A 54,502-nucleotide genomic window follows, 5' to 3' on the forward strand; every position below is an offset into this window, starting at 1 on the left:
CATCAGGACCCGGGCGCATTGCAGATAGTGCGCGCTATGGCGGCCCGAGGAGAGCTTGAAATGCCCCTCCAGCAAAGCGCCAGAACCACGAAACTCGGCGAGAACTTCTTCTTCAGTCATGCGTAAAAACACTACCTTTTTTGCAAACTTGCGCCCCAAACATGGTGGCTTGCATAATTTTCTCCCTAGAAGCGCTTGAGGCAGTGAGCAAGCGCAGCTAAGAGGCACCCAACGTTGGCAGGAGTGTCAGCGCAAAAGCTGTCGGCGGTGTCTGGTCAAAGGGCGCTTCTTGTTAGGGCAGCATGGGATAAGTAGCGGATAGATTAGACACATGAAACTGGGTCATATTTTCGACCGTGCGTCGCTTGCGATGGTTGCTTTGTTTGCAGCCCTTTCGATTGCACTGATGCCTCAAATGGCGGTTGCGCAAGAAGCCGATGCTGGCGAAGTTGCTGAGGCAGAAGCCCCGGCGGTTGATGCCAATGCGGCTTACACGCCGATGGCGCCAACCGAAGGTAAGGGCATGCCGACGTCGTATGAAGACGACGCGTGGAAGAGCCTGACCTTCCAGGATCAGTATTCCGCCGACGGTAAGTACGCACTGTGGATGCATGATGTGATCTTGATGCCGGTCATCACGATTATCAGCCTGTTCGTGCTTGCGCTGCTGCTTTGGGTGGTGGTCCGCTATCGCAAGGCGGCCAACCCTGTCCCATCAAAAACGACTCACAACACCGCCATCGAAGTGATCTGGACGATTGTTCCGGTGATCATTCTGGTGGTGATCGCAGTTCCTTCAATCTCGCTGCTGGCGCGGCAATATGAAACGCCGCCGGAAAATGCCGTGACGATCAAGGCGACCGGATACCAGTGGTATTGGGGGTATAACTATCCAGACTACGGCGAGTTTGAGGTCATCTCAAACATGCTGACAGAAGAGCAAGCCGAAGAAAGTGGTGAGCCGTTTCAGCTGGCCGTTGATAACCGTATGGTTGTGCCCGCCGGCGTTCCGCTGCGCGTGCAAACAACCGCTGCTGACGTGATCCACGCTTTTGCCGTGCCGTCGCTGTGGTTTAAAATGGATGCGGTCCCTGGTCGCCTCAACGAAAAACTGCTCACAATTGAAGAGCCTGGCGTGTATTATGGTCAGTGTTCAGAGCTGTGCGGTGCGCGTCACGCTTATATGCCAATCACGGTAGAGGCGCTGCCGATGGAGCAGTTTGAGGCGTGGATCCGCAGCAAGGGCGGCGAAGTGCCTGGTGATGTTGTGGCAGAGGCTCCGGCCGAAGCTGCTGCTGAAGACACCGCGTCGTAAGACGTAAGAATTTAACGAATTAAACAGTCCGAGAGAATTTGAACCATGGCAACCACCGCTGAAGGTTTCGACATTCACACCGATGATCACGCACATGATGCAGATCACAAGCCAAGCTTTTTCAAGCGTTGGTTTATGTCGACCAACCACAAGGATATCGGCACGCTCTATCTGATCTTTGCGATTATCGCAGGGATCGTGGGCGGCGCCATTTCTGGCGTCATGCGGATGGAGCTGGCAGCGCCAGGCATCCAGTATCTTGGCGATGCGGTGGCATTCATGGGCGGCGAGCCGTCTGAGAATGCGAACCTGCATATGTGGAACGTGTTTATTACCGCTCATGGTCTGATCATGGTCTTCTTCATGGTCATGCCAGCGATGATCGGCGGTTTTGGTAACTGGTTTGTGCCGCTGATGATTGGTGCGCCGGATATGGCGTTCCCGCGGATGAACAATATCTCGTTCTGGCTTACGGTTGCTGGCTTCCTCAGCCTCGTCTTCTCGCTGTTTGTGCCGGGCGGAACCGGGCAGGGCGCAGGCGTTGGCTGGACGGTCTATGCGCCGCTCTCGACCACGGGCTCTCCGGGGCCAGCGGTCGACTTTGCGATCTTCTCGTTGCACTTAGCGGGCGCAGGCTCGATCCTTGGTGCGACAAACTTCATCACCACCATCTTCAACATGCGTGCGCCGGGTATGACCCTGCACAAAATGCCGCTGTTCGTATGGTCGGTTCTGGTCACGGCGTTCCTTCTACTGCTCGCGCTTCCAGTGCTGGCTGCAGCGATCACCATGCTGCTGACCGACCGTAACTTTGGCACAACCTTCTTTGATCCAGCGGGCGGCGGGGACCCTGTTCTCTATCAGCACCTGTTCTGGTTCTTCGGCCACCCAGAGGTTTATATCATGATCCTGCCGGGCTTCGGCATGATCTCTCAGATTGTTGCCACCTTCAGCCGCAAGCCTGTGTTTGGTTATCTCGGCATGGCCTACGCCATGGTTGCAATCGGCGTCGTCGGCTTCATCGTGTGGGCGCACCACATGTATACGGTCGGCCTCGACGTAAACACGAAGATGTACTTCACCGCGGCCACGATGGTGATCGCAGTGCCGACCGGCGTGAAGATCTTCAGCTGGATTGCCACTATGTGGGGCGGCAGCTTGGAGTTCAAATCACCAATGGTTTGGGCGATGGGCTTCATCTTCCTGTTCACCGTTGGCGGTGTGACCGGCGTCGTGCTCGCCAATGGCGGTATTGATGATAACCTGCACGACACTTATTACGTGGTTGCTCACTTCCACTACGTGCTGTCGATGGGTGCGGTGTTCTCGCTCTTCGCGGGCTTCTACTACTGGTTCCCGAAGATGAGCGGCCGGATGCATTCCGAACTGCTTTCGCACCTGCACTTCTGGGGCTTCTTCATCGGTGTGAACGTGATCTTTTTCCCGCAGCACTTCCTGGGGATGCAGGGCATGCCGCGCCGCTATCCTGACTATGTGGAAGCGTTCACCTATTGGAACCAAGTTTCCACCGTGGGCTACATGATTATGGCGGCGTCCATGCTGCTGTTCTTCATCAACCTTGCCTATGCCTTCACGGCAGGTCGCAAGGTTGGCAACAACCCATGGGGTGAAGGCGCAACAACGCTCGAATGGACGCTGTCTAGCCCGCCACCATTCCACCAGTTTGAAACGCTGCCAGTGATTGAGGATCATCACGATTATCACGATCACATGCCGCGCGAAGACAAGCCGGCAACTGCCTAAAGGCTGGCCATTTGGCGGCGCGCTGATTTTCTGAGCGCGCTGCTGAAACAACAAGGAAATGGAAAGAGGCGCGCCGTGAGGGTGCGCTTCTTTCAAAATTAAGAGAGCCGTGAACAGCGATCTGGTTTTGATATGAGTGCAAGCGCAAACAGCTCTGTGGGTACAGGTGTCGACGAGGCTGAGGCCATGTCTGCTGCCGCGCGTCCCATGCCGACTGATTGGCGTGATTTCTTCGCGCTGACCAAACCGCGCGTGCTCACTTTGGTTATCTTCACCGGCATCTGCGGCCTTCTCGCTGCGCCTGGCACGATCCACCCTGTATTGGGCTTCACCGCCATCCTCGCGATTGCGATGGGGGCGGGCGGGTCCGCTGCGATCAACCATTGGTGGGAAGCAGATATTGATGCTGGGATGAAGCGCACAGCCAATCGTCCTTTGCCAAGCGGCCGGATGCGGCGCGATGATGCGCGCGACTTCGGGATTTTCTTGTCGCTCGTTGCAATCGGCCTGATGGGCGTTGCGATTGGCTGGCTGGCGGCGGCAATCCTTGCCGTGGCGGTCGTCTATTACGCCGTGATCTACACCATGTGGCTAAAGCCGCGCACGCCGCAAAACATCGTTATTGGCGGCGGCGCTGGCGCGTTTCCGCCGATGATTGGTTGGGTCGCGGTGACCGGTGAGATCACCATGATGCCGGTGCTGCTATTCGCGATCATCTTCTTCTGGACGCCGCCGCACTTCTGGGCGCTCGCGCTGTTTATGAAGTCTGACTACGCTAAGGTGGGCATTCCAATGCTGCCGGTGGTGGCTGGCGAGCAGGCGACCCGCCGTCAAATCCTTATCTACACCATCGTGCTGACCCCAATCGTGATTGCGCCATGGCTTATCGGCGGGACCGATGCGATTTACGGCGTCACCTCGGTTGTGCTTTCTGCGATATTTTTTGCCTATGCTTGGAAAGTCGGCACGCGCACCAAGAGCGAGAATGATGACATGGTGCCGGAAAAGCGCCTGTTTAAATTCAGCATCCTCTATCTCTTCGTGCTGTTCGGCGCTCTGGTGGTAGACCGGGTCGCGGCCTATCAAGGCTTCACTGGTTTGGGGTGGTTCGTATGACCCCCGACGAAGAAGCCGAAACCAAGCGCCGCCAGAAGGCCCGCAATTGGGTCGTCGGCGGCACTCTGCTGTTTTTTGTCGTTCTGTTTTACGCGATTACGATCGCCCGTATTGGAGGACAGGCTGGATGAGCACAGCCGCAAACCCATCGGTAGAACGCGAGAACGTTCGCGTTGGGATCTTCGCCTTCGCGGGCGCGCTGGCCATGCTCGGCCTTGGCTATGCGGCGGTTCCACTGTATGATCTGTTTTGCCGGGTGACTGGCTTTGGCGGCACGACGCAAGTCGCGACCTTTGCGGAGGCTGACAAAGCGGCAGCGCTCGCCAGCACGCGGACTATGTCGATCCGTTTCGATGGCTCAACCGCGCGCGATGTTCCTTGGGAATTCCGCCCATCGCAGGCGACCGACGAGGTTCAGATCGGCGTGCGCGACATGGCGACCTATGTCGCGAAGAACAACAGCCGCGTGCCGATCACCGGCACTGCGACGTTCAACGTAGAGCCCTCGCAGGCGGGCAAATACTTCCACAAAATTCAGTGCTTCTGCTTCACTCAGCAAACTCTGCAGCCGGGTGAAGAGGTCCACATGCCTGTGCTCTATTATGTCGATCCAGCTATGCTCGAAGATGAGTTTATGGCTGATGTTGAGCAGATCACCTTGAGCTACACTTTCCACCGCGCGAGCGACCCTATAAAAACGGCGGCGAGCGGTTCACTAGACCAAGCGAGCGAAGACTCGTAAACGTACAAATCTAGCATTTTAAGACGGGATTTTTTCCATGGCTGGCAACGTCAACCACGATTATCACATTCTGGAACCGGATATTTGGCCATTCATCGGCTCGATGTCTGCGCTCATGTTCACGTCAGGCATGATCCTGTGGCTCAACCCTGATGTGTTTGGGGAATCAGGCTGGGTCGTAATGGGCCTTGGTCTTGCGGGTCTGCTCGCGACGTTCTTCATGTGGTTCAAGAATGTCGTTGTTGAGGCGGAGCGCGGCGATCACACGCCTGTGGTTCAGTTGCACATGCGCTACGGAATGATCTTGTTCATCGCCTCTGAGGTGATGTTCTTTGTCGGTTGGTTCTGGAGCTTCTTTGACTTCGCACTCTTCCCAGAGCCGCTCGTCGTCACCGCGGCAGGCACTGCGGAGCAGATGACCGAGAACCTCTTCCTCACTGACACTTCAGCTTCTGGCGCATCGCTCGTGCCAGCGGGCATGGAAGTGCTCGATGCCTTTTCGCTCCCGCTGCTGAACACGCTGATCCTGCTGTGCTCCGGCACCACGGTGACCTGGGCGCACCACTCGCTGATCCACGGCGACCGTGAAGGGCTGAAGCAAGGCCTGTGGGCTACCATCGCGCTCGGCGTGCTGTTCAGCGCGATCCAAGCCTATGAGTACTCAATCGCGCCGTTCAACTTTGGCCAGAACACCTACAGCTCCGCCTTCTACATGGCGACCGGCTTCCACGGGTTCCACGTTCTGATCGGTACGATCTTCCTCGGCGTGTGTCTCTACCGGACATACATCGGCCACTTCACCTCACGCCAGCACTTCGGTTTTGAAGCAGCGGCTTGGTACTGGCACTTTGTCGACGTCGTGTGGCTGTTCCTGTTCATCGCCATCTACATCTGGGGCGGTTGGGGCGCACCGGTCCACTGATGCAATCAGGCAAAAATCTGCCGAAAGAAAAGGGGCAGCGCGGCACGCCAGTTACCTGGCGCCGCGCTGCCCTTTTCGGTTTGTGCCCAAGGTGCAGCGAGAAGACTTTGTTTGAAACACCGGCACAATTCGCCATGCGGTGCACATCATGCGATTTGCACTTTGCGGAGCTGGAGCGCGGCGGGCGTATAGCCGGGTTCATCACTATGGTGATCGCGGTGGTCTTGATCATGATTGCGGTTGGGATCGAAAGCGCCTTTCGGCCGCCATTGCTGCTTCAGTTTGCTGTGTGGGCGCCGCTGACCGTAATTGTTGTGATCGGCACATTGCGGGTGTTGAAGGTGCTGCCTGCGCTGGAAGTTTATGAAGAGCGCTATGACGCAGATGGTACGCGAAAGGATGCGGAAACATGAAACTTCGTGATCTTCCCATCATTCCGACCGTTCTCGTGATCGCTGCCGCTGCGACCATGGTTGCGCTGGGTTTCTGGCAATTAGGCCGGATGGACGAGAAAGCTGACCTGATCGCGCGCTATGAAGCCGCACTCGCGACGAGCGATCCGATTGCCTTTCCCGCGAACCCCGATGGCGCCGAAGATGGCGCTTATGATCCAGACACTTTGTTCCGGGTCGCGGCGTTCGATTGCCCAGAGGTGACCGAGGCGACCTCTATTTCGGGGAAGAGCGAGCGCGGGCAAAGCGGATATGCCCATATCGCGACCTGCAGCACGGAATTCGGCCCGACTGAGGTGAAGCTCGGATATTCGCGCAATCCCAACACTCCGGAATGGGGCGGCGGCGCTGTCACTGGGCGGATCGCACCCGGCGGCCGGTTTGGTGCGAGGCTTCAATTGGATGAGCCGGTCGCTGGGCTAGAGCCGCTTGCAAAGCCTGATCCCAAGGACTTGCCCAACAATCATCTCGCCTATGCTGGCCAGTGGTTCTTCTTCGCGCTCACCGCGTTGGTGATCTATTGGTTCGCCGTCAAAGGCCGGATCGCGGGGCGGGGCAGAAAACAAAGCTAGGCCCGCGCACAGATCGGCTTTCTTGCCACTGCTCGCTGACGCCGCTAACCGCGTGAACACCATGCAATATGTATCGACCAGAGGCAGCGCACCCGCGCTCGATTTCGAAGGCGTCACTTTGGCGGGGCTCGCCAAGGATGGCGGGCTGTACCTGCCCACCGAATGGCCACGTTTTAGCGAAGCAGAGATCGCCGCAATGGCCGGTCTGTCTTATCCAGAACTCGCCACGCGCGTGATGATGCCGTTCGTCGGTGATAGCCTTACCGAGGACGAGCTGCGCGGTTTGTGCGAGCAGGCCTATGGCCGCTTTGCCCATGACGCGGTGACGCCGCTGGTCCAGCTCGACCAGCAGCAATGGCTGCTCGAACTATTCCATGGTCCAACGCTGGCGTTCAAAGATGTCGCGCTGCAATTGCTCGGCCTGTTGTTTGAAACCTTCCTTGGCCGCTCTGGCAAGCGGCTGACCATTGTTGGCGCGACCAGCGGTGATACCGGATCGGCCGCGATTGATGCGGTTGCCGGGCGCGAGGGCGTTGAAATTTTTATGCTCCATCCAAAAGGCCGGGTCAGCGAAGTGCAGCGCCGCCAGATGACGACGGTGCGCGCGCCGAACGTCCACAACATCGCGATTGAGGGCAGCTTTGACGACGCTCAGGCGATGGTGAAGCGCATGTTCGTGGACGAGGCGCTAACCAGCCGGATGCAGATTGGTGCGGTCAACTCGATCAACTGGGCGCGGCTGATGGCTCAGGTCGTGTATTATTTCGCCGCCGGGCTTCAGCTGGGCGCGCCGCAAAGGGCCGCCGCCTACAGCGTGCCGACCGGTAATTTTGGCGATGTGTTTGCGGGCTATGTCGCGCACAAGATGGGGCTGCCGATCACGCAGCTGATCGTTGCCACCAATGTGAACGATATTCTTCACCGCGCCCTGACCAGCGGCGATTATTCAGCCGGTACAGTCACGCCAACAGCCACCCCGTCGATGGACATTCAGGTCAGCTCCAACTTTGAGCGCTTGCTGTTTGATTGCGGCGGGCGCGATGGTGCGGCCTTGGCCGAGCAAATGCGCGGGTTTGAAAACGCGCGCGCGATGCAACTGACCAATGCTCAGCAAGAGGGTGCAAGCGGCCTGTTCGTGAGCGCGCGGACCGATGGCGACGAAATGGCGCAGGCGCTGCGCTGGGCACATGAGCATGCCGGGCAAGTGCTGGACCCGCACACCGCGATTGGCCTGCATGCCGCGCGGATAAGCGATCTTGATCCGTCGGTGCCGATTGTCACCCTGGCGACAGCCCATCCGGCGAAATTCAGCGATGCGGTCGAGCGCGCCACGGGTATGCGGCCCTCGCTGCCCGCGCGCGTCGGCGACCTATTTGCGCGCGAGGAACATTACACTGAGCTTCCCGGCGATTATGAGGCGGTGCGCGATTTCGTTTCAGAGACTGCTGCGACCGACTGATGGCGCAGCTGGCCCGTGATCCGCTGGTAATGGAATGTGCCGGGTGGGACGCTTACCGCCTGCTCGACAGCGGGGATGGGCGCAAATTTGAGGCGTTCGGCCCGCATTCCTTCATTCGTCCAGAACCGCAGGCCATGTGGCGCCCGCGGATGGATGAATGGGATGCCGACGGCGAATTTGTGCCCGGATCGGACGAGGATGGCGGTGGCCGCTGGAGTTTCGCCCGCGAAGTGCCAGAGGATGGCTGGGAGCTTGGTTGGAATGAAGCGCGCTTTACCGCCCGCCCGACCCCGTTTCGCCATCTGCAGTTCTTCCCTGACATGGCCCCTGTATGGGATTGGATGCGCAGCATGCTAGGCGAGCAGACAGAGGCGGAGACGCTCAATCTGTTTGGCTACACCGGGGTTGGAAGTCTCGCTCTCAGCCAGCATGGCCGGGTGACGCATGTCGATGCCTCGAAGAAATCGGTTGCTCAGGCGCGCGAGAACTCTGCACTATCCGGAATGGAAGAGCGGCCAATCCGGTGGCTTGTCGATGATGCGGCGAAATTTGCCGCGCGCGAGGTTCGCCGCGAGAAGCGCTATGACGGGATCATCCTAGACCCGCCTAAATTTGGACGCGGCCCCAAAAGCGAGACCTGGCGCTTGGAAGAGGACCTTCCCGGCCTGATCACTGACTGTGCCAAACTGCTCGATGACAAAAGCCGCTTCCTGTTCCTAACGGTCTATGCTGTTCGGATGAGCAGCCTCGCGATTGCAGGCCTGCTCGAAGAGGCGATGCGCGATCTGCCCGGAACTATTGAATTCGGCGATTTGGCCGTGCGGGAAGAGGGCGACAATCCGCGCCTGCTGCCGACGGCTATCTTTGCACGCTGGAGCAATCCATGATCCTGCCTCTTGTAGCGTTTCTCTTGCTCGATGAGCCGGATATGTCGGTGACCGATTCTGCGCCGCTCATATTCAGCATAGCTGATCCCGAAACGGGCAAGTCGCTGGCCGAGATCGAGTTTTGCACCGATAGTGTGGAGCGTGTTGCGATCGATTTTCCCGATCAAGCGTGGCAGCCTGCCGTTAACTTCACTCTGGCTGATGCGGCGGCGCAAAAATTCGGCGAGATGACTGCGCGCTATGTTGGATTTGAAGCCTTATTGGTTATTGATGGCCGGGTCATTTCCAATCCAAGGATTAACGAGCCAATCACCGGTGGTATGATGCAGGTCACCGGCGGCGATACAATTGCCGACGCCGAACAAATTGTGCAGGCCGCCCGCGGACGTTGCACTCTCCCGAAAGCCAAAGACAAATGAACGATTCGCTGATCCTGGAAGTCGCCGATCTGGAGACGGATGTCCTCACCGGCATCTACTCCGAAGAGACAGGCAAGCCGCAGCCGCTGCGCATCACCATCCATGCCCGCTATGATGTCGCTGATCATTACGATGCCGATACGCCGCTAGAGGCGAGCAAGAACTATATGGATTTGAAACATGCGGCGGGTGAAGGCCTGCCCGCAGGCGTGCATTTTAAACTGATCGAGGCGGTTGCTGATCATATCTGCGAGGCCCTGTTTGTTCAGGACATGCGCGTTCAGGCCGTCACGGTCAAAATCGTGAAGCTCGCCATTGCAGAAGCGAACGAGAAGATTGGCATCACCTTGCACCGCGAACGCGACGCTTGGGAAAGCCGCAAGGCATGAGCTATCCGGGCATTCAGGCGGTTCAGCATATCGCAGAGCTGCCTGACAGCGCCTTAGATGCGAGCGCTTATGTCCTGAATGACCAATTGGGCGCGGTTCGCGCGGTCCTGAGCGAAGAGGGCGTGAGCGCATTGGCGATTGTTTTGCCGGCCGCCAGTCCAGACCATTCCGATTGGCGATTGACATTGGCGCGGGATTTGGCCCGCGAATTCGCGCCTCAGAGGGTGAATGTGGTTGCGCGCGGCGGCGAAGCGGCCACGCAGGCGTTGCTCACCTATTTAGAGGGTGCGCCCGGCGTCACAGGGCACTACCTTGAGGCGCATGACTGAGATTTCCGCTTCGAACCGCGCGCGGGCACGCGATATTTTGACGCTCGGTTCGCCTGCGCCTCTGGTCGACGCATTTCAACGACGGATCACCTACCTGCGCCTGTCTGTGACGGATCGCTGCGATCTGCGCTGTTCCTATTGCATGCCGGAGCAGATGAAATTCCTGCCGCGCCGCGAAGTACTGACGCTGGAAGAGCTGTATCAGCTGAGCATCGGTTTTATCGAGCGTGGCGTGACGAAGCTCAGGATTACGGGCGGCGAGCCATTGGTGCGGCGCGATATCATTGACTTGTTTAGCGCACTGGGACAGCGGATTGGCAGCGGACTGGAAGAGCTGACCCTGACGACCAATGCGACGCAGCTGGCGCGTCATGCAGAGGGGCTGGCGAAGGCCGGGGTCAAAAGGGTCAATATCTCGCTCGACACTTTGGACCGTGCTCGCTTTGCTGAGCTGACACGGCGCGATGCCTTGCCTCAGGTGCTGGAGGGGATTGCCGCAGCAAAAGACGCCGGTCTGAAGGTCAAGCTGAATGCGGTTGCGCTGAAGGGCGTGAATGAGGGCGAGTTGCCTGATCTTATCGCGTGGGCGCACGGCGAGGGCCATGACGTGACGCTGATCGAGGTGATGCCGCTAGGCGATGTCGAGGAAGATCGGATCGATCATTATCTGCCGCTGACGGATGTTCGTGCAGAATTGGAGCGGCGCTGGACGCTGACCGACAACAGCCAATCCACCGGCGGGCCTGCGCGTTACGTCGATATCGCGGAAACGGGCGGCAGGCTCGGCCTGATCACCCCGCTTACCAACAATTTTTGCGCTGGGTGCAATCGCCTACGCGTGACCGCCACTGGCCAGCTTTATCCCTGCCTTGGCGGCGGTGAACGGGTCGACCTGCGCGCCGCTCTGCGGTCGGATGATCCGGAATCAAACCTCGAACTTGCGCTGAGCGAGGCGATGGCGATCAAGCCGGAAAAACATGACTTCCGGATTGATACGCGCGGGGCAGAACCGCATCTGGCCCGCCATATGTCGATGACCGGAGGCTGAGCATGACTGTGCGAATTGTATTCCTAGGGCCCTTGCGTGATCTGGCCGGCGAAGACAGCCGCGAAGTGCGTGCACCGCTCGATTGGACGGGTTTGCTGAGCGCAGTCGGGCCGCAAGTTGCCGAGCAATTGAACGAGCAGCGAGTCAATGTCGCCTGCGCGGGAAAAGTGCTGAGCGACAAAACCACGCTGAATGCGCATGACGGTGATGAAGTTGCGCTGCTGCCGCCTGTTTCAGGCGGGTAGGGCGCGGTGAAAGACGTCCGTCTCCTTACATCACCATTCATTCCCGGTACGCTGATTGGGCCATTCACCAATGCACACCCTGGCCTCGGCGGTGTCTGCACCTTCGTTGGCGAAGTGCGGGGCGAGGCGGATGTAGAGCTGCTGGAACTGTCGCATTACGAACCGCTCACATTGCCGAGCATGGAAGAGCTGGCTGAGCAGGCCATAGAGCGATTCGATCTGATGGGCATTCTGATGGTGCACCGTGTCGGCGCGATGCATCCCGGCGAACCAATCGTTTGCGTATCGGCAGCGGCAAAGCACCGGCGCGGGGCGATCGATGCGGTCGATTTTGCGATGGACCATTTGAAAAGCGCCGCCTGGTTTTGGAAACGCGAGAAGCGAAACGGCGAATGGCATTGGATTGAGCCGCGCGCGGATGATTACGCTGATCTCGCGCGCTGGGCTGACTAAGTTTCGCTGAAAAAAGTTTCGCAGTTTGATCTGGATCAAAGTCGCGTGCGGGCCGCTGGGCTAATCCCCTTCTCAAGGAAGGAGAATACCCATGAGCAAACATATTCAAGAACAACTCGAGGCTGGCAAAGCGGCCATTGTTGAGGGACCTAAGCAAGAGCGGTCAGCGGTCCGCCACCAAGTTGAGGTTGATCGCAGCTTTGAGCTGCCCGTCAGCCTGCATATTGCGACTGTGGCCTGTTATCTGGCCTTCATCGCAATCACTTTTGCTGCGTTCAGCACACCGGGACTGGTCATCCCGATGGCCATCTTCACTGTCTTTATCTTTGGCATGTTTGGCGTGCCCGCGATTTGGACCCGGCTCTCGCCGGACAATCCTTCAAAACCAATGGATATGGGCAAATTTGCCCGCGAAGGGATTATGACCAACACAGGCCGTCTCGCCCCGCGCGACGCCGCCATTCAAGTTCTAATTCTGCCGGTTCTCATCGTGCTTTGGGGCCTCGCGGCGGTGACCATAGCTGCGCTGGTTTAACCCACCTTCCTTGCGGAGAAGGCCTGCAGGTGCGCGGGGTCGACGAGTTCGATCCCGCGTTTGCCTGTGCGGCGGATGGCTCCGCCCTTTTCAAGCTCGCTGAGTTTGCGGCTGACGGTTTCGATCGTCAGTCCCAGCATATTGGCGATTTCTCCGCGGGTCAGCGGCAGTTCGAACTGGTCTGCCGAATGGCAAGGCGATTGGCTGGCGGCCTGCGCAAAGTCATGCAGCAGACACGCAAGCCGGGCCTCCGCGCTGGCATGAGCGGTCAACTCCAGCAAACTGCGGGTGGAGTGCAGATCTTCCTGTGACCGGCGCAGCAGCGCCTTTGCGAGAGCGGGATACTCATCAATCGCGCGGTTGATATCGACCTTGGCAAAAGTGCACAGCTTGCTCTCGGTCAGTGCGATCACATCGTGATGGGCAAAGGGAGAGAATAGCTCTCCAATAAAGCCTGATGGATGGACCAGCGCGAGGATCTGCTCATTGCCGTCCCTATCAACGGCGGACACTTTGAGCGCGCCCGAAATTAGCGTCGCGCAGGCCACATCTTCATCACCAGCAGCGAACAGCATTTCCCCGCGTTTGAGCACCCGCGTGCGTCCTGCAGCGGCTAGGGCATCGCGTTCTTCTTCGCTCAAGACAGAGCAGGCTGCGCTATCCCTGACCGGGCAGGACGCGCAGGCGAGGTTCATTGCGAGGCAAGCCTGCTGAGTTCGTCAAGAATTCTGTCCTGAGCATCCACTTGCGCCGCTACACGCCCGCGCAGCTCAGCGATTTCCTGGTTCACGGTAAATTCGCTGGAGGTCTGGGCATAGATCAGATCAATGTCCGCTAGCACAATGGCCGAGGTGCTGCGTTTGGCCGTGAGGTCTGCCAGAGCAACTTGAGCCGCTGACCATTGGTTGCTTGATTGCGAGGTGCCTCTTGCAGCCCTCACAGAGCTTTCAGCGGAAGGCAAAGCGGATTGAAACGCTGCGTATGCCGCATCGGCCCGCGCTTCGATCGCGGGCAGACCTGCCATGATGGCAGGGGCCGCCACTGGTGCAGGCTCTACGCTGGGCGCTGGCTCAAAGCTGCCAGCGAATTGCTCTGCATCGCGCACCGCGAGCGAGGGATATTTGTCCCCGCTGCCCGCGCAAGCGGACAAAGTCGCAGCAAACACTGCGGCGATCCCAAATAGTTGAGCGCGTTCTTTCACCTTGGCAACTCTCGTCATTTTCGCGTCATATCCCAGCATTGCGCGGGTTTTACCACGCATTTGGGTTTGTGCCAGCGCCAGTCTGGCAAAAAACAAGTCTGTCATTACCGGTTCTTGCGTTGACTTGGCGGCATCGATCCCTTAACGGCGTGCCTCTTTCCAGCGCTGCAAAATTGCGGCGCGGTATTTTGCGTCTTGTCTGTGTGTGTATTCGCATGGGTTAAGACACAGCTTTAGATCGAGAGTAACAAGCCATGTTCGCAGTAGTGCGCACGGGCGGCAAGCAATATCGGGTTGCCGCCGGAGACAAGATTGCCGTTGAGAAGCTCGCTGGTGAAGCCGGCGACACCGTTACGCTGGGCGATGTCCTGCTAGCGGGTGAAGGCGAGACAATCGCTGACGCGTCGAAGGTCACCGTTTCAGCGGAGATCATCGCACAAGCCAAGAGTGAGAAGGTCGTCGTTTTCAAAAAGCGTCGCCGTCACAACTATCGCCGCAAGGCGGGCCATCGTCAGCAAATGACGTTGCTGCGCATCACGGACGTGGGCGCGGGCGCTGCGAAGAAGGCACCGGCTAAGAAGGCTGCTGCTCCAAAGGCAGATGCTAAGCCAGCGGCTGAAAAGAAAGCGGCTCCTGCGAAGAAGCCAGCAGCTGAGAAGAAGGCTCCGGTCAAGAAAGCAGCCGCGCCAAAGAAGGCCGCAGCTGACAAGAAGCCAGCCGCGAAAAAAGCTCCTGCGAAAAAGGCACCGGCTAAGAAAGCCGCGCCTAAAGCTGACAAGAAGTAAGGAACACACACCATGGCACATAAAAAAGCAGGTGGTTCATCCCGTAACGGTCGCGACTCAGCGGGTCGCCGCCTTGGCGTGAAAAAGTACGGCGGCCAGGACGTGGTTGGCGGCAACATTATCGTGCGTCAGCGCGGTACGAAGTTCTATCCGGGCACCAATGTCGGCATGGGCAAGGATCACACCCTGTTCGCGACCGAAAATGGCGTTGTGCGATTCCACAAGGGTAAACTTGGCCGCAAATACGTGTCTGTCGACATGCTAGCGGAAGCAGCTGAATAACCGGACGGTTCAAAAACAGGATCGTCCCACGGGGCGGTCCCAGCCGATGACACAATCGGCGATGTAGAGGGAGAAGGGCCACCCCAGTTTGGGGGAGCCATCTCCCTCTTCTCGTTTCTCCCTCACAAACACGCAGGATACGAATTCTGCGGCCACGAAACTGTCATGTGCGGCCCATAATGGAGCGGCGCAGGGCAGGACGGATTGAGAGGAGAATCTCATGTTCCATCGCAGCCAAAGATTGCTGCTGAGACCGATCTGGCCAGAGGATTGGCAAGGTGTCTTTGCCGGCATCGCCGATGAGGGCGTCGTGCGCAATTTGGCGCGCGCTCCCTGGCCCTATCAGGAAAAGGACGCGCGTGAATTTGCGCAGCTTCCGATCAATCCGCTCTATCCGCGTTTCCTGATTACTCGCGCCCGCGACGCGGTGGTGGTTGGTTGCATTGGGATTGACGCGATGGATGCCGATACGCCGGAGCAAGCCGTTGAGCTTGGCTATTGGATCGCGCGGCCGTTCTGGGGGCAAGGTATCGCCACCGAAGCGGGTTGCTCCATGCTCGAAGTCGCGTCCTCTTTGGGCCATAAGTCGTTGGTGGCCTCACACTTTCTCGACAATCCAGCCTCGGGTGCGGTTTTGCGCAAGATCGGCTTTCAGCCCACCGGCCAAGTGTCGACGCGGCATTCGTGCGGACGCGGCGAAGCGGCAAAAGTGGCGGAATATGCACTGGAGCTGGAGGAAGAGCCGTCGGTGATTAGCGAGGCGGCTTAAACGCTAAGCGACGCAATCGAACAAACAAAACCCCGGCGCCCATTACAGGTGCCGGGGTTTTTGTATTCGGAAGGCGCGCGGCTGTAGGCCTTAGCCGGTTTACTCCGCGGGCATTACCGCGTCAGAATAGGGGCTTTCCCATTTCTGGATCAGCTCGCGGTCATCGTGATCCCACGGGTGGAAACTGGGCTTCAGGATAGCCGCCCATTCGATGAACATGCGCCGCATCATGCCGGGCTTCCACCACAGGAACGCATAGAGCTTCCATTTGGCTTGCCGCTTTGTGTAGCCGTCTTGTTCAAGCAGGCCGATCGCATCACGGATGCGGTTGCCGAAATATTTCTTGGTGATGAGAGCAGCGATCAGTGCACGGGTCTTATACCGCTTCCAAGCGCTCCAATCCTTCGTCACATGCTCCCAAACATCGTAGACGAGGCCCTTGTGCTCAATCTCTTCGGTCGCATGCCAGCGCCAAACCTCTGCCGCCACCGGATCGGCGCCTTCCAGGTACTCTGGATATTGCAGCAGGTGCCGGCTGATGATCGCGGCGAAATGCTCCAGCGCGATTGTGATCGCTAGGTTGAATTCTTTCGGACGGCCCGCGGTCAGCTCAAGCATGGCCTGAATGCCCTGATCGATGCTTTCCACGTTATAACCGTGATCGGAAACCAGCCGGTTGAATGCGACATGTTCGCGCGTGTGATTGATTTCCTGCGTGGAAAACGCCTTCACCTCGCGCGCCAGTTTCTCCGGAATCTCGTCACGGAACAGGCGCAGGGTGTCGATAAAGAAAGCCTCGCCGCGCGGCAGGCTGGCCGAAACCGAATTGTACCAAGCGGTCGCAACCGGATCGCCGGAATGCCAATGGCGCGGAACCATCGCCTTGCGATCGAACCGCTCATTGCGGATAATCAGCTCATGCTCTGCTGGTGTGGCGCTGGCGCGGGCAATGCCGACGTCTTCAGCAGGCTTGTCGAGCGGCTCAGCGCGCTCTAGGTCAATTTTTGAATGTTCGGTCATAATTTAAGAAACTATTAGGGCTTTCCCTTAATGACAAGTCGCAAGCGCTTAACGCCTGAAGAGTCGCGTAGTTCCGCATTAGAAGCGGCGCGCGGCTTACTTATTGAAACAGGGCCACAATCCGTCACTTTAAAGGCGGTTGCCGCACGTATTGGTCGCACGCACGCAAATCTACTGCACCATTTTGGGTCAGCGTCTGGCCTGCAAAAAGCGCTGGCGGAGCATCTGGCGCGCACCGTTTGTGAGACAATTATTGAGGCAGTGCGCGCGAGTCGGGCGGGGCTGGGGTCTGCGCGTGAGGTTGTAGATCTGGCCTTTGACGCGTTTGATCGCGAAGGTGCAGGCGCGCTCACCAGCTGGATGCTACTAACGGGCAACGAAGACGCGTTGCATCCGATTATTGAGACAATTCATGAGCTTGTCGATGAAATCGCGCCTGAGGAGGCCGACCATCAGTGCAATGACATGCGGGTGCACCGCGATACGCTCAGCTTGGTATTGCTGGCGCTTGGCGATGCGCTGATCGGCGGGGCCTTAGCGAAATCGCTCGGACTGCCGCGTGATGCCGCGCGCGTACGGGCGCAAGACATGCTTGAGGCCTCGCTCGCCGAATATCAGTAGGTTATTCGCTGAGCGCGCCGCGCTGCCAATCGGGTAGCGCGGCCGCATTCAAATCCGCGACCCGCAGGTGATCGATGGCGAAACCAAGCTCAGCATGGGCCGCCTTGCGGCGCTTTTCTTGAGACTGATCAAGCGGCACCACGACCAGCCGCCTGTTAACCTTTTGCCGCCAATTCATCCGGGCGGTGTTTTCCTGCCCGATGTAGCACCCCTTCTCAAAACTCACTCCGTTCAGCTCGACGGCGTTCGTTTCTAGCCACAGAATATCGGCCATTTCTTCGCGGCCTTCGGGCACACCACAGGACAGACGATGGACGAGATAGGCGGTGTCTGTAGGCTCGTCGTTGCCACCCGCGGGGGCCAGCCAGCGCTGACCAAGGTCGGGAAGGCGCGGATCGGGCACGCCTTCATCACCCGTGGCGCTCCAATGCACGGCTAGGCTTTCGTCGCGGGCAATGTCGATCTTGCGGCGCAGGCGGTAGAGGCTGAGGCGTTTGCCGAGTTCAGCGGCAGCCTCCGCCTCGCAATCGAGCAGCAGCGCGCCGTTTTCACCGGGCCAGACAAAAAAGTCGAACATGGTTTTGCCCTGCGCCGACAGCAAAGCGGCATAGACCGGCAGATCGCCGCTCACATCATTTGTCACCAAGCCTTGCAGAAACTCGGCAATGTCCTCTCCCGCCTCGGTTGGGACGAGGCGAACAATCGCGCGGTCGTTAAGGCGGGTTGCGGTCATGATTTAGGGACTTTCTCAGCGAGCCGATTGGCGATGGCAGAAGCAATGCGCGGGCCCAGTTCGGGCCCTTGCACCGGGTAGAGATAGGGTTCGATCATCTCCGCTTCCATAAGCAAGAGCTGCCCGTTCTCGCCGCGAACCATATCGATGCGGGCATAAAGTGGGATGTCAAAGGGCAGGGCGGCGATGATTCTCTGCGCCTGAACCGCTTCTTCATCGCTCGGGATGTGGTCGCTTTCCGTCCCGCCATAGAGCGACTGGATCCGGTATTCACCCTCAGCCGCATTCTTGCGCAGAGCGTGGCTCAACGCGCCCTGGATGAAGATGAAGGAGAACTCGCCCTCGCTCTGAATGGCGGGCAGGAATGGCTGAAGCATAGCCTTATGGCCGAAACGCCAATTCTCATCGGGCATGTGATCGCGGGCGAACATCATCTGGCCTTCTGCGCCCGCGCCGATCTGCCGCTTTACGACGAGCTTCTCACATTCGAAGCTGTCCATTGCCGCCATGACGTCATCCGCGCTCACGTCGTCCAGCCAGATGGTGGGGATGGTCGCCGCGCCTTTGTCTGCGAGCTCTCGCAGATAGGTTTTGCGCGCATTCCAGCGCACGATCTCTGCTGAATTGCACAGCTGGATGCCGCGCGCCTCAAGGGCATCGAGTTTCGCGATGAACTCCTGCGGCTTGTCCTGATAATTCCAGCTGGAGCCGAGCAGAGCGAGCGATATTCCGTCGAATTCGGCAAGGTCCGCTTCCCAATCCACTATGCGCAATGCCAGCCCATGATCGGCGAGTGCCTTGGAAAACGCATCGGTCATCAGATCGGATTCGTAGGCATCGCCCCGGCGCTCTCCGCTGCCTGGTATAGTAGTCTCGCACGCCAGGAATGCGATTGTGGGTGTGGAAGGTGTCATGCCGCGGCCCTAGTTGAGCGAAAGCGGGGTGGAAAGAGGCTGAATGCGGCGCTAGGTCACAAAGCCAATATGACCGATCAAACAATCACAATTCGCCGCCCGGATGACTGGCATCTGCATTTTCGCGATGGCGAGATTATGGAGCAGGTCGTGCCCTACACCGCGCGCCAATTTGGCCGTGCGATTGTGATGCCAAACCTTTCGCCGCCGGTAACAGATACGGCGAGCGGCGCGGCCTATCGGGACCGGATCTTGGCTGCGGTGCCGGAGGGCGTAGACTTCACGCCGCTGATGACCTGCTATCTCACCAATGGCACCGATCCAGCGGACCTCGCGCGCGGCGCGGCAGAGGGCGTATTCACCGCCGCAAAGCTGTATCCCGCCAATGCCACGACCAATTCCGCCCACGGGGTTAGCGATGTGGCGAAAATCTATCCTGTGTTGGAGGCGATGGAGGCATCGGACATCGTCCTATGTGTCCACGGCGAGGTAACCGAAAGTCATATCGACGTGTTCGACCGCGAGGCGGAATTCATCGAGCGTCACATGCGCAGCATCGTGCGCGACTTTCCAAACTTGCGGGTTGTGTTTGAGCATATCACCACCTCTGATGCAGTGGATTTTGTGCTGGGCGAGGGCGATCAGGTCGCCGCAACGATTACGCCGCAGCACCTTCATATCAATCGCAATGCGATGCTGGTCGGCGGTATGCAGCCGCACAATTACTGCCTGCCGGTGGCAAAGCGCGAGGCGCATCGGCTGGCTCTGCGCAAGGCTGCAACCTCAGGCTCGCCTAAGTTTTTCCTAGGCACCGACAGCGCGCCGCATTTGCGCAGCGCAAAGGAAAGCTCCTGCGGATGCGCAGGCATTTTCAACGCGCCATTCGCGCTGGAGAGCTATCTTGCCGTGTTTGAGGAAGAGGGCGCGCTGGAGCACTTCGAAGCCTTCGCCTCACTCAATGGTCCGCGCTTTTACAAGCTGCCTGTTAGTGATGCGACCATGACATTGCGGCGCGCGCCTGTGATCGTTCCAGACTCAATCGAAATGGCAGGCGAGGAAATCGTGCCCTTCCATGCGGGCGAGACGCTGAACTGGCGGATTGCCGATTAGAACTGGCTAGACGGCCTGCGGCGCAGCGGCGCGGCGGGTGCGGGCGATCAGATCACCAACAAAGATCGCAATCGCAATCCAGATCAGAATGAAACTGCCCAATTGAACCGGTTGCAGCTCCTGCTCGAACACGGTCAGCCCAAGGATAAAGACAATCGTCGGCGCGAGATATTGGATAAATCCAAGCGTTGAATAGGGCATCCGCCGCGCGGCAATCGCGAACAACAACAGCGGAACGGCGGTAACCACCCCTCCGCCCATAATCGCGAGGCTGAGATAAAAGTCTTGCCCAAAGGCGGAGCCGGCTGGGCTCGCGGCGTACCAGATGACGATGGCGAAGGCTGGTACAAACAGGATCGCCGATTCGATGGTGAGGCCGGGCAGGGCGGTGACCGCCACCTGCTTGCGAACCATGCCGTAAAAGGCAAAACTCATCGCTAGGCTCAGGCTGATCCACAAGGTTGTGATGGCCCCGGCCAGCAACAATGCGACCGCGCTTCCCGCTATCGCCACAGCGAGCCATTGCCACCGGGTCAGGCGCTCCCCCAAAAACAGAGTGCCTAGCAGCACATTAAGCAGTGGATTGAGGTAATAGCCAAGACTGGCGGCGTAGACGTGCTCTTCCTGGATGGCCCAAATGTAAACCAGCCAGTTGATCGCAATCAGAGCCGCGCTCAAGAACAGCAAGCCCACCGCCTTTGCGCTGCTGAGAGCGGCTTTGATGGCGGGAAACTGGCCGCGCATGCCGACAATGATCAGGCATAGCGGCACCGTCCAGATGATCCGCCAGCCGACAAATTCAAATGCCGGAACGCTGGCGACCAGCAATAGGTATAACGGCAGAAAACCCCACATTAGATAGGCGCCAAGTGCAGCGGGCAGGCCGGATGGCGCCGGTTTTGGATCGGGAGCGTTCATAGCTGGCTCGCCCCTAGGCCGCGCACTGGAGCCGTGCAAGCAATGCAAGCCGGATAAGTGTTTGCATCATTTTACAACGCGCCGCGCAAAAACATGCGAGAGTGCTTTTGTTGTTGCAGCTGATCCAGGTTTCATACCCCTTGGAAGAGCAAGCAAAACACGGGGGCATGTGAGGCGCAGCGCGGTATCGCGCGGGGCGCTTCACATCCCGAAATGAAATAGACTTGAGTCATTCCCACCAATGACTCCAGCGTGGCCGCTTGCGGCCGCGGAAAGCGCTCTCTTGCTACGCGGCTTGAGGGCGTTTTCATTTGGGGCGACTGAAACGCGCAATTGGGCGCGGCAATGCTCGGTGGAAGGTGAAAATTAACCAAGATCAGCCATGAGATGAGGATGCGCGTATTCCGCCTCTCATCTGTGAACAGACGCCTGGCTAGCAAACTGATGCTGGTGCCTGGCGTGTTGGTGCTGTCGGCGTGCACGGGAGAGGCCGAGCGCACTGAAAGCCCAGTGATGCCAGACCCGGTGATCGCCCGCGCATTGAATGATCCGTTGATGGTCGATCCAGACCTTGCCTATCGCAATCAAGCTGCCGCTGCGCTTTCCACTGGCGTGGACCATGCACTGCCAGTGCTGTCAGGCAACGCGGTGATGGCGCGGCGCGCCCGCGATGAAATGCGGCTGGCGCTGCTAGACGATGGGGCGATTCTTGATTTGCCCGATATGGCTGAGGGCGAGGAAGGCGTTTCGCTGGCTGGTATTCACAATGCTGAGCAAATGGCCATCACTCACGGCGCGCCCGAAGACTGTGCGAAGCAATTGCACGCAGGTTTTATTTGGGCGGCGCGATTGGACGGTGCGGCCAGCCTGATGCCGTTTGGCCATGTCCGTGCGGCGGCGGGAGCCGAAAGTGGACAGTGCTCTATCCGCGCGGTTTCTTATCTGACCGCAGCCGAAGGCGAAGACGCGCTTCAATATCACTACAATCTGGCGCAGCGCGCGGAGCTGAACACCGATGTGTTTGCAACGCCTGAACTCGCGCTCACGGGCATGTCAGAAGACGCGCACCTTGCGGTGAATATTCGCGAGGGCGATTACGCCATACGCATTGTCGATTTGATCTATTGGAAAACGCCGCAATAGTCGCGCAGACCGCAGGCGCTTTGCGCTAATCCTTCAGGCCAATCGCGACATTGGCGCGCGGCTGCTCCATTTCCGTGCTCGCCACGGGATAGGCGCAGTAATCCGCTGCGTAAAAGGCCGCTGGACGGTGGTTGCCCGACAGGCCAATCCCGCCAAACGGCTGAGACGATGATGCGCCATTGGTCGGGCGGTTCCAATTGATAATCCCTGCCCGGACGTTGGCCCAAAATCGGCCAAAATCATCGGGATCGCCGCCAATGAGCGACGCCGACAAACCAAAGCGGGTGTTGTTGGCCTCTGCAATGGCGAGATCGAGGTCAGGCACTTTGATCACTTGCAGGATCGGGCCAAACATCTCGATATCCGGGCGATCTTCGACCTCGGTCGTGTCGATAATGCCGGGGGTTAGGAACGGTTTCTTCGCATCTGGACGCTTCAGATGCGCCAGAGGTTTGCCGCCTTGCGAGACCAAAGCCAAAAAGCCCTGTGCCAGCTTATCTGCGATATCATTGTCGATCACGCAGCCCATGAACGGTTGGGGATCAGCAAAGGGCTCATCAACGATCAGCTTGCCGGTGAGCTTCAGCAGCTCCTCCATCAACGGATCGTACATGCTTTCAGTGATGATCAGCCGCCGCGCCGCTGTGCATCTTTGCCCGGCGGTGGTGAAGGCGCTTTGCACGATCAGCGAAGCTGCGTCTGAGAGCAGCGGCGTATCTGTGACGACCAGCGGATTGTTGCCGCCCATTTCCAGCGCGACAATCTTGCCTGGGTTGGAGGCGAGGCGGCGATTGATCGCAATGCCAACCTGCGCAGAGCCAGTGAACAGCACGCCGTCCACGCCGCCGTGTCCAACCAGCGCTTTGCCTTCGTCAGGTCCGCCGACAACCATTTGCAGAACGTCCTTTGGAACGCCCACCGCATGGAAGCAATCGACCAAGGCCTGGCCGACAGCAGGCGTTTTTTCCGAGGGCTTAAAGACAATCACATTGCCCGCGATCAGGGCCGGCACAATGTGGCCATTAGGGAGATGCGCCGGGAAATTGTAAGGCCCCAGAACGGTCATAACCCCGTGGGGCTTGTGCCGAACGGCGGAGGTGCCTTGCAGCGCGCTGTCCAAGCGTTTGCGCCCGGTGCGCTCGCTATAGGCATTGGCCGAAATTTCGACCTTGTTCATCACCGCATCGACTTCGGTGCGCGCTTCCCAAAGGGGTTTGCCAGTTTCTTTGGCGATCAGAGCCGCCATGTCCTCTGAGCGAGTGCGCATTTCATTGACGAAACGGCGCATGGTCTCAATTCGCACGGCCAGCGGTGTCGCGGCCCATCCCGGCCAAGCTCGCCGAGCGCGGCTGACCGCCTCATCAACGTCACTCGCTGCGCCGCTCCAGATTTCTTCGCCCGTGGCTGGCGCATATGATGTGTAGGTTTTGTCAGTCACTGTGCAGACTTTTACTCACGTCCAGATTTTACATTACCGCGCCGCGTCAGGCTTTTTCACATGCCCGTTCACACCGCGATACCCTGGCTTCCCCCAAGCTCGTGACTTCCGTTAATTGCAATATTCGCGAAAAGATAGGGGGCAGGCACATTTCGAGCACAACCCTTTTATCAGCATTTGAATGAAAATTGCCAAAGCACCGCCCTGCGCAGTGCCACCTATCGGGAAATCAAGAGTTTATAGGGGTTTGGTTAGCGCATTCGAAACCAGTGTAAACTGTTAGGAGCCGGCTGGTCTTGGCGCTTCGCCATGCGCGCTGCCCATCTCGCGCAGCGCGGCAATTTTTACGTGGAACGGCCCCCAATCGTCACCCTCATCGATCGCCGCCCAGATCGCTTCAACATCTTCGACCAGCATGGTTTGCGCGGCGTCACCCTGCCAATAGGAATGCTCGCTGCTAACGGGCTCATAACCGGCAAAGGCGTCGGCCAGTTCACCGTCTGCTCCGCGTCCGCCGCGATGCGCAAAGAAGAACACATCAGGCTGAGCGTTCTGCTCGCGCATGGACTTCTCGCAGGCTGCAACAAGCTGAGTGTCCGCCTCCGTCCCGCGCGGCTCCAAGCCCAATCGCCAGCACCAACGGCGCGCGACCGCCTGCATATAAAGCTCGCCATAGCGATTGAGCGCCGCGATCAGTGGCTCGCTATCCGCCACCAACCGCAGGGCAACCGCCAATTGCCCGCAATTCCAATGCAGGGCCTCTGGTTGTCGGCCAAAGGCATAGAGACCCCCATGATCGAAATAGGCTGCGGTAAAGCTCGGATCCCACGTCGGCAGCCAGCGCCATGGGCCATAGTCAAAGCTCTCGCCCGTCACATTCATGTTGTCGGTGTTGAGCACGCCGTGGACGAAGCCCGCGACCATATAGCTGGCGGCCAGGTCAGCCATTCGCTCGACCACCTGATGCATCAGGATAATCGCTGGCTCATCGCGACCGGGCGCATCATCGGGCGGCATTGGACCGGGGAAATGATCCAAGCAATAGCTGATAAGCGCCTGCATTTGCTCAGGCTCTTCATGGGCGAGTAGTCGCTGGAACGTGCCGATGCGGACGTGTGAATGCGACAGCCGCACCATCATGGCTGATCGGGTGGGAGAGGGTTCGTCATCACGCCACAGCTGTTCGCCTGTCTCAATCACCGAGAAGGTCTTGGATGTGTTGACGCCCAGAGCCTCCAGCATTTCGGTCGCCAGTACTTCGCGCACCGCGCCTTTCAGCGTCAGCCGACCATCGCCATTGCGGCTGTAGGGGGTGGGGCCTGTGCCCTTGGTCCCCAGATCGAGCAAACGGCCATCGCTGCTGCGCAGCTGAGCCGCCAGAAAGCCGCGTCCATCGCCAATGTCAGGATTGTAATTGCGAAACTGGTGGCCGTGATATTTCAGCGCGAGCGGCTGCTTAAGGTTGCCCTCGAGCGGTTCAAACCGGGCGAAATGCGCGGTCCATTGATCATCGCTTAGGTCCGACAATCCGACCGCCGCCGCCCAGCGATCATTGCGAAAGCGTATCTCAGTCTTGGGAAAGTCAGCAGGGCGCACCGGAGAGCCCAGCCAATCGGCCAGCGCATCAATTGCAGTGTCGGGCCGATAATCGGCGGCTTGCGGTTCGGCTCGCATGCCGCGATAAGTGGGCGCAAGCAGCCAGCGGCGCAAGCGTCACCTGGCAATAAAGACTGCATTTGAAGGATTAATGCCCGCTCATGGAGAGCCTTTACCAGGACCGCTACTGGACCAGCAGCGACGGCCTCACCCTGCATTACCGCGATTACGCTGGCCCCGATGCGGGGGATGGCGACGGCGCTCGCCCGCCGATTCTGTGCATGCATGGCCTGACCCGTAATGCGCGTGATTTTGAAGGCTTGGCTGAGCATTTGGCGGCCACACACCGTGTGATTGTGCCGGAGATGCGCGGGCGTGGAATGAGCGATCATGCGTCCAATTCCGCCAGCTATTCGCCCGTCACCTACGTCGCCGACGTGGAAAAACTGCTGAGCGAGGAGGGGATTGAGCGCTTCATCGCCATCGGCACCTCAATGGGCGGGCTGATGACGATGATGATGGCCAGCAAAGATGCGGGCCGGATCGCAGCCGCATTGCTGAATGATATCGGGCCGGAGATTGATCCGGCAGGTCTGGAGCGGATTGGCGGCTATGTCGGTCAGCAGCGCAGCTATCCCACATGGATGCATGCCGCGCGCTCGATGCAGAGTGTGCACAGCGTCGCCTTTCCCGACTATGATCTCGATCAGTGGTTGGCGATGGCGAAGCGCACAATGGTGGTGAGCCAGAATGGCCGAATCAGCTATGATTACGACATGGCGATCGCGGATCCGTTCAGCGAGCCGGGCAATGCCGCCCCGCCTGATCTGTGGCCGGCCTTTGAGGCGCTAAGCAGTGTGCCAATGGTATTGGTGCGCGGCGAATTGTCCGACCTCCTGTCGGTGGAGACAGTTTCCAAAATGGCGGCAAAGCATTCTGCAATGACGAGTGTGACTGTGCCGCGCGTCGGCCACGCGCCGACGCTCGATGAGCCGGAAGCGCGCGCTGCGATTGATGCTCTGCTGGGACAAACCGCATGAGCAAGAAAGCGAGCAAAAGCAGCACTGTGCTGCGCGTTTTGCATTGCCATTCAACATTTGCGCCGGGCGGCAAAGAGCTGCGCGCGACGGGCCTGATGAACGCCTTTGGCGGCAAGCTCAGGCATTCGATTGTCTCTGGCGTGCCGGATCGACTCGGCGCGAAAGATAGCATCGCAAAGGGCGTGGCGGTTGATTTTCCCAAAGACTTCCCATCGCTCACCGGCTGGCCATCGCCGTCGCGCTTGCAAAAGATCGCGCGCGCGATGCTGCCCTATGATCTCGTGCTGACCTATAATTGGGGGGCGATGGATGTGGTGATGGCGCGCACCGCGTTCAGCAATGCCTTCGATCTGCCGCCGTTGATCCACCATGAGGATGGCTTCAACGAGGACGAGGCGAAAGAGCTGAAAAGGCGGCGCAATTGGTATCGCCGGATCGCTTTGGGCAAAGCGGCAGGTCTCGTCGTGCCTTCGCGCACGCTGGAGAAAATTGCAGCCGAGGTGTGGGATCAGCCGGCCTCTCGCATTGTGCGGATTCCTAACGGGGTGGACACCTTGTCCTTTGCCAACACGCCACGTGCCGATGCGCTGCGGGTGGTGAAACACAAGGGCGAGCAATGGGTCGGCACGCTCGCTGGACTGCGCCCGGTAAAACAGCTGACCATGCTGGTTGAGGCGTTTTCTGGTCTGCCTGAAAACTGGCAGCTGGTCATCCTAGGCGAGGGGCCAGACAAAGACGCAATTCGCGCCGCCGCAGATAAGTTAGAGATCAGCCACCGTGTGCACCTGCCCGGCAAAGTCGCCGATCCGGCAAGCGCCGTGGGCCTATTCGATATTTTCGCATTGTCCTCCAAGAGCGAGCAATTCCCGCTCTCCGTAGTCGAGGCAATGGCGGCGGGTGTGCCCGTTGCCGCGCCCAATGTTGGCGACATCCGCAGCATTGTGAGCGAGGCCAATCATCCTTTCATCTGTGTGCCGGGTGACGCGGCTGCGCTCGGCCATATGCTCAAGGAACTGGCCGAAAAGCTGGAATTGCGCAGCGAAATTGGCGAGGCCAATCGCAAGAAAGCGCTGGCTCAGTTTGACCGTGCGCGCATGATTGAAAGCTACCGCGCGCTCTATTCCAGCGCGATGGGGCGCGAGATTTAACCGCCCAGGCCGCGCGCTTGCTTAACCTGCGGTTCAACTCCAATCCGCTCAACTATGGGGACAGGCTGCAACGGCCATTGCGGTTGCTGCAATGCGCCCCTAAAAGCGCGGTCAGCTAAAGAACCAACGCATTTTGGAAAGGGCCCCCGTGGCGCTGAACCCTACTGACGGAAAATCTCCTAAAGACGATAAGGCAGCAAAGAAAGCGGCAGAAGACGAAGTCATTCTGCGCGAGATCGATGAGGCCGTTCGCAAGGATGATTTGGAGCAATTCGGCAAGAAATACGGCACCGTTCTAATCGGCGGTGTGACGGCGATTCTGCTCGCTTTTGGCGGCTATCTGTTTTGGGATAGCCAGCAGGAAAAGGCGCTTGAGGAGCAATCAGAATTGCTGACCCGGGCGCTGGATCAGGCCGAGGCTGGCGAATTCGCCGCAGCCAGCGAAGTGGCATCAGAGCTGCCCGCTGATAGCGGCCCTGGCGCTCAGGCAAGCGCGCTGATGCTGCAAGCCAGCGCGGCTCTGGAGCAAGGTGACACGGCGAAAGCGGTTGAATTGTTCGGTCAATTGGCCGCTGATGCAGACGCGCCGCCCGCCTTGCGCAGCCTCGCCACTATTCGCGAAGTTGCCAGCAATTTTGATGAGCGCGAGCCGGCCGATGTGATCGCCAAGCTCAGCGATTTGGCTGTCCCCGGCAATGCCTTTTTTGGCAGCGCGGGCGAGCTGACCGCGATGGCGCATATGAAGGCCGGCGATGATGCGGCAGCCGGCGCGATGTTCGCGGCGATTGCGAAGCAAGACGGCGTGCCAGAAACACTGCAAGCCCGCGCCCGGCAAATGGCCGGTCTGCTGGGTGTGGACGCAATCGAAGATCCAGAAGAACTGCTCGTTGAAGAAGGCGTTCTGGATCCTGACGGTGGAGCTCCTGTGGGCGCGCCTGCTGGCGCACCAACGGGGCCGTAAAGCGAATTGCAATAGGGATAGGGTGCGCGGATTTTCGCGGCACAAATGGTCTGATTGGACGGATGATGACGACGGTTAAACACACAACACGCATGGCTCTTCTCGGCGGCGCAATAGCTGCTGTCTTGAGCGGTTGCAGCGGCGGCCTGTTCGGCGGCGGCGATAAAAAGGCGACCCCAACCATTGGCGAGCGCACTCCGATCCTTTCGCGGATTGAGAGCGGGGCAAGCGTTGATCCGACCTTGGCTCAAGTGACCGTGGTGCTGCCTCCGGCGCAGACCAACACCGAATGGGCGCAGGTTGGCGGCTCCGCAGCGAAATCATACGGCCACCTCACATTGTCTGAAACACCGACAAAGGCGTGGACCGCCAGTATCGCTGGCGCAACCGACCGCGTGCGGCTCGCCGCAGCCCCGGTTGTTGGCGGCGGCTCGCTGTTTGCGGTTGGCTCTGACGGGGCGATCCACAGTTTCGATGCGAAGACTGGCGCTCAGCGCTGGGAAGTCGCGCCATCGATGGAAGACAATTTGCGCTCCGCGGCCTTTGGCGGCGGGGTCAGCTATGCTGGCGGCCGGGTCTATGCGACCAATGGCACGGGCGATGTAAAGGCGCTGAACGCAGACACTGGCGAAGTGATCTGGAGCGTTAAACCTTCAGGCCCGCTGCGCGGTTCGCCAACGATTGCGTTCGGCCAAGTTTATGTGATGACGCAGGACAACCAAGTGATCGCGCTTGATGCGAACTCTGGCGAACTGCTGTGGAACGATTCGGGTTCAGCAACGCAGGCGGGCGTATTCGGCGTGGCGGCCCCGGCGGCTGGCCAGGGCACAGTGATCGCTGGCTATTCCAGCGGCGAATTGTCGGCCTATCGCTATGAGAATGGCCGCACCTTGTGGTCTGATGCGCTGTCGCGCACGAATATCTCGACCCAGGTTGGCTCGCTGACCGATATTGACGCCGATCCGATCATCGATTCTGGCCGCGTTTATGCACTTGGCCAAGGCGGGCGGATGGCCGCTTATGAGCTGGTCACTGGACAGCGCATTTGGGAACTGAACCTAGCGGGTATCTCCACCCCGTCGATTGCGGGGGAGTGGATTTTCACCCTTACCGATGATGCGCGCCTGCTGGCGATTGCGCGTTCAACTGGGCGCGTGCGTTGGATCACTCAGCTGCCAAGCTTCCGCGACGAAGAAAAGAAGAAGGATGCGATCTTCTGGACCGGCCCGGTTTTGGCTGGCGGTCAATTGTGGGTCGCAAGCTCGCGCGGTGCGCTTTACCGGGTTAGCACGGGCGAGGGTTCAGCCCAGGCGTTTGCAGAACTCAAAGATCCGGTCAGCCTGCCGCCCATCGTGGCAGATAACATGCTGTATTTGCTCGACGATAGCGGCACAATTCACGCTTGGAGGTAAGCCAACAGGCCGCGAACCTGCGGCAGGCACGTTAACCATTTGAGGCGCGCTGTTCCTAAGCGGGACGGCGCGCTCAATCTATCAAAGCTGTTAACTCATTCGCGCTAGGGGCGAAGCTCCATGAGTGCGACCGCGAACGATATCGGCGATAATGCCCTGACGCAGGCCAAGGTTTTGCCTGCCAGTGACGTGTCTGCTGGCGTTGGTCTGGCCGGTCTGCTGGGCCTGTTCGTATGGCTGCTGTTCTGCCGCACTTACCCGATCACCGCTGATTTTCTGAACCTGCCTGGCCAGCGCGGCGTATTGTCTGGTCCCTATGCGGCGCTGACTGCGATGCTGTTCACCGCTGGACCAATGGCGATTTGGTCTGTCTTGGTTGACCGAGTGCATTTGCGCCCCTCAACCGGGCTTGATTGGTCGAACAAGCGCGCGGTGTCCGACATTCTCGATGTGTCGATTGTGAAGATCGCCGGGCTATGGGCGACCTGGGCCATTATCGGCGGGCTGTATTGCCTCGCGCGGTGGTATTGGAGCGGGCAGTATCTGTTCGCTATGGAAGTGCTGGCATTTGCGGCTATTCCGCTGGTGGTGCTGTCCGTGCCTTATGTGATCTGGCTCGATAGCTACATGGTCAATCCGCGCGATGGCGCATGGCATTTTGGGGCCATGCTGATCGGGCGTGAGGCGTCCGACCTAGAGCAGGTCAAAAAGCACTGGCGCGCGTGGATTATCAAGGGCTTCTTCGGCGCTTTTATGATCTCCATTTTGCCCGGCGGCTGGGCGCAGATTGTCGAGGCGGATATCGCCGCGATTGTCAGCAATCCGGTTGAGCTGGGCTTGATCCTGATCGCCCTGCTGTTTGTGATCGACGTGCAGATCGGCACGGTTGGCTATCTCTTCACCATGCGGCCGCTCGATGCGCACATCCGCTCTGGCAATCCGTTTCTCGCTGGCTGGCTGGCGGCGCTGATCTGCTATCCGCCGTTTGTGTGGGGCATTATCGGCAATGGTCAGGTGCTTAGCTACGAACACAATGTCGCAGGCTGGGGGCACTGGTTTGATGGCAATTCGGCGATGCTGTGGGCTTGGGCCGTGTGGCTCGTCTTCCTCACCGGGGTTTATGCCTGGGCGACGGTCGCGTTTGGCATTCGCTTCTCCAATCTCACCTATCGCGGCGTGCTGACCAATGGGCCGTATCGCTTTACCCGGCACCCGGCGTATCTCAGCAAGAACCTGTTCTGGTGGTGCTCGGTCATGCCGTTTCTCGTCACCAATGGATCGATGACGGATGCGATCCGCAACACGTTCTTCCTGCTGGCAGTGAATGCAATCTACTATTGGCGCGCGCGCACGGAAGAGGCGCATCTGCTGGCCGAGGATCCGAAGTACCGCGAGTATTACGACTGGATGGAAGTGCACGGGGTCATCACCTCGCGCCTTGCACGGCTCAAGCGCTTTGCACTTCGCCGCGGACGGCGCAGTGCCGAAGGCGCGGCCGCGGAACCCGCCGAATAGGATCCAACTAGAAGCTGTGTTCGTAGACGCGGGTGATGTCGCCGTTCCACTCGCCATGATAGAGATCGAGCAGGCGCTGGGCTGGCACTTTGCCGCTGGCGACGATTTCATCGAGCGTTTCGAGGAAGCCGGTTTCATTGTCGCCGCTGGAATTGAGCGCAGCGCGCGATTTGAGGCCTTGCCGCGCAATTGCCAGAACGTCGCGGCCCAAATCCTGCATCGTGCCTTTTCCGCCGGGCAGCGGGGTGTCGAGCGCCAGTTTCGGTGCGCCATCGCGCAGCGCCGCGCGCTCTTCCATTGACCAGTCTTTGACCAGATCCCATGCGGCATCGAGGGCCCCCTGGTCATACAGCAGGCCGACCCAGAACGCGGGCAGGGCGCAAATTCGGCTCCACGGGCCGCCATCGGCGCCGCGCATTTCTAGGAAGCTCTTGAGGCGCACTTCTGGGAAGGCGGTCGAGAGATGGTCCCACCAATCGCTTTGCGTCGGGCGTTCGCCGGGTAGAGCGGGGAGTTTGCCGTCCAGAAAATCGCGGAAGGATTGGCCCGCCGCATCGATATATTTCCCGTCGCGAAACACGAAATACATCGGCACATCGAGCATATATTCCGCCCAGCGCTCATAGCCAAAGCCATCCTCAAACACGAACGGCAGCATGCCAGTGCGATGCGGATCGGTGTCGGACCAGATATGGCTGCGAAAAGACAGATATCCGTTGGGCTTGCCCTCCGTGAATGGCGAGTTCGCAAACAGCGCCGTCGCCAGCGGTTGCAGCGCCAGACCGGTGCGGAATTTCTGCGCCATATCGGCCTCTGACGAATAGTCGAGATTGACCTGAATGGTGCAGGTTCTCAGCATCATATCGAGGCCGAGATTGCCGACTTTCGGCATGTGCCGCATCATGATGCCATAGCGGCCTTTAGGCATCACGGGCAGTTCTTCGCGGGTCTTGTCCGCCCACATGCCAAGGCCGAGGAACCCAACGCCGCAGCGCTCGCCCACTTGCTTGACTTGCTCAAGATGGCGACCGGTTTCTGCGCAGGTTTGGTGCAGATTGGTGAGCGGCGCGCCCGATAATTCCAGCTGACCCGCAGGCTCCAGGCTAACCGCGCCATCCGCGCCCTTCAGCGCAATGACATTGCCGTTTTCCTCAACCGGCTCCCAGCCGAACTCACGCATATTCATCAGCATGTCGCGGATGCCGCAGGGCTCATCATAGGACGGTGCGCGCAAATCATCGCGCTTATAGACGAGCTTTTCATGCTCGGTGCCGATCCGCCAGTCGCCTTTGGGCTTCTCGCCGCCAATCATTGGGGCAACCAATTGGTCGATGGATTCGATGATGGGGTCTTGATCCCCACTGGCCTCGCGCGTGCTCATGCGAGTTGCCTTAGAAAACCCAATTGCTGCTGGGAAGATAAAATTGAGTTTTGTGCAAGCAAGTCATTCTACCCCGTCCCAGTCACCGGCCTCTGCCATCCACACCGATAGAGCGGCGATTGCGGCGGTTTCTCCGCGTAAAATGCGTGGGCCCAGGCTGATGGCTGTTGCCTGCGGGTGGGCGCGAATGGCCTCACGCTCTGCATTGTCAAACCCGCCTTCTGGACCGATTAGAATGGCCGCTGCGCCGTCGTGATAGACGAAGGCATCAGCCGCGAGTTCACCGCCTGTCTCATCCGCGAAGAACAGCGCGCGGTCCGTGGGCCAATCGCGCAGCATCGCCTCTAGTTTCAGCGGGGCCTCCAATTCGGGCAGGGCAGTGCGAGCGCATTGCTCCGCAGCCTCGATGGTGAGCGCCCGGGCGCGGTCCAGATTGAGCTTATCTGCGACGCAGCGACGCGTTATGACCGGCTGGATCCGCGCCGCGCCCAGCTCTGTTGCTTTCTCCAGCACCATGTCGAAGCGGTCTTTCTTTAGGAGGGCCGGACACAGCCACAGATTGGGCACGTCTTCACGCGCCCTCAGCTGCTCTGCGACCTCCAGCGTCACATCCCGCTTGCCAGCATCCACCACCCGGGCGGCCCATTCTCCGGTCACATTGTCGCACAGGATCACAGCATCGTCTGCGCCAACGCGCATGACCCGGGCGAGGTAATGCCCCTGATTGCCGTCCAGCCTCAGCACCGCCCCGATAGAAAGCGCGTCCTCGACAAACAGGCGCGGGGCGCTGCGCGGGGGCCAGGCGGGGGTTTTTGGATCATGTGTTGCTGTCATGGCTTTGCACTAGTCGCGCCCGCCGCTAGTGAGCAAGTGTGAGTGAGAACATCGTCCCTGATAGCGAGCATCGCGGCCTTATAGCCCGCCTGCCGCAAGTGCCGCGTGATCTGGCGCAACTGGCGCGTTTTGACAGACCGATCGGCTGGTGGCTGCTGTTTTGGCCCTGCGTGTTTGGCGTTTGGCTGGCTGGGGCGGGGGCGCAATTTGCGCTGCTCGGCTGGATGTTGCTGGGCTCGATTGCAATGCGCGGCGCGGGCTGTGTCTACAATGATATCGTCGATGCTGATCTCGATAAGCAGGTTGAGCGTACGGCTCTACGCCCGGTGGCGAGCGGGCGCATTTCGAAAAAGTCGGCGTGGGCCTGGCTGATCGCGCTGTGTCTGGTCGGTCTTGTGGTGCTCCTGCAACTCAGGCTTGAGGCGCAATTGGTCGCCTTGGCCAGCCTTGCCTTGGTCGCAGCCTATCCGTTTATGAAGCGCATCACCTGGTGGCCGCAGGCGTGGCTGGGCATGGTGTTCACTTGGGGGCTTCTGGTCGGCTGGGTGAACCTGCGCTTCGACAATTGGGACATGCTCGCCGCCGTCTATGCGGGCTGTATCGCCTGGGTGATTGGGTTCGACACGATCTATGCCTTGCAGGACCGCGAAGACGATGCGCTGGTTGGCATCCGCTCATCCGCTTTGCGCATGGGCGCCAAAGTGAAGGGCGGGGTCGCGGGATTTTACGCCGCGACCATCGCGCTGTGGGCGCTTGGGTTCTGGCTGTACCGGCCAGACTGGATTGCCTTGCTCGCGCTGGTGCCGGTCGCTTTGCATCTGCTGTGGCAGGTTTCCACCCTCGATCCCGAAGACCCTGAGAACCCGCTCGCCCGGTTTCGCTCCAATCGCTTGGCAGGCGCGCTGATGGCGGCGGCGTGCTTTGTGGTCGGCAATGCGTAAGGCGCGCAGGTAATGTGCAACCTCTACCGCATGACCAAGGGCAACGTCGAGGTGGCCAATTGGTTTGCGGCGATCGAAGCATTGGGCGGCGCGAATTTCGGCAGCGAGGTCTATCCCGGATATCCCGGCGCAGTAGTGGCCGAGGGGAAGCTCACCCAGATGAGCTGGGGCTTTCCATTGGTGATGAAGGGCAAGAGCGGCAAGCCGCTCAAGCCCAAGCCGGTGAACAACGCCCGCCAAGACAAGCTCAAAAGCTATTTCTGGCGGGCGTCATTTGAAGAGCGCCGCTGCTTGATCCCGGTCACCGCATGGGCGGAGGCGCAAGGGGCCAAAGGGGCGATGACGCGGACATGGATGTCGCTGCCCGATAGCGAATTGTTCGCCTGTGCGGGCGTGTGGCGGCAAAGCGACGAGTGGGGCAATTGCTACTCCATGGTGATGACCGACAGCGCTGGGCCAGCCGCAGAGGTGCACAGCCGGATGCCCGTGGTACTGCGGCGCGAAGATTACAGCGTCTGGCTGTCCGGCTCTCCGTCGGAGGCTTTTGGCCTTTGCCGAGCCTGGAACGGGGCCATTACGATTGACCACACGGATGAGAGCTGGACCCGCAAGGTGAGCGGCGCGGGCGAAGTCTCCAAGCCAGTGCAATCGAGCTTGTTCTGACGGTCAGGCGGCGGGCCGAACATGGGTTCACGCAGCATTGGCTCGTTCATGACGCGGCCTCCGCTGCATAGCTGACCACTTCAAATTCGATCCCGTCCCAGTCGAAGAAATAGAAGCGTTTGCCCGGCTCATAATCGTCATGGCCAAAGGGTTTGAGGCCTACGCCCGCGACCACTTTTTCCGCCGCCGCCAGATCATCCACGAGCAGGCCGATATGGTTGAGCGGCTCCCCCTTGGAGTAATCGCCGGTCACATGATCACCGGTGTAAAGCGCGAGATAGGTCTGACCATTTTCTGGGTCGCCAACATGGATTGAGCGGCCATATTTTTGGCTGGGGCCGCGCCAGCGCTCTCGCCAGCCGAGCAATTGCTTGAACAGATCGGCGCTGCGTTCAGGATCCGTCACCGAGATATTGGCGTGTTCAATTTGTCCTTTTGGCATACCTGCCTCCTGTTTGATTTGGGTCGATTTGCCCGTTTCTTTCGCGGGTGATGGGAGGGCCGGCTGCGCCTTGGCGACGAGGCCCGAATTACCGAACTTCACAATTCTGCAACCTCAAGCTAAGTTGAGGTCAAGCTATTTTGAGAAAGGTTGAATATGACCGATCAAACACGCGCCAAGACGCTGCGCAAAAGTGATCTGATCCCGATTGGCGAGATGGCGCGCCGCACGGGGCTGTCGGTGTCTGCGATCCGGTTTTATGAAGAGCGCGGGCTGGTGGAGCCGATCCGGACCAGCGGCAATCAGCGCCGCTTCCTGCGCTCTGACATTCGCCGCTTGAGCTTCATTCTGATCGCTCAGCAATTGGGTCTGGCGCTGGGTGAGATTGAGCATCAGCTCGCAAAATTGCCGCTGGGACGCACACCGAACGCGCGCGATTGGAACGCGATCAGCAAGTCTATTCGCGCAGAGCTGGACGCCAAGATCGCTCAGCTAGAGCGTACGCGCGACACGCTGGATGGTTGCATTGGCTGCGGCTGCTTGAGCCTGAAGAAATGCGAGCTCTACAATCGCGGGGATCACTTGGCCGCGAAGGGCGCGGGGCCGCGCAAGGTGCTGGGCTAGATGCGGTCCTCCATTAAGAGCGCTCCTGCCTTGTGTGAGCTGCCCGCTGACGGGATAGGCACTGTTTCAGCGCTGTTAATGGATGCGGTGGCTTAGCTTCTCAATTCAGGACCTGATACAGAGCTCTACAGGCGGTCGGCGGACTGCGGGACTCCGGATCAAGTCACAAGCGTCGGTTGACCCAGCACTCGTCGTTGTCACTGGGAACACCGGAATTTGGGCTTACTCGTGAAGAACACCGCTTTTGCGTAGGGGAACAAGATGTTCAAAAAATTCAATTTAGTGGTTTTCCCGCTTCTCGCCTGTCTGGCGGCACTAAGCTCGGTATTCTTGGTCGCCCCAGAGGCAGCAAACGCGACAGAACGGGAAAGAGAAATAACCTCATGGAGCATCGCCTATAGTGGTGGGTGGGCTATTGGCGGGGGAGCTGGGTTTGCGCCTCGCGATGTGGTCAATTCCGTTTCGATGAGGCGCAACGATGGAAGCTATGACGTGTTCGTTCACTACACACTCTGCTCCATCTGCGTCAGAACATTTCCCAAAACGTCCTACTTCTCCGTGGACGAAGATAAAGCGCAGCAGATCGCCGCGCTTGTAGACGAGGCTCAAATCAAGGCAGCTTTGGAACAGCCTTGCACATTACCCTCGGCAAATGCCCGATTGAGCAAAGTAACTGTAAAGCTGGATCCTCCACCAGCGGGATCTGCTCCCTTCGCGTATGACATATTGCTTGGCTGCCAATCGCCTGAACTGGATGAAGTCAGGGGCAATCTGGATGCTGCGATGAAGCTTTTTTCGCTATGGATGGAAGAACATGAGAGCCAACCCAAGCCTTAGCTCTCAGATATCAAGCCTGATAAACGCAAAGCTCGCCCTAGAATTCTGGCCCGAGGTCCGGGTCCAGATCGCGCGGGCGAGCGAAATGGATCAGCGTCGCGCAGTGCTTTTTCAGGTCTGACCAATCGTCAATCTCGCATTCGAGGACGGCATAGGTCGCGGTCGGAAACTTCACCGAGGCTTCTTTGAACAGATCGTTTTCGCGGGCTGGCGAGACGAGGTCGAACAGCACTTCCTGCAGGCCGGGATTGTGACCTGAGATCAGCACTTTGTCATGCGCGCCGCCATGTTCCTCCACCACTTCAAGAATGGTTTCAGAGCTGGCGAGATAGAGCCGGTCGTCAAACACTGGCTCTAGCTTGGGGAGTGAGACTTCAATCGTGCGTTTTACCCGCTCCGCAGGGCTGGCGATCAGGGTGTCCCACGCGATCCCGTGATCCTTGATATGCGCGCCGATCACGCCTGCGCCTTTGCGCCCGCGATCATTGAGCGTGCGGTCAAAATCACGCTTGGCCATGTCGTCCCAATCGGACTTTGCATGGCGGAGGAGCCCGAGCAGTTTCATCGGCTCCTCTCAACACGGCAATTATGCCTGTGTAAAGCAATTGCGCATCGCAAGCGGCCTGCGTCTCAGGAATTTTGTGCCCGCATTCGTATGCGAAGCTTTAGGGTCAGGGCCTAGCCGAATGGGATGTAGTCGTCGCCAATATCATCAGGCGCGGGGGAGGGTGCCGCTTCGGTCGCGGGGGCGCCGCTGGGCGCACCCGCTTTGATCCGCTCCAATGCCTCGTCCAGGGTCAGGCGCGTGACCGGTGTGCCTTCGGGAAAGGCACTGAGCAGGCGGCTGGGGAAGGCGGCGGAGAGCACCACAAAGTGGCCCGCATCGTCCTTGCCTCGGATCAACCGGCCAAATGCCTGAGCCAGGCGCGCACGGATGATCCGGTCGTCATATTTGCTCCCCTGTCCGGCGGCGCGGCGGGCCTTGTGCAAGATGTCGGGCCGCGGCCATGGCACTTGCTCCATCACCACGCATCGGAGCGAGCGCCCCGGCACGTCCACGCCGTCGCGCAGGGCATCTGTGCCGAGCAGGCTGGCGCGCGGATCATCGCGAAAGATATCGACCAAAGTGCCGGTGTCGATCGGGTCAACATGCTGAGCATAAATCGGCAAGCCTGCCCGGGCGAGTCGGTCTGCAATCCGGCCATGCACCGCGCGCATACGGCGGATCGCGGTGAACAGGCCGAGCACGCCGCCATCCGATGCCTCGATCAGTTTTGAGTAGGCTCCCGCAAGGCCGGGTAAATCGCCTTTCTTGATATCGGTGACGATCAAAACCTCGGCGCGGTTCGCGTAATCAAACGGGCTGGTCGCCGCCGACATCAGCGGCTCGCTCTCTATGTATTCCGCGCCAGAGCGGGCGATGGCGGGTGCCCATGCCTCGGTCTCGCTCGCTTCTTCGCTGACCCGGTCGGTCAGCGTGGCGCTGGTCAGCATGACGCCGTGGGCAGGCTCCAGCACGGTTTTTGCAAAGGGCTTCATAGGGTCGAGCCAGCGGCGGTGAATGCCAATGTCAAACTCGCGCGCATCGCTACGCTCGACCGACAGCCAATCGACGAATTCCGGGTCCGCCGGTCCGCCCAGCCGCTCCAACAAAGCGGCCCATGCGCCGAGCAGATCTATTCGCCAGCTTAAGGAGAACCGCGCGCCTTCGATCCGCTGGCGTCCCTGACCATCGAGCCAATCCGGCGGGTCCGCCATGATCGCCTCCAGCCGGGTGCCGAGCTTAATGAGCGGGGTGCGAATGTTCGCCAACGCTTCGCCCGCGACCCCGGCGGCCTCTATCAATTCACCCGGCAGGCCCGATGCCTCGGTCTCAATTCCATAGCCCGCATCAACCCCGCCGCTTTCATCGCGGGCATAGGTTGCCGCGCGCACCTGAGCGAGCAGCGCCTCCAGCGGACCAGCGGGTTCGCCCTCATTAAGGCGTTGGAGCCAGCCATCAGCGGGCAGTAAAGTCGCCGCTTCCACCGCGTCTTCAATCGCAATGCCGCCCTCGTCATCATAGCTGGCGATATCGGCGAGGCGCGCAGACAGCCCGCGTCTGCGCCCGCGATTTTTGCGTTCCGGGCCCAGTATCCAGCGGCGCAGCTCAATCGCTTCCTGGCCGGACAAGACGGCGGCGAAGGTCGAATCAGCCGCTTCGAACACATGGTGCCCCTCGTCAAAGACGATGCGGGTGGGGCGCATGGCGTGATCGCGGCCGCGCGCGGCATTGACCATGACGAGCGCATGGTTGGCGATGACGAGGTCGGCCTGCGCGCTGTTGCGGCTGGCGCGTTCAATGAAGCATTTGCGGTAATGCGGGCACCCGGCATAGACACACTCGCCGCGCTGATCGGTCAGGGCTGCGATCCCGCGTTTGCGGAACAATGTGCCGAGCCAGCCGGGCAAATCGCCGCCGATCATATCGCCGTCTTGGCTAAACGCCGCCCAGCGCCCGACCAATTGCGCCAGGATCGCGGGGCGCCCGGAAAAGCCGCCTTGCAGCGCGTCCTCCAGATTGAGCAAGCAGAGGTAATTCTCGCGGCCCTTGCGCACCACAACGGGCGGCGTTCCATCCGGGCGTTTCGCGGGCCATGCGCGCCGGCTTTCGCTGCGCAATTGCCGCTGCAGGTTCTTGGTAAAGGTAGAGACCCAAACGGTCCCGCCTGCCGCGCCCGCCCATAAGGATGCAGGCGCGAGATAGCCCAATGTCTTGCCGATACCGGTGCCCGCCTGCGCCAGCGCCAGATGCGGCACCTCGCGCTTGTCACGCGGGGAGAAAATGCGCGCGGCGTCCTTTGCATAGGCCTGCTGACCCTCGCGCTTTTCGGAGCCTTCGCCGGTCAGCTGATCGAGCTGCTGCAGCACCGCCTCTGGGGGCAGATCAACCTGGCGCGGCGGCGCGCGTTCGGCTGCTTCCTCCCATTCGGGCAGCTTTGCGAACAGCCATTTTTCCGCCTTTTGCGGGCGCGCAATATGCGGCTTGATCACGCCCGCCCATTGCCAGCGCAGCCGCTCCAGTGATTGTAGTACGCTCCACGCGCCTTCGCGCTCAAACCACTCGGGATCCTCACAAGCGGCGATCAAAGCGGCCCCGGCGGTCTGCAAGAATGCGGGCACATCCTCGTCCGCCGCCGGTTCGTCGATCTCCAAGGCCTGCGCGAGGCCGCGCGGGGTCGGCACGCAAAACCGCGCTGGATGGACGAAGGCGAACAATTCAAGCAGGTCGAGCCCGGACAGATCGGGATAGCCCAGCCGGTTGGCGACCAGCGGTGCGTTGAGGATTAGCACCGGCGTGTCTGCCGCCGCCATGATCGCATCGCCTTTTGACACGGCCCCTGTCTCACCGCCGGGCGAGCGCAGCCAATTGCCAGAATGGCTGGCGTGCAAGGCCGGTAGGCTAAGCGGGGTGGGGGCGTCGGTGGTCACGGATCAGAGAAATGTCGGAGCGAGAACGAAAAGTAAACGATTGCGCGCCAAGCTCGCACAGTTTCGACTATTCTGGAGGGAATTATGCGCAAATTTCTGGGATTGGCCGCTGCGGGCCTGTTGTTCGCGGGGCCAGCCGCATGGGCGCAGTCAGAGCAGGCTGGCGGTAACGCGGCGGCTTCTGATGGCGCGGATGCGCAGCCGGGCGACGCAGAAAGCACTGCGAGCACGGATGCAGCCAGCGAAGCGGCCGTGGCTGCGGATGCGCGCGCCATTCAGGCGCATGTGAACGCGTACCGCACCGGCAATATCGACAAATTCCTGGCGACGTTTACGCCTGACGCGATTGTGACGGTCAACGGCGTCAGCACGCAGGGCCGCGCCGAGCTGCGCAAGCTCTATGCGCTCAATTTCCGGCCCGGTGCGCCTAAGATGGAAATCATTGATAGCGGGATGAGCGGCCCGAATGTGTATCTTAACACGCGTTACCGCCTCGCGAATGGCGGTGAACTGTGCTGCGGCTATTCAGAATACACGGTGCGTGACGGCAAGATTGCCCAGATCGCTGGCTCAATGTAATTTTCACAACTTCATCAGCGTAGGACGGCGCAGCACCGAAATGCCGCGCCGCCCACCACGCGCCTTCGTTCGCCCCCACCGGCGGAACGATGTGCGACCCGCGCGCGGTTATGCGTTAAAAGCTCTTTTGCACTCCAAGGGTGAGCGTGAAGTCTGTGGGCATTTGCGGCCCATTGAGATCTTGGATGAGCGGAATTCCGCCTTCCAAGCCCATACGCCATCCCCTCAGCGCTCCGCCGGTTGCGGCAAAATTCACGCCCGCCAGGGCAGTGATCCTCTCGCCGCCTGAAAAATCCGGATTGGCGGTTTGTACCGGGCCGGCGATGTTCGGATCGATGCCATCAATCCGGCCAAGCGTTTCTGCTACTAACCGGCCAGACAATGCGACACCGGGCGTCAGCGATTTCGCTACCCATGCGGTTGCTTTGATGCTGTCACCATGGGAATAGCCCTCGTCATTGGTGCCAAGCCGCACTGTTCCGCGTAGCTGCGCACCCCAGCCGAAGGCGTCATTCTGATCCCGGTAGGTAATGCCCGGTTCCAGATCCCAAGTGCCGCTGCCCAATTGCATGGGGTAGGGCAGGCGAACAGTTGGTGTAGCGCCCGTGGGGGCAAGGATATCATCGGTTTGCGTGATCGACCCGGTCGGGATCGAGAGCCCTGCATTGATATGCACTTTGTCGGTGAGTCCAATCAGCGCCGCCAGCTTCGTGTCACCAAAGCCTGCTGGGTTGGTGCGGAAATTGCCGAGCTGGGTCGTTCCCATTTCGCCCTGATAGGTAATGTGATCCATCTCTTTGGTCACATAATTGGCCATCGCCATCAAAGTGATGCTGTCTGACAAGCCGTACATGACGCCTGCCATGTGCATATCCATGCGCATGCTGGTCGGGACGATCCGCAGCGTTGGTGGCTGGCCAGGCGCCCCGAAAAAGCGGTTGGGAACGGTGGTTGCGATGGTGTCTGGTGCGACATCGTCCGTACCAATCTGCGCGCCCTGCATGTCCATATGCATAAGGCGGTAGCTGATCATCCACTCCCCCTTGTTATGGCGGTGGTCGCCCATCACCCCAATCGGGGCATGATCGAGGGCGTTGATGCCGCCACCAGTTTCGGAATGGCCTTCATCGGCAAGAATAGGGGTGCTGACGCTGGCGAGCACGCCAGCAGATGCGGCCAAGAATAGGCCGCGAGAAACGGTAATCATTGGAAAGCTCCTAAATCTGAAAATGTTGGATTTCAGATCCGGAGCGGTGGTCCCGTCGCGTCGTAGGCTGGGAAGGGCGGCCGTGTTGCAAGCGCACGGATAGGTTCCGGCTGAGGCAAGGAATTGGCGCCGGACATGAGGGCGATCGTTATCGCGTCCGTTGGCAAGGTGGGACCACACGCAGAGCAACACGGTTTCGCCGAAGGATCATCACCGTGATCGCCGTGGCCCCCGAGGGCAACGTCGTCATCATGCGCAGGCAGATCATGGGAGGCGGCGTGACCGGTGTGACCCGAATGCTGCTGATCAGCCATGGCGACCGTGTGATGCGGCGCGGTTTCTTCAAACGGCGTATCGCCAGTGAAACAGCAGGGCGCACCGAAGGCCGTGCGCAGGCCGATTGAAACCAGCAGCGCGATTGTGAGCAATTGGCGGGCCAATGGTCGGTGCATCGCGTTGCTTTAGCGTGCACGAGAACTGGGACAAGTGCATCTGGTGCACCGTTCGTCGCAAATCACAAACAGGAAATGCGCCTATGCCTGCCGCGCGTCTTTACGCCACCGCTTTCATAATTTGCAGGCCGCGTTCGTAGACAGCGCCAACCACCCGGTCGCGCCCGTCATTCTTCGCGCAATAAAGCGCCTGGTCCGCGCATTGCATTGCGTCCTGCACGCCGTCTTTGCCAACGCGCACGTGGAAACCGACGCTGGCGGTTACCTTTGCGCGGGAGAGGTAACCTTCAAATTTCAGCTCTGATATCGCTTTGCGAGCGGACAGAGCCAGCGATGAAACGCCGCGCGCGTGCTGTTCATCGATCAGTACGACAAACTCCTCGCCGCCCACCCGAAAGACATAGCCAAATCCGTCGAACAGGCTGCGGAGCCGTTTGCCAACCGCACGCAGCACATCATCGCCGCCATCATGACCGTAGCGATCATTGATCCGTTTGAAGTGATCAAGGTCGATCACCATCACCGCGCCGAACGACCGGCGACCGGCCTTATCAAGCGCGATCTTGCGATCAAGCTTGCGGCGATTGCCGAGCATGGTCAGCGGGTCGATCTCGCCCTCTTCCATGCGCCCGCGAACCATGTCGTATCCGATCGTCATGACCAGCACGATGCCCAGCGACATGCCCATCAGCGCGCTGGCCGATTGGAAGATCAAATGGAGCCCCTCGTAAAAGGCGATCATTTCATCCGGCGTTTCGCCAATCGGGTTGAGACCAACAGCGATTGTCCGCCCTAAGTAGGATAGCGCGGCGGCGAGAATCGTGAAAAATGCGATGACATCGACCAGAGATTTTTTGCGGTACTGCCACAATTGCGGCAGGGCGGCGGCGATGATTGTCGCGCAGGCACCCTGCACAAACACCCCGCGCAGCCAATTTGGCGGCGTCCAGACCATCCCAGGCATCACGTAAATCGCGGCGAAGATCGTCAGCGCAATCGCAAAATTCGTCGTGTTGCGCCCATGGCGCGAAAGGAACGCCTGCGTCATAATCAGCAGCGGCAGATAATGGGTCGCAACCGCATACCAGCCGAACCATTCGCTGCCCGTGGGATCGCGGTAACCATCGACCAGAATCGAGGTAAAGGCGACGAAAAAGCCTAGGGTCGCCCAGCGCGCAGAGACAAGCCGGCGCTCGGCAAAGCCGATCACCGCCAGAGCCAGCGTGAACAACAAATACATCGCTGGGATTAGAATGAAGAATGCACTCGTGCCCGACATAGGCAAACGCATAGGCTGGTTTGGTTGCGAAGATGCCTAGTTATCGTGGTAAATCAGAGGTTACTGGGGCGAAAAATGGGCCTGAGCGGCAGCCTGCATTGGCGGCCTGTCCTACATGCGAAGATCGCTGTAATTCTGGGGGCTAAGACCAGCAATCGCCTTTGCCAGAGCGGGGCGCAGAATCATTGGAACAGCACGGAACATGCAAAAGTCACACATTTTGAAGATACGAGGCCTGAAAATGGCTTATTTTCATGCGCTTGTGCCAAAATTCACACTTTTGGAATGTGCAAATGCGTTCCAAGCCGCGCGCGCCAAACTGCACAATCGCTTGCGTTGTCTGGCACCATCCTCATATGCGGGCGTGCTATGACAAACACTGCACTTCAAGACGCCGCTCGTTCCTCCAAGGCTTGGCCCTTTCAAGAGGCTCAGCGCCTCGCCAAACGGCTGAGGAATGGTAAACCGAATGGCGAGCCTGTGCTGTTTGAAACGGGCTATGGTCCATCGGGTCTGCCGCATATCGGTACGTTCCAAGAGGTGCTGCGCACTACCTTCGTGCGGCGCGCATATGAAGCGCTGACCGGGCAGGCAACGCGGTTGGTCGCGTTCTCGGACGATATGGACGGCCTGCGCAAAGTGCCGGACAACCTGCCCAATCAGGCGATGTTGACCGAGAATCTAGGAAAGCCGCTGTCGCGCATTCCCGATCCGTTTGAGAAGTATGAGAGCTTCGCCCATCACAACAATGCGATGCTGCGCGCGTTTCTGGACCGGTTCGGGTTTGAGTACGAGTTTGTGGCTGCATCCGATCGCTACAACAGCGGCGCGTTTGACGATGCGCTGAAGAACGTGCTCGCGCACAATCAGGACATTCTCGACATCATGCTGCCGACCTTGCGGGCAGAGCGGGCGGCGACCTATTCGCCGATCATGCCGATCAGCCCGACAACGGGCGCCGTGCTGCAAGTGCCGGTCGAAGTCGTCGATGCGGAGGCAGGGCTGATCCGCTTCACCGACGAAGACGGCAGCGTGATCGAACAAAGCGCACTGTGCGGCAAAGCCAAGCTGCAATGGAAGGTCGACTTTGCAATGCGCTGGGTCGCGCAGGGCGTCGACTATGAGATGTACGGCAAGGATTTGACGGATACTGGCGTGCAATCGGGCAAGATTGCGCGCGTTCTCGGCGGTAACAAGCCGGAAGGGCTGATCTATGAGCTGTTCCTCGATGAGAATGGCGAGAAGATCTCCAAGTCTAAGGGCAATGGTCTGACGATTGAGCAATGGCTGGAATATGGGACGGAGGAGAGCCTCGGATTCTACATCTTCCCCAATCCGAAGAGCGCGAAGCAGCTGCACGTTGGAGTGATCCCGCGCGCGGTCGATGACTATTGGCAGTTCCGCGAGCGTCTGGCCGAACAGCCGCTGGACAAGCAGCTGGGCAATCCGGTGTGGCACTTGCTGCGCGCGAACGAGAGCCTTGCAATGCCAGAGGCTCCGGGTGCAGGCGATACCGTGCCGGTCACGTTCGGATTGCTGCTGAACCTTGCCAGCGTGCTGGGCGCAGAGGCGAGCGCGCAGAACGTCTCGGAATATCTCGAAAGCTATCTGGGTGAGCCTGTCGCGAACCCGGCGATTGATGCGATGATTGATGCGGCGGTTGCTTATACGCGCGACTTCATCGTGCCGACGCTGAACAAGCGCGCGCCCAGCGCTAATGAGGCGGAGGCCTTGCGGGCGCTGGACGAGGCTTTGGCCGCAGCGGCTCGGGGCACCAGCGCAGAAGACCTCCAGACCAGCGTCTATGAGATCGGCAAACGCGAAGAGTTCGGATTTGAGAACCTGCGCGATTGGTTCCGCGCTCTGTATGAGACGCTGCTAGGCAGTGAGCAGGGGCCGCGCATGGGCAGCTTCATCGCATTGTATGGAATTGAGAACAGCCGCAAGCTGATCGCAGAGGCTTTGGCGCGTAGTTGAAACGGCCATTGCCACCCAGTGGGTGGCTAGGCGCTCCACCAAAACGCCTTTCCTACTTCCACGTGCGCGTGCGATACCATTTGGTGATGATGTACTTGGAGCCTTTGGTCACAGGGGTTCCCGCGTGCATTGTCCCTTCGTTGGGGCTGCCATCGGGCAGAGCGTTGTTCCACAGCAGCAGCACGCCGGGTTTCGGCTCAATCTTGAGGCCAGCCTCTGTGAAGTGAGTCTCTCCGCCTTCTTCGACTGTGTTGAGGAACACCATCGAAGTCCAGCTGCGCTGGCCGCCGCGTTTGCGTTCGTTCTGCCAGTACTTCTCTGAGGTATAGAACCAGTCGTTATGCGGCTTGAACTGCTGGCCTTCGAGATAGCGTTGGCCCTGGATTGCTTCGCCAATTTCCGGCTTCAAGCCCATGAGATCGTCGATCCTGCGGCCGATGCTTTTGACGAAGCTGTCATGGGGATCAAGATCGCCGGAATAGGAGGTGCGAAACCCGCTGGCATAGTCCTGTTCATGCAGGGCAGATGGCCGGGCAATCATGTCGATCATCATGCAAAGACGGTCACATTCCGCCTTTGTCAGGAAATCACCGACAGCAAACAGTTCGAGTTTGTCGGTCTCGATTGGATAAACGCCGGGATCAGCGGACAAGCGCTGGCGAACGCTTTCGCCCACTCGTTTCAGGGCGTCTTGATCGGGAATGGTACTGGCTAAGGTCATCGCTTTACTCGTTCGTGAAACGGCTATTTGCCAGCCAATGCCGCACAAGAAAACCCCCGCTGGCATTGCTGCGAGCGGGGGCTTTGAAATCGGCAGAAAGTCTGCTGTGTCAGGCGATCACCAGAAGATGTCGTAGATCACATCGACCACTTCACCGGTGTAGGTGTCGACCAGAACCGCATCGTCATAATAGCGGACCCAGCGATACGGGCCGTAGACCTCTGGCAGGCGATAGCGCCATGGATCGTTGATGTAGTACCGCGACGAGAAGAACAGGCTGTCGAGATAAAAACCAATGCTCAAGCGGCTATAGCGATAGCTGCGATAGGGCGAGTAATATCGGCCGAGGCGAAAGATGCTGTTGTTGGCGCGCCTGTAGTTGTACCAATTGTAGCGAGTGTTCTGTCGCCACTGGCGGTTCCATCGCCGCTGATTGCGAACTCCCGCGCGGTAGCCATTGCTGTAGCTGCGGCGCTCGTTGCGGTATGCACGCCGGCTGTCACGGTAACTATTGCGGCGTCCGTCACGATATGCGTCGCGGCGATCAACTCGACGATTAGCCCGGCGGTCGGAACGCTGATCGGCTCTACGCTCCGTGCGTTGGTTAGATCTACGCTCAGTCCGGCGTTCACTCCGAGCCCTTGCAGGCGCCTCGCGAGCTTGGCGTTGAGTTTGGCGAAACTCGCGGTTGTCGGTGCGAACTTCGCGCCGTTCACTTCTGGCTTCCTGGCGGTTGCCTCGGCGTTCACTGCGCGCTTCTTGGCGGTTGCCGCGACGCTCGCTGCGAGCCTCTTGTCGATTGTTGCGTCGTTCCCCGCGCGCTTGGCCGCGGTTTGCGCGGCGCTCACTGCGCTGGTTTTGGCGAGCTTGCAACTGCTCCCCGCGATTTTCAAATCCGCGGCTTTGCGCTTCTGCTTGAGCAGGGAAAGCGGCAACAGCCATTGCGGCGGCTATGGCGGAAAGTGCGCTGCCTTTGAGCAATTTTGCTAAGTACATAAATGCCTCCTTGGTCGCCGTTCCACCACTAACGGCTGCGTTGATATGCCCTTGTATACGGACGAGTCGCTGTATCGTAACTTAACCACTTGTTTAGGGCTACGTTCAGGTTCGGTCCTGAAATCATGAACGCACTGAGGGATTGACCTCGCGCGCATATTCTCCAAATGCAACGCATGTTTGAAACGCTCGACGATGTCCGCAATGACCTAAAACGCCAATTGGTGAGAGCGGCCAAGGATCGCAGGCACGCGATGCACACACCTTGTGTTGTGACCAGCGATGTCGACGCGCGCACGATGGTGCTGCGCGAATTTGACGGCGATGCTTGGACGCTCAGGTTCCACACTGACAATCGCGCTCCAAAGGTGGCCGCGATCGAAGCGGACCCGCGCATGGCTGTTTTGCTCTATGACAAAGGCGCCAAGATACAGGTTCGGTTGCGCGGCACAGGGCGCGTCGTTCGCGAAGGTGAAGTGGTCGACCGTGCGTGGGCGAGCAGCATCAACTTTGCCAAGCGGTGTTACCTCGGTGAGGGGCCGGGCGCTGCCTCAGAGGAATCAACCAGCGGCCTGCCGCCTGAATTTGAAGGCGTGGAGCCCACCGACGAGCAAGTGATCCCTGCGCGGCCCAATTTCGCGGTGCTGTTGTTCGACATTGCCGAGGCCGATTGGCTGTACCTCGCGCACACCGGACATCAGCGCGCGCAGTTCGTCCGGTCTGGCGATCAGTGGGAAAGCGGCTGGATCTCGCCTTAGGTCTTACGCCTCTGGCGCTGACCATTCGACGAGTTTCAGCTTGCCCAGTTTGGCGCGCGCCAGACCAGCATCGCGCTGTTCCTCGAACTCGACCGAACCTTGCAATGCGCCCATGGCGATCTTGGCGTCCAGCAAGACGCATTCGCCCGCCGCGACACTTAAGGTGTAGGTCTTTGCCGTGCTCTTAGTCTGGCTCGCCATTTGCGCGAGGACGCTGTGTTCGCCCGGCTCAACATCCGCCTTTACAAAACGGCCCGTGCGAAATTGTGCCGTCATGACGTCATCAATGGTGATGTTCATGCCTTGCTGTCCGGCGATGAACGCATCGCGCATGACATAAATCGCCCCCTTGCCTTCCACCGCAGTGAATTGCTTGGCCGCCGATGTGGCCGCCTCGTCCGCTTCCGCGCCGCCTTTGTTTTTGAGCAGGATAAAAACGACATAGCCAATTACAGGAATCAGCATCAGCGCGCCGAAGGTCGGATACATAAACCCGATAACAAGGCCGATCACGACCGCGCCAGCGATCAAAGCGATATTGCGAGTGGATAAATCCATGGTTGAGCGACCCTTCTGTAGACTACGGGATGTCCCTTAGCGTTTGAGCGGGATGGAAGCTAGGGGACGTGCTGCTGGCTATTCTGGACTTGATCCGGGATCCCGCTCAATTTCTACCTCGTGCAAGGACCGCAAAGGGCTGGACCCCGGATCAAGTCCGGGGTGACGGAGCGCGTCGCTAGCTTATGTCCGAATACAGCCTACCTAGTCAGCTTCTTATAAGCCAAGCGTGTTGGACGGTCCGCTGCGTCGCCGAGGCGGCGGCGTTTGTCTTCTTCATATGATTCAAAGTTGCCTTCGAACCATTCGACGTGCGAATTGCCTTCGAACGCCAGAATGTGCGTCGCGAGGCGATCCAGGAAGAAGCGGTCGTGCGAGATCACCACGGCGCAGCCAGCGAAGTTTTCGATGGCTTCCTCAAGCGCGCCCAAGGTTTCGACGTCGAGATCGTTGGTCGGCTCATCCAGCAGCAGCACGTTGCCGCCTTGCTTCAGCATTTTCGCCATGTGCACGCGGTTGCGTTCGCCGCCAGACAGCTTGCCGACGTTCTTCTGCTGGTCGCTGCCCTTGAAGTTGAACGCGCCGACATAGGCGCGGGTTGAGGTATCGTGACCGTTGACCTGCATGTAATCGAGCCCGTCTGAGATTTCCTCCCAGACATTGTTGGTCGGGGTCAGATCATCGCGCGACTGGTCAACATAGCCGAGGTGCACTGTGTCGCCGATTTCGATTGATCCAGTGTCCGGTGTTTCCTGACCAGTGATCATTCTGAACAGCGTGGATTTACCCGCGCCGTTCGGGCCGATTACGCCGACAATGCCGCCTGGTGGCAGCATGAATGACAGGTTTTCGAACAGCAGCTTATCGCCGTAAGCCTTCGAGATATTCTTCGCCTCGATCACCTTGCCGCCGAGCCGCTCTGGCACCTGAATAACGATCTGCGCCTTGCCCGGTTTGCGGTCGCCCTGGGCATCCTGCAATTGCTCAAACTTGCGCACGCGGGCCTTGGATTTGGTCTGACGCGCGGCCGGGGTTTGCTTGATCCATTCGAGCTCGCGGCTGAGCGCTTTCTGACGGCCCGATTCCTCGCGGCTTTCCTGCTCCAGACGCTTCGCCTTCTTCTCAAGATAGGTCGAATAATTGCCTTCGTATGGGTAGTAGGATGCGCGGTCGAGCTCGAGGATCCACTCAACGACATTGTCTAGGAAGTAGCGATCGTGCGTGATCATTAGCACGGCGCCGGCGTATTCCTTGAGGTGGTTTTCCAGCCATTCGACCGATTCCGCGTCGAGGTGGTTGGTCGGCTCGTCGAGCAGCAAAATACCAGGCTTCTGGATCAGCAGCCGGGTGAGGGCGACGCGGCGTTTCTCGCCACCGGACAGATTGGTAACCGGGCTGTCTGATGGCGGGCAGCGCAGAGCCTCCATCGCGATTTCCAGCTGGTTGTCGAGAGTCCAGCCGTCGACGGCATCGATCTTCTCCTGTAGCTCGGACATTTGCTCACCCAGAGCTTCAAAATCGGCGTCTGGCTCAGCCATTTCGGCAGAGATTGCGTTGAAGCGCTCGACCATGGCGGCGGTTTCGCCAGCGCCTTCGCGAACGTTTTCGAGCACCGTCTTGCTCTCATCAAGCTGCGGTTCCTGCGGCAGATAGCCGACGGTGATGTTTTCACCTGCCCAGGCCTCGCCAGTGATGTCGGCATCGATGCCTGCCATGATCTTCATCAGGGTCGATTTGCCTGCGCCATTTGGACCAACAATGCCGATCTTCGCGCCTTGATAGAACTGAAGATTGATATTGCTCAAAACTGGCTTTTGAGCGCCGGGGAAGGTCTTGGTCATGTTTTTCATGACATAGGCATATTGCGCGGCCATCGGGCGTTTCCTTTGGGTGAATCTGTTCGGAAAATGAATTGTTAGCCCTGCAAATAGGGCGAGAGCGTTGAAGGGGCAAGCCGCCTTAAGAGGCAATTTACTTAAGGGCTCTATAGGTCACCATTCATCAATCCGTCTTAGGCCGGATTGCGTCTTAAATAGGAACCAAAGTGCAGGCCCAGATCCTAACTCTAATCATTCCAGCGATGACGGCGATTTTCGCCGGCGTCTTCGCTGCGCTATGGTGGCAGGATAGGTCAAAGGGCTACATCCTTGCCTACAGCTATTGGTTTGCAGCGGTCGCGTTTGGCATCGTTCTTCAGGCTTGGGTGATAAAGGATTTTGGTCCGAACGAAGTAGTGCTGTTCCACCTAGTTTCCTCATCAGGACTGATCGCGCTGTTGTGGGGTGTGGCGAACCGAGATGGCCAGCGCGCGCCGGTGCTTGGCTACATTGCCGTGACGCTCGGCACTGCCGGCGTGATTTGGTATGGCCGCGCGGCCGAGGTACAATCGGTTGTCTTAATGGCGCAGAATTTTAACGCTGGGCTGCTGTTTGCGATGGGTGCCTATGGCAAATGGCAAAGCCCATATCGCCATGTTTCAGACCGTGTGCTGACCTACAGCTTGGTGGTTCTGGCAGCCTATTCAATTTTCCGTCCGTCACTCACCATTCTGGCGCAAAGTCAGATGACGATGGAGCAATATCAAACCTCTGTCTTTTTGACGATCAACATGGCGATAACGGCTGTGCTGTGCCTGCTGCTCTCTGTCACTCTGGTAGCGATTATTGTCGCTGACCGGATGGAAGATCAGCGTGAGAAGGCCGGCTTTGACCCGCTCTCGGGTCTGAGGATGCGGGGCGGCTTTGAAGAAGAGGCGCGTGTCGTCGCAACCAATGCGGTGCGCAATGGCCTGCCGGTAAGTCTGATCGTGGCGGACATTGATCACTTCAAGCTGGTCAATGACAGCCTCGGCCATGTTGCGGGAGACAAGGTGATTGCGCGCTTTGGCGGCCTGCTCAATGCGATGGTCCGCCGAGACGATGTGACCGGCCGGATCGGCGGCGAGGAATTCTGCGTTTTGATCTGGGATTGCGCGCTCGATGACGCGGCGCATTTGGCCGAGCGTATTCGCCAGGCTGCGGCTCATCAAGGCCGATCAGACAACGACGAAATTAGCCCTTACACCGTCAGTTTTGGTGTGGCAGAGTGGCGTAGCGCCGACAATTACAAGGCTGTGTTTGAACGGGCTGACAGCGCTCTTTACCGGGCGAAGGACGCAGGCCGCAATCAGGTCTTCACCGAGAGCGGTGCTTTCAAGGATGGCGGTGGTTCGGTCGTGCCTTTCGCATCACGCATGGCTCAGAAGCACGGGCTTGGTGCAGGCTAACTGCAAAGGCTTGGCGGTCTGTATGAATAAGTAATCGGCTAAGAATAATAGAAATTTTATTACTTAGCGGGTTCCCTAAAGTCTGTGTTAACCATATTGACCTATTCCGTTCGAACGGGGGTCGTGCGGGTCGATGCAAACGCAAATTCTTGGATTGGTGACGCCAATGATAGCGCTGTTTTTTGCAGCGACTTTCGTGGTGCTGTGGCGCGCAGGCCGAATGAAACGGCACGTCCTTGGCTTTGGCATTGCCTTCGCCCTGTCGGCGATTGGGTTTCTTATCACCCACATCATGCCCGCCGACGCGTTCTACATCTTCCACGCAACTCAGGTGTTTTACACCCTTGGCTCGGCCGTTTTGTTGGCATCTGTGTGTGAGCGGGTGGGCCAGCGGTTGCACCTTGGCAGTATCGCAGTTGTCTACGTAATAGCCGCTTTGACGTTGGCACTGTGCGTCAGCCTTTCCAACGATGTCGGCCCGCGGCTGATCATCGTCAACATGGGGTACGGCGTGATGTTCGTCATGGGCGTGACGACGCTGCTGACGGCCCGCCGCCGCAATACGATAGATATGCTCATCATTCTGGTGATGGCGTTCCAAGCGGTCGACTTCCTCATCAGACCTACCCTGACCCTATTGTTTGAACGGAGCATTCCGGCAGAGGCCTATCGCGAGTCGATCTATTATTCGCTTATCGGCTTTGTGCTCGCGGTGAAGGGCATGAGCAGCGCATTGGTGCTCATTGGGGCGACCATTGCCGAATGGACCAAGACCCTACGCGAGAGCAGCGAACGCGATGCTCTCACTGGCCTGCGCAATCGCGGCTCGTTTGAGCAAACGATCCGAACCCTGCTGCCGCGCGCGCAGACTGAGGGCAGGCCGCTAAGCCTGGTTGTGGCCGATATTGACCACTTTAAGAAGGTGAACGATTTTTGGGGGCATCAGGCAGGCGATCTGGCTATTGCTGGCTTTGGTGAGATCATCGGTAAAATGGTGCGCGCATGCGACACCTCTGGCCGGATTGGCGGCGAAGAGTTCTGCATTGCGGCCTGGAACTGCGAGAATGAACCGGCTGAGCGGTTGGCTGAGCGGATCAGATGGGCATTTAACCGGTTGGAGCACGCCGATCTCAACAAAGAAATCCGCCTGACAGCAAGCTTTGGCGTTGCGACCGCGCGTGAGGGCGAAACCTATGAAAGCCTGTTCGCACGGGCCGATGCTGCGCTTTACCGCGCGAAATCCAACGGCCGAAACCGCGTCGAAAATGCCGAGCGCACGCCTCAGGATGAAGAGAACCCTGCTCCAAGGCCAAAGCTGGTTGAAGTAAAACAGGCTGCTTCAAGCTAATTCAGCCTTACATACGCCCCCCTTAAGCGCTTGAGGAATGCTGATCACATGCTGGACTTGGCCCGCACGGCTCGATAGCAGCGACAGCCATGAAAAACGCTCTCCTCGCGCTGACCGCGCTCTCCGCCGCTTCCCTCTCTGTCACCGCTAACGCAGCGCCCGGTCTATCGGAGCTCGCCGAAGTCGCTCAAGAGCGTGATGAAATCGCATGGGATTTTGTCGAAGGGGTGACCACAGAAGTTGGCCCAAGGCAGGCCGGAACAGAGGCCGAGACGCGCGGGCGTGTTTGGGCAATGGCTTGGCTGAAGAAGCATGGCTTCCAAAACGTTGCAGACGAGCCGTTTGAAATGGACACTTGGGTGCCCGGCGATATCGCCCGCGCTTCGGTGACCGGGCCGTTCTCACAAGACCTCGTGGTTCAGCCGCTTGGCAACAGTGCGGCGACGCCAGAAGGCGGGATTGAGGCCGAAGTGGTCTTCTTCGCCAATGCAGAGGCCGTTCGCGCCGCGCCAGAGGGCAGCCTTGAGGGCAAGATCGCCTATATCAGCCACCAGATGCGCCGCGCACAGGACGGCTCTCATTATGGCTTTGCTGGCCCAACGCGCTGGGTCGGGCCCGGTCTTGCCGCTAGTAAAGGTGCGATTGGCGTCGTGATCAAATCGGTTGGGACCGACCATCACCGCAATCCGCACACTGGCGGCACCAATTTCCCGGACGGGGTTGATCCGATCCCGGCGGGCGCGCTGTCTCTACCCGATGCAGAGAACCTTGAGCGGATGTTTAATCGCCCGCGCTCAGAGCCCATCACGCTTAAGCTCGAAATGAACCCAAAGCGTATCGGCACCACGATGAGCGGCAATGTTGTTGGTGAATTTGTTGGTCGCAACCCCGACCTACCGCCCGTGCTGCTGGCGTG

The 54,502-nt window shown here is 59.2% G+C and carries 60 protein-coding genes (2 of these 60 only partly in view); 39 read left to right on the plus strand and 21 right to left on the minus strand.

Annotated features, from left to right (window positions below; all coding sequences use genetic code 11):
- Positions 1-120: the 5' end (the start) of an orotate phosphoribosyltransferase gene (gene pyrE / locus AC0V6V_RS13195; protein ID WP_472644692.1), read on the minus strand. It extends 462 nt beyond the left edge of the window; 120 of the gene's 582 nt are visible here — the first part of the coding sequence; the start codon lies at positions 118-120; the stop codon falls past the left edge of the window.
- Positions 121-331: 211 nt separating this feature from the next.
- Here pyrE and coxB point away from each other — a divergent pair, with 211 nt between their 5' ends.
- From coxB to AC0V6V_RS13280, 17 genes are all read left to right on the plus strand, one after another.
- Positions 332-1,315, plus strand: coding sequence for a cytochrome c oxidase subunit II (gene coxB, locus AC0V6V_RS13200; RefSeq protein ID WP_486165805.1), 984 nt, complete (start codon positions 332-334; stop codon positions 1,313-1,315).
- Positions 1,316-1,360: 45 nt separating this feature from the next.
- Positions 1,361-3,079 carry a cytochrome c oxidase subunit I gene (ctaD, locus tag AC0V6V_RS13205; RefSeq protein WP_486165806.1) on the plus strand — a complete coding sequence of 573 codons (1,719 nt, stop codon included), beginning with the start codon at positions 1,361-1,363 and terminating at the stop codon, positions 3,077-3,079.
- A 186-nt stretch (positions 3,080-3,265) separates the two neighbouring features.
- Positions 3,266-4,195, plus strand: coding sequence for a heme o synthase (locus tag AC0V6V_RS13210; protein ID WP_486166101.1), 930 nt, complete (start codon positions 3,266-3,268; stop codon positions 4,193-4,195).
- The gene (locus tag AC0V6V_RS13215; RefSeq protein WP_472639265.1) at positions 4,192-4,326 is read left to right on the plus strand and encodes a hypothetical protein; all 135 of its coding nucleotides are present in this window, start codon (positions 4,192-4,194) and stop codon (positions 4,324-4,326) included. Before AC0V6V_RS13210 ends, AC0V6V_RS13215 begins: the two co-directional genes overlap by 4 nt.
- A complete protein-coding gene (locus AC0V6V_RS13220; protein WP_486165807.1) occupies positions 4,323-4,937 on the plus strand; it encodes a cytochrome c oxidase assembly protein in 615 nt (204 codons plus the stop codon). The genes AC0V6V_RS13215 and AC0V6V_RS13220 overlap by 4 nt, the downstream gene beginning before the upstream one ends.
- Positions 4,938-4,974: 37 nt before the next feature.
- The gene (locus AC0V6V_RS13225) at positions 4,975-5,859 is read left to right on the plus strand and encodes a cytochrome c oxidase subunit 3 (RefSeq protein ID WP_486165808.1); all 885 of its coding nucleotides are present in this window, start codon (positions 4,975-4,977) and stop codon (positions 5,857-5,859) included.
- Positions 5,859-6,272 (plus strand): DUF983 domain-containing protein, encoded by a 414-nt coding sequence (locus tag AC0V6V_RS13230; RefSeq protein ID WP_486165809.1) that lies wholly within the window; start codon positions 5,859-5,861, stop codon positions 6,270-6,272. The genes AC0V6V_RS13225 and AC0V6V_RS13230 overlap by 1 nt, the downstream gene beginning before the upstream one ends.
- On the plus strand, positions 6,269-6,883 hold the full coding sequence (locus AC0V6V_RS13235; protein WP_486165810.1) for an SURF1 family protein: 615 nt from the start codon (positions 6,269-6,271) through the stop codon (positions 6,881-6,883). Before AC0V6V_RS13230 ends, AC0V6V_RS13235 begins: the two co-directional genes overlap by 4 nt.
- Positions 6,884-6,944: 61 nt before the next feature.
- Complete coding sequence (gene thrC, locus AC0V6V_RS13240) at positions 6,945-8,342, plus strand: threonine synthase (protein ID WP_486166102.1); 1,398 nt, start codon at positions 6,945-6,947, stop codon at positions 8,340-8,342.
- Positions 8,342-9,229, plus strand: coding sequence for an RsmD family RNA methyltransferase (locus tag AC0V6V_RS13245; protein WP_486165811.1), 888 nt, complete (start codon positions 8,342-8,344; stop codon positions 9,227-9,229). The genes thrC and AC0V6V_RS13245 overlap by 1 nt, the downstream gene beginning before the upstream one ends.
- The gene (locus AC0V6V_RS13250) at positions 9,226-9,648 is read left to right on the plus strand and encodes a SecDF P1 head subdomain-containing protein (RefSeq protein ID WP_486165812.1); all 423 of its coding nucleotides are present in this window, start codon (positions 9,226-9,228) and stop codon (positions 9,646-9,648) included. Before AC0V6V_RS13245 ends, AC0V6V_RS13250 begins: the two co-directional genes overlap by 4 nt.
- Positions 9,645-10,037: a dihydroneopterin aldolase gene (locus AC0V6V_RS13255; protein ID WP_486166367.1), complete on the plus strand. Its 393-nt coding sequence runs from the start codon at positions 9,645-9,647 to the stop codon at positions 10,035-10,037. The genes AC0V6V_RS13250 and AC0V6V_RS13255 overlap by 4 nt, the downstream gene beginning before the upstream one ends.
- Entirely contained in the window at positions 10,034-10,366 is a 333-nt protein-coding gene (locus AC0V6V_RS13260; RefSeq protein ID WP_486166368.1) for a Rossmann fold domain-containing protein, read from the plus strand. Before AC0V6V_RS13255 ends, AC0V6V_RS13260 begins: the two co-directional genes overlap by 4 nt.
- Complete coding sequence (moaA, locus tag AC0V6V_RS13265) at positions 10,359-11,414, plus strand: GTP 3',8-cyclase MoaA (protein ID WP_486165814.1); 1,056 nt, start codon at positions 10,359-10,361, stop codon at positions 11,412-11,414. The genes AC0V6V_RS13260 and moaA overlap by 8 nt, the downstream gene beginning before the upstream one ends.
- 2 nt (positions 11,415-11,416) lie before the next feature.
- Positions 11,417-11,659 carry a MoaD/ThiS family protein gene (locus AC0V6V_RS13270; protein ID WP_486165815.1) on the plus strand — a complete coding sequence of 81 codons (243 nt, stop codon included), beginning with the start codon at positions 11,417-11,419 and terminating at the stop codon, positions 11,657-11,659.
- Positions 11,660-11,665: 6 nt separating this feature from the next.
- A complete protein-coding gene (locus AC0V6V_RS13275) occupies positions 11,666-12,112 on the plus strand; it encodes a molybdenum cofactor biosynthesis protein MoaE (protein ID WP_486165816.1) in 447 nt (148 codons plus the stop codon).
- A gap of 91 nt (positions 12,113-12,203) precedes the next feature.
- Positions 12,204-12,647 (plus strand): hypothetical protein, encoded by a 444-nt coding sequence (locus AC0V6V_RS13280; RefSeq protein ID WP_486165817.1) that lies wholly within the window; start codon positions 12,204-12,206, stop codon positions 12,645-12,647.
- Here the strand turns inward: AC0V6V_RS13280 and AC0V6V_RS13285 are convergent.
- Together AC0V6V_RS13285 and AC0V6V_RS13290 are read right to left on the minus strand one after the other, a co-directional pair.
- Positions 12,644-13,342 carry a Crp/Fnr family transcriptional regulator gene (locus AC0V6V_RS13285; RefSeq protein WP_486165818.1) on the minus strand — a complete coding sequence of 233 codons (699 nt, stop codon included), beginning with the start codon at positions 13,340-13,342 and terminating at the stop codon, positions 12,644-12,646. The genes AC0V6V_RS13280 and AC0V6V_RS13285 overlap by 4 nt on opposite strands.
- Positions 13,339-13,953, minus strand: coding sequence for a hypothetical protein (locus AC0V6V_RS13290; protein WP_486166369.1), 615 nt, complete (start codon positions 13,951-13,953; stop codon positions 13,339-13,341). The genes AC0V6V_RS13285 and AC0V6V_RS13290 overlap by 4 nt, the downstream gene beginning before the upstream one ends.
- 149 nt (positions 13,954-14,102) lie before the next feature.
- On the opposite strand from AC0V6V_RS13290, the gene rplU reads away from it, so the two are divergent.
- The 3 genes from rplU (at position 14,103) to AC0V6V_RS13305 (ending at position 15,684) form a co-directional block, all read left to right on the plus strand.
- On the plus strand, positions 14,103-14,633 hold the full coding sequence (rplU, locus tag AC0V6V_RS13295; protein ID WP_486165820.1) for a 50S ribosomal protein L21: 531 nt from the start codon (positions 14,103-14,105) through the stop codon (positions 14,631-14,633).
- A gap of 12 nt (positions 14,634-14,645) precedes the next feature.
- Entirely contained in the window at positions 14,646-14,915 is a 270-nt protein-coding gene (gene rpmA / locus AC0V6V_RS13300) for a 50S ribosomal protein L27 (RefSeq protein WP_472639251.1), read from the plus strand.
- A 220-nt stretch (positions 14,916-15,135) separates the two neighbouring features.
- Complete coding sequence (locus AC0V6V_RS13305; protein WP_486165821.1) at positions 15,136-15,684, plus strand: GNAT family N-acetyltransferase; 549 nt, start codon at positions 15,136-15,138, stop codon at positions 15,682-15,684.
- Positions 15,685-15,783: 99 nt separating this feature from the next.
- On the opposite strand, the gene AC0V6V_RS13310 is transcribed toward AC0V6V_RS13305, so the two are convergent.
- On the minus strand, positions 15,784-16,704 hold the full coding sequence (locus AC0V6V_RS13310) for a metal-dependent hydrolase (protein WP_486165822.1): 921 nt from the start codon (positions 16,702-16,704) through the stop codon (positions 15,784-15,786).
- Positions 16,705-16,734: 30 nt separating this feature from the next.
- On the opposite strand from AC0V6V_RS13310, the gene AC0V6V_RS13315 reads away from it, so the two are divergent.
- Positions 16,735-17,325: a TetR/AcrR family transcriptional regulator gene (locus tag AC0V6V_RS13315; protein WP_486136944.1), complete on the plus strand. Its 591-nt coding sequence runs from the start codon at positions 16,735-16,737 to the stop codon at positions 17,323-17,325.
- A 1-nt stretch (position 17,326) separates the two neighbouring features.
- On the opposite strand, the gene ygfZ is transcribed toward AC0V6V_RS13315, so the two are convergent.
- Positions 17,327-18,058: a CAF17-like 4Fe-4S cluster assembly/insertion protein YgfZ gene (gene ygfZ, locus AC0V6V_RS13320; RefSeq protein WP_486165823.1), complete on the minus strand. Its 732-nt coding sequence runs from the start codon at positions 18,056-18,058 to the stop codon at positions 17,327-17,329.
- Entirely contained in the window at positions 18,055-18,972 is a 918-nt protein-coding gene (locus AC0V6V_RS13325) for an ATP-grasp domain-containing protein (protein WP_486166370.1), read from the minus strand. Before AC0V6V_RS13325 ends, ygfZ begins: the two co-directional genes overlap by 4 nt.
- 69 nt (positions 18,973-19,041) lie before the next feature.
- Here AC0V6V_RS13325 and pyrC point away from each other — a divergent pair, with 69 nt between their 5' ends.
- Complete coding sequence (pyrC, locus tag AC0V6V_RS13330) at positions 19,042-20,082, plus strand: dihydroorotase (RefSeq protein ID WP_486165825.1); 1,041 nt, start codon at positions 19,042-19,044, stop codon at positions 20,080-20,082.
- Positions 20,083-20,088: 6 nt separating this feature from the next.
- Here the strand turns inward: pyrC and rarD are convergent, their stop codons facing one another.
- Entirely contained in the window at positions 20,089-21,000 is a 912-nt protein-coding gene (rarD, locus tag AC0V6V_RS13335) for an EamA family transporter RarD (protein WP_486165826.1), read from the minus strand.
- Positions 21,001-21,444: 444 nt separating this feature from the next.
- Between rarD and AC0V6V_RS13340 the strand changes: the two genes are divergently transcribed.
- Complete coding sequence (locus tag AC0V6V_RS13340; RefSeq protein WP_486165827.1) at positions 21,445-22,143, plus strand: hypothetical protein; 699 nt, start codon at positions 21,445-21,447, stop codon at positions 22,141-22,143.
- Positions 22,144-22,168: 25 nt separating this feature from the next.
- Here AC0V6V_RS13340 and astD read toward each other — a convergent pair whose 3' ends face one another.
- Together astD and AC0V6V_RS13350 are read right to left on the minus strand one after the other, a co-directional pair.
- Positions 22,169-23,581 (minus strand): succinylglutamate-semialdehyde dehydrogenase, encoded by a 1,413-nt coding sequence (gene astD / locus AC0V6V_RS13345; protein ID WP_486165828.1) that lies wholly within the window; start codon positions 23,579-23,581, stop codon positions 22,169-22,171.
- A gap of 279 nt (positions 23,582-23,860) precedes the next feature.
- On the minus strand, positions 23,861-25,255 hold the full coding sequence (locus AC0V6V_RS13350; RefSeq protein ID WP_486165829.1) for a protein adenylyltransferase SelO family protein: 1,395 nt from the start codon (positions 25,253-25,255) through the stop codon (positions 23,861-23,863).
- A gap of 83 nt (positions 25,256-25,338) precedes the next feature.
- Between AC0V6V_RS13350 and AC0V6V_RS13355 the strand changes: the two genes are divergently transcribed.
- From AC0V6V_RS13355 to AC0V6V_RS13375, 5 genes are all read left to right on the plus strand, one after another.
- Complete coding sequence (locus tag AC0V6V_RS13355; protein WP_486165830.1) at positions 25,339-26,217, plus strand: alpha/beta fold hydrolase; 879 nt, start codon at positions 25,339-25,341, stop codon at positions 26,215-26,217.
- Positions 26,214-27,365: a glycosyltransferase gene (locus AC0V6V_RS13360; protein ID WP_486165831.1), complete on the plus strand. Its 1,152-nt coding sequence runs from the start codon at positions 26,214-26,216 to the stop codon at positions 27,363-27,365. Before AC0V6V_RS13355 ends, AC0V6V_RS13360 begins: the two co-directional genes overlap by 4 nt.
- Before the next feature lie 148 nt (positions 27,366-27,513).
- Positions 27,514-28,326, plus strand: coding sequence for a tetratricopeptide repeat protein (locus AC0V6V_RS13365; RefSeq protein WP_486165832.1), 813 nt, complete (start codon positions 27,514-27,516; stop codon positions 28,324-28,326).
- Positions 28,327-28,391: 65 nt separating this feature from the next.
- Complete coding sequence (locus AC0V6V_RS13370; RefSeq protein ID WP_486165833.1) at positions 28,392-29,738, plus strand: outer membrane protein assembly factor BamB family protein; 1,347 nt, start codon at positions 28,392-28,394, stop codon at positions 29,736-29,738.
- A gap of 120 nt (positions 29,739-29,858) precedes the next feature.
- The gene (locus AC0V6V_RS13375) at positions 29,859-31,253 is read left to right on the plus strand and encodes a methyltransferase family protein (RefSeq protein WP_486165834.1); all 1,395 of its coding nucleotides are present in this window, start codon (positions 29,859-29,861) and stop codon (positions 31,251-31,253) included.
- 7 nt (positions 31,254-31,260) lie between these two features.
- Here the strand turns inward: AC0V6V_RS13375 and AC0V6V_RS13380 are convergent, their stop codons facing one another.
- Positions 31,261-32,634, minus strand: coding sequence for a glutamate--cysteine ligase (locus AC0V6V_RS13380; RefSeq protein WP_486165835.1), 1,374 nt, complete (start codon positions 32,632-32,634; stop codon positions 31,261-31,263).
- A 63-nt stretch (positions 32,635-32,697) separates the two neighbouring features.
- Positions 32,698-33,468, minus strand: coding sequence for a 16S rRNA (uracil(1498)-N(3))-methyltransferase (locus AC0V6V_RS13385; RefSeq protein ID WP_486165836.1), 771 nt, complete (start codon positions 33,466-33,468; stop codon positions 32,698-32,700).
- 38 nt (positions 33,469-33,506) lie between these two features.
- Here AC0V6V_RS13385 and ubiA point away from each other — a divergent pair, with 38 nt between their 5' ends.
- Together ubiA and AC0V6V_RS13395 are read left to right on the plus strand one after the other, a co-directional pair.
- Entirely contained in the window at positions 33,507-34,409 is a 903-nt protein-coding gene (gene ubiA, locus AC0V6V_RS13390) for a 4-hydroxybenzoate octaprenyltransferase (RefSeq protein WP_486165837.1), read from the plus strand.
- A 12-nt stretch (positions 34,410-34,421) separates the two neighbouring features.
- The gene (locus AC0V6V_RS13395; RefSeq protein ID WP_486165838.1) at positions 34,422-35,072 is read left to right on the plus strand and encodes an SOS response-associated peptidase; all 651 of its coding nucleotides are present in this window, start codon (positions 34,422-34,424) and stop codon (positions 35,070-35,072) included.
- A gap of 46 nt (positions 35,073-35,118) precedes the next feature.
- Here AC0V6V_RS13395 and AC0V6V_RS13400 read toward each other — a convergent pair whose 3' ends face one another.
- Entirely contained in the window at positions 35,119-35,514 is a 396-nt protein-coding gene (locus AC0V6V_RS13400) for a VOC family protein (RefSeq protein WP_486165839.1), read from the minus strand.
- Between the two features lie 156 nt (positions 35,515-35,670).
- Here AC0V6V_RS13400 and soxR point away from each other — a divergent pair, with 156 nt between their 5' ends.
- Both soxR and AC0V6V_RS13410 read left to right on the plus strand, forming a co-directional pair.
- Positions 35,671-36,138, plus strand: a complete 468-nt coding sequence (gene soxR, locus AC0V6V_RS13405) for a redox-sensitive transcriptional activator SoxR (RefSeq protein WP_486165840.1) — start codon at positions 35,671-35,673, stop codon at positions 36,136-36,138.
- A gap of 261 nt (positions 36,139-36,399) precedes the next feature.
- On the plus strand, positions 36,400-36,975 hold the full coding sequence (locus AC0V6V_RS13410; protein ID WP_486166371.1) for a hypothetical protein: 576 nt from the start codon (positions 36,400-36,402) through the stop codon (positions 36,973-36,975).
- Between the two features lie 37 nt (positions 36,976-37,012).
- On the opposite strand, the gene AC0V6V_RS13415 is transcribed toward AC0V6V_RS13410, so the two are convergent.
- Positions 37,013-37,540 (minus strand): SixA phosphatase family protein, encoded by a 528-nt coding sequence (locus tag AC0V6V_RS13415; protein WP_486165842.1) that lies wholly within the window; start codon positions 37,538-37,540, stop codon positions 37,013-37,015.
- A 113-nt stretch (positions 37,541-37,653) separates the two neighbouring features.
- A complete protein-coding gene (locus AC0V6V_RS13420; protein WP_486166104.1) occupies positions 37,654-40,329 on the minus strand; it encodes an ATP-dependent DNA helicase in 2,676 nt (891 codons plus the stop codon).
- 201 nt (positions 40,330-40,530) lie between these two features.
- On the opposite strand from AC0V6V_RS13420, the gene AC0V6V_RS13425 reads away from it, so the two are divergent.
- Positions 40,531-41,025: a nuclear transport factor 2 family protein gene (locus tag AC0V6V_RS13425; protein WP_486165843.1), complete on the plus strand. Its 495-nt coding sequence runs from the start codon at positions 40,531-40,533 to the stop codon at positions 41,023-41,025.
- Between the two features lie 115 nt (positions 41,026-41,140).
- Here AC0V6V_RS13425 and AC0V6V_RS13430 read toward each other — a convergent pair whose 3' ends face one another.
- Positions 41,141-42,232, minus strand: a complete 1,092-nt coding sequence (locus AC0V6V_RS13430; protein ID WP_486165844.1) for a transporter family protein — start codon at positions 42,230-42,232, stop codon at positions 41,141-41,143.
- A gap of 215 nt (positions 42,233-42,447) precedes the next feature.
- Between AC0V6V_RS13430 and AC0V6V_RS13435 the strand changes: the two genes are divergently transcribed.
- Positions 42,448-42,636 (plus strand): hypothetical protein, encoded by a 189-nt coding sequence (locus tag AC0V6V_RS13435; protein WP_486165845.1) that lies wholly within the window; start codon positions 42,448-42,450, stop codon positions 42,634-42,636.
- Positions 42,637-42,784: 148 nt separating this feature from the next.
- Here the strand turns inward: AC0V6V_RS13435 and AC0V6V_RS13440 are convergent, their stop codons facing one another.
- On the minus strand, positions 42,785-43,963 hold the full coding sequence (locus tag AC0V6V_RS13440) for a GGDEF domain-containing protein (protein ID WP_486166372.1): 1,179 nt from the start codon (positions 43,961-43,963) through the stop codon (positions 42,785-42,787).
- A gap of 369 nt (positions 43,964-44,332) precedes the next feature.
- On the opposite strand from AC0V6V_RS13440, the gene AC0V6V_RS13445 reads away from it, so the two are divergent.
- Entirely contained in the window at positions 44,333-45,940 is a 1,608-nt protein-coding gene (locus AC0V6V_RS13445) for a lysine--tRNA ligase (RefSeq protein WP_486165847.1), read from the plus strand.
- A gap of 52 nt (positions 45,941-45,992) precedes the next feature.
- Here the strand turns inward: AC0V6V_RS13445 and AC0V6V_RS13450 are convergent, their stop codons facing one another.
- The 3 genes from AC0V6V_RS13450 to AC0V6V_RS13460 all read right to left on the minus strand — a co-directional run bounded on the left by AC0V6V_RS13450 (position 45,993) and on the right by AC0V6V_RS13460 (position 47,554).
- A complete protein-coding gene (locus tag AC0V6V_RS13450; protein WP_486165848.1) occupies positions 45,993-46,661 on the minus strand; it encodes a prolyl hydroxylase family protein in 669 nt (222 codons plus the stop codon).
- A gap of 117 nt (positions 46,662-46,778) precedes the next feature.
- Positions 46,779-46,964: an RcnB family protein gene (locus AC0V6V_RS13455; protein ID WP_486165849.1), complete on the minus strand. Its 186-nt coding sequence runs from the start codon at positions 46,962-46,964 to the stop codon at positions 46,779-46,781.
- Positions 46,961-47,554, minus strand: coding sequence for a hypothetical protein (locus AC0V6V_RS13460; protein WP_486166373.1), 594 nt, complete (start codon positions 47,552-47,554; stop codon positions 46,961-46,963). Before AC0V6V_RS13460 ends, AC0V6V_RS13455 begins: the two co-directional genes overlap by 4 nt.
- A gap of 270 nt (positions 47,555-47,824) precedes the next feature.
- Between AC0V6V_RS13460 and AC0V6V_RS13465 the strand changes: the two genes are divergently transcribed.
- A complete protein-coding gene (locus AC0V6V_RS13465) occupies positions 47,825-48,415 on the plus strand; it encodes a pyridoxamine 5'-phosphate oxidase family protein (protein WP_486165851.1) in 591 nt (196 codons plus the stop codon).
- Positions 48,416-48,418: 3 nt separating this feature from the next.
- Here the strand turns inward: AC0V6V_RS13465 and AC0V6V_RS13470 are convergent, their stop codons facing one another.
- Both AC0V6V_RS13470 and ettA read right to left on the minus strand, forming a co-directional pair.
- Positions 48,419-48,973, minus strand: coding sequence for a hypothetical protein (locus tag AC0V6V_RS13470; protein WP_486165852.1), 555 nt, complete (start codon positions 48,971-48,973; stop codon positions 48,419-48,421).
- 200 nt (positions 48,974-49,173) lie between these two features.
- Entirely contained in the window at positions 49,174-50,847 is a 1,674-nt protein-coding gene (gene ettA, locus AC0V6V_RS13475) for an energy-dependent translational throttle protein EttA (protein ID WP_472644742.1), read from the minus strand.
- A gap of 170 nt (positions 50,848-51,017) precedes the next feature.
- On the opposite strand from ettA, the gene AC0V6V_RS13480 reads away from it, so the two are divergent.
- From AC0V6V_RS13480 to AC0V6V_RS13490, 3 genes are all read left to right on the plus strand, one after another.
- On the plus strand, positions 51,018-52,238 hold the full coding sequence (locus AC0V6V_RS13480) for a GGDEF domain-containing protein (protein ID WP_486165853.1): 1,221 nt from the start codon (positions 51,018-51,020) through the stop codon (positions 52,236-52,238).
- A gap of 166 nt (positions 52,239-52,404) precedes the next feature.
- A complete protein-coding gene (locus AC0V6V_RS13485; RefSeq protein WP_486166374.1) occupies positions 52,405-53,586 on the plus strand; it encodes a GGDEF domain-containing protein in 1,182 nt (393 codons plus the stop codon).
- An 89-nt stretch (positions 53,587-53,675) separates the two neighbouring features.
- On the plus strand, positions 53,676-54,502 hold the 5' portion of the coding sequence (locus AC0V6V_RS13490; RefSeq protein ID WP_486165855.1) for a M28 family peptidase. 583 nt of this gene lie beyond the right edge of the window; 827 of the gene's 1,410 nt are visible here — the first part of the coding sequence; the start codon lies at positions 53,676-53,678; the stop codon falls past the right edge of the window.

It is taken from the genome of Erythrobacter sp. S249 (genome assembly GCF_057364975.1).

Coding starts and splice junctions, on each gene's coding strand:
- coxB (WP_486165805.1), top strand. CDS start 332: ATGAAACTGGGTCATATTTTCGACCGTGCGTCGCTTGCGATGGTTGCT.
- ctaD (WP_486165806.1), top strand. CDS start 1,361: ATGGCAACCACCGCTGAAGGTTTCGACATTCACACCGATGATCACGCA.
- AC0V6V_RS13210 (WP_486166101.1), top strand. CDS start 3,266: ATGTCTGCTGCCGCGCGTCCCATGCCGACTGATTGGCGTGATTTCTTC.
- AC0V6V_RS13215 (WP_472639265.1), top strand. CDS start 4,192: ATGACCCCCGACGAAGAAGCCGAAACCAAGCGCCGCCAGAAGGCCCGC.
- AC0V6V_RS13220 (WP_486165807.1), top strand. CDS start 4,323: ATGAGCACAGCCGCAAACCCATCGGTAGAACGCGAGAACGTTCGCGTT.
- AC0V6V_RS13225 (WP_486165808.1), top strand. CDS start 4,975: ATGGCTGGCAACGTCAACCACGATTATCACATTCTGGAACCGGATATT.
- AC0V6V_RS13230 (WP_486165809.1), top strand. CDS start 5,859: ATGCAATCAGGCAAAAATCTGCCGAAAGAAAAGGGGCAGCGCGGCACG.
- AC0V6V_RS13235 (WP_486165810.1), top strand. CDS start 6,269: ATGAAACTTCGTGATCTTCCCATCATTCCGACCGTTCTCGTGATCGCT.
- thrC (WP_486166102.1), top strand. CDS start 6,945: ATGCAATATGTATCGACCAGAGGCAGCGCACCCGCGCTCGATTTCGAA.
- AC0V6V_RS13245 (WP_486165811.1), top strand. CDS start 8,342: ATGGCGCAGCTGGCCCGTGATCCGCTGGTAATGGAATGTGCCGGGTGG.
- AC0V6V_RS13250 (WP_486165812.1), top strand. CDS start 9,226: ATGATCCTGCCTCTTGTAGCGTTTCTCTTGCTCGATGAGCCGGATATG.
- AC0V6V_RS13255 (WP_486166367.1), top strand. CDS start 9,645: ATGAACGATTCGCTGATCCTGGAAGTCGCCGATCTGGAGACGGATGTC.
- AC0V6V_RS13260 (WP_486166368.1), top strand. CDS start 10,034: ATGAGCTATCCGGGCATTCAGGCGGTTCAGCATATCGCAGAGCTGCCT.
- moaA (WP_486165814.1), top strand. CDS start 10,359: ATGACTGAGATTTCCGCTTCGAACCGCGCGCGGGCACGCGATATTTTG.
- AC0V6V_RS13270 (WP_486165815.1), top strand. CDS start 11,417: ATGACTGTGCGAATTGTATTCCTAGGGCCCTTGCGTGATCTGGCCGGC.
- AC0V6V_RS13280 (WP_486165817.1), top strand. CDS start 12,204: ATGAGCAAACATATTCAAGAACAACTCGAGGCTGGCAAAGCGGCCATT.
- AC0V6V_RS13285 (WP_486165818.1), bottom strand. CDS start 13,342: ATGAACCTCGCCTGCGCGTCCTGCCCGGTCAGGGATAGCGCAGCCTGC.
- AC0V6V_RS13290 (WP_486166369.1), bottom strand. CDS start 13,953: ATGACAGACTTGTTTTTTGCCAGACTGGCGCTGGCACAAACCCAAATG.
- rplU (WP_486165820.1), top strand. CDS start 14,103: ATGTTCGCAGTAGTGCGCACGGGCGGCAAGCAATATCGGGTTGCCGCC.
- rpmA (WP_472639251.1), top strand. CDS start 14,646: ATGGCACATAAAAAAGCAGGTGGTTCATCCCGTAACGGTCGCGACTCA.
- AC0V6V_RS13305 (WP_486165821.1), top strand. CDS start 15,136: ATGTTCCATCGCAGCCAAAGATTGCTGCTGAGACCGATCTGGCCAGAG.
- AC0V6V_RS13310 (WP_486165822.1), bottom strand. CDS start 16,704: ATGACCGAACATTCAAAAATTGACCTAGAGCGCGCTGAGCCGCTCGAC.
- AC0V6V_RS13315 (WP_486136944.1), top strand. CDS start 16,735: ATGACAAGTCGCAAGCGCTTAACGCCTGAAGAGTCGCGTAGTTCCGCA.
- ygfZ (WP_486165823.1), bottom strand. CDS start 18,058: ATGACCGCAACCCGCCTTAACGACCGCGCGATTGTTCGCCTCGTCCCA.
- AC0V6V_RS13325 (WP_486166370.1), bottom strand. CDS start 18,972: ATGACACCTTCCACACCCACAATCGCATTCCTGGCGTGCGAGACTACT.
- pyrC (WP_486165825.1), top strand. CDS start 19,042: ATGACCGATCAAACAATCACAATTCGCCGCCCGGATGACTGGCATCTG.
- rarD (WP_486165826.1), bottom strand. CDS start 21,000: ATGAACGCTCCCGATCCAAAACCGGCGCCATCCGGCCTGCCCGCTGCA.
- AC0V6V_RS13340 (WP_486165827.1), top strand. CDS start 21,445: ATGCTGGTGCCTGGCGTGTTGGTGCTGTCGGCGTGCACGGGAGAGGCC.
- AC0V6V_RS13350 (WP_486165829.1), bottom strand. CDS start 25,255: ATGCGAGCCGAACCGCAAGCCGCCGATTATCGGCCCGACACTGCAATT.
- AC0V6V_RS13355 (WP_486165830.1), top strand. CDS start 25,339: ATGGAGAGCCTTTACCAGGACCGCTACTGGACCAGCAGCGACGGCCTC.
- AC0V6V_RS13360 (WP_486165831.1), top strand. CDS start 26,214: ATGAGCAAGAAAGCGAGCAAAAGCAGCACTGTGCTGCGCGTTTTGCAT.
- AC0V6V_RS13370 (WP_486165833.1), top strand. CDS start 28,392: ATGACGACGGTTAAACACACAACACGCATGGCTCTTCTCGGCGGCGCA.
- AC0V6V_RS13375 (WP_486165834.1), top strand. CDS start 29,859: ATGAGTGCGACCGCGAACGATATCGGCGATAATGCCCTGACGCAGGCC.
- AC0V6V_RS13380 (WP_486165835.1), bottom strand. CDS start 32,634: ATGAGCACGCGCGAGGCCAGTGGGGATCAAGACCCCATCATCGAATCC.
- AC0V6V_RS13385 (WP_486165836.1), bottom strand. CDS start 33,468: ATGACAGCAACACATGATCCAAAAACCCCCGCCTGGCCCCCGCGCAGC.
- AC0V6V_RS13395 (WP_486165838.1), top strand. CDS start 34,422: ATGTGCAACCTCTACCGCATGACCAAGGGCAACGTCGAGGTGGCCAAT.
- AC0V6V_RS13400 (WP_486165839.1), bottom strand. CDS start 35,514: ATGCCAAAAGGACAAATTGAACACGCCAATATCTCGGTGACGGATCCT.
- soxR (WP_486165840.1), top strand. CDS start 35,671: ATGACCGATCAAACACGCGCCAAGACGCTGCGCAAAAGTGATCTGATC.
- AC0V6V_RS13410 (WP_486166371.1), top strand. CDS start 36,400: ATGTTCAAAAAATTCAATTTAGTGGTTTTCCCGCTTCTCGCCTGTCTG.
- AC0V6V_RS13415 (WP_486165842.1), bottom strand. CDS start 37,540: ATGAAACTGCTCGGGCTCCTCCGCCATGCAAAGTCCGATTGGGACGAC.
- AC0V6V_RS13420 (WP_486166104.1), bottom strand. CDS start 40,329: ATGGCGGCGGCAGACACGCCGGTGCTAATCCTCAACGCACCGCTGGTC.
- AC0V6V_RS13425 (WP_486165843.1), top strand. CDS start 40,531: ATGCGCAAATTTCTGGGATTGGCCGCTGCGGGCCTGTTGTTCGCGGGG.
- AC0V6V_RS13430 (WP_486165844.1), bottom strand. CDS start 42,232: ATGATTACCGTTTCTCGCGGCCTATTCTTGGCCGCATCTGCTGGCGTG.
- AC0V6V_RS13440 (WP_486166372.1), bottom strand. CDS start 43,963: ATGTCGGGCACGAGTGCATTCTTCATTCTAATCCCAGCGATGTATTTG.
- AC0V6V_RS13445 (WP_486165847.1), top strand. CDS start 44,333: ATGACAAACACTGCACTTCAAGACGCCGCTCGTTCCTCCAAGGCTTGG.
- AC0V6V_RS13450 (WP_486165848.1), bottom strand. CDS start 46,661: ATGACCTTAGCCAGTACCATTCCCGATCAAGACGCCCTGAAACGAGTG.
- AC0V6V_RS13465 (WP_486165851.1), top strand. CDS start 47,825: ATGCAACGCATGTTTGAAACGCTCGACGATGTCCGCAATGACCTAAAA.
- AC0V6V_RS13470 (WP_486165852.1), bottom strand. CDS start 48,973: ATGGATTTATCCACTCGCAATATCGCTTTGATCGCTGGCGCGGTCGTG.
- ettA (WP_472644742.1), bottom strand. CDS start 50,847: ATGGCCGCGCAATATGCCTATGTCATGAAAAACATGACCAAGACCTTC.
- AC0V6V_RS13485 (WP_486166374.1), top strand. CDS start 52,405: ATGATAGCGCTGTTTTTTGCAGCGACTTTCGTGGTGCTGTGGCGCGCA.